This window comes from Streptomyces sp. NPDC031100, assembly GCF_055570785.1.
The window spans coordinates 223,362-280,715 of record NZ_JBVIGN010000009.1; the positions used below are offsets into that span (position 1 = coordinate 223,362).

Genomic DNA, 57,354 nt, shown 5'->3' on the forward strand with positions numbered 1-57,354 from the left:
CGACCGCCCGGCTCCGGTTGCTGCTGTGCAGGAGGTCCGCCCACAGTGACCCGAGATGACGGACGCTGTCCGGGACGGTACGCAGCAGTGCCGCGGTGACGGGCTCGGGAGCCTCCAGCCGCGGGGCTTCCAAGAGCTGGACGGCGGTCCTCAGCGCGATCGACCGCTCCCGGGACCCCGGCGCCGCCTTCGCGATCACGGTCCGTACGTACCGGAGGATGAACAGGACGCGTTCGGGGTCCTGTTCGGCGGTCTGCAGCAGCAGGACCAGGGAGCGGCGGGCCGAGAAGGCGACCCGCTCGCCCCGGTTCGCCAGGAACCACAGCCAGTTGAGCGCCTCCAGACGGTAGAGCGAGCCGAGGCGCCCCGTCAGCGCCATGGCAGCCGTCACCGCACGCCCGGCACCGCGGTTGTCCACCCAGCCGAGGACGATGTTGAGGGCCTGCGGGGCGAGATGCTCCACGTCGCACATGAACTGGAGCGTCAGCGCGGCGGTCACCCGCTGGCTGGTGATGCCGTCGGACCACACCGTCAGCAGGTTCTCGTCGACCTCGACCAGCGCGTACCGGGCCAGGAGCGCGACGCCCCGGGCCACCTCCGTCCGGGTGTCCAGGTCGCCCAGCAGGGCCAGCTCGCCCAGCCACTGGCGCAGCGGGTACCAGAGCTCGTAGCCGTACAGGTCGTGCAGCTCCGCGATGACCAGTTCACGGATCCGCGGCGAGGTGAAGACCAGGCACCGTTCACTGCGCCCGGCGCCCCGGCCCGGGCCGAGCCGGTGTTCGGTCGTCACGAGCCCGACCGCCCGTTCTCGCCACCGGGCCCGGGACTGCCCGGCCACGGCACCGCTCAGCGGCGCCCCGGTCGAGCCGTCGGGCTCCGCGACCGGCGTCTCGCCGCTCTGCTCCCAGTTGCGCACATGAGCGGCGAGCGCGGCGCACTCCTTCTCGAACGTCCGCTCCGGAATGCCCTCCAGGAAGGCCAGGGCCGCGAGCGGGAGCAGGTCGACCGCGGCCGGCCGCTTGCGGAACCACTCCTGGACCTGCTCCCGGTGCCGGTCCCGCAGGGTGTCCAGCGCCGCCTCCGCGCCCTCCCGGGACAGGGCTACGGCCGCGGCGACGACGTCCGCCGGCCGCCGTTGTTCGCCGACCCGCTCCAGCAGCTCCTTTTCGGTGTCCGGCTCAAGGGCGGCGTGCGGCAGCCTGTCCCTGCAGTGCTCGAACAGCTCCTCGGGGGCCGGGGCCTGCCACGGCACGCAGTGGTCCCGCAGTGCCAGCCGCCGGCCGGCCGTGTCGCCCGCCGTGATCACCAGGTACGACCCCTTGCGGCCGAGTTCCTCGCTCAGCCGCCCGATCTCGTACGCCTGCACGGCCTCGGGACGCAGCTCGCCGACGTAGTCGAGGATGACGTACCCCTGCCCCGGCTTGAGGTCCCGTGAAGCGGCCAGCTCGGCGAGGGCGTTGGCGGGTGACAGGCTGCGCAGCCTGGCCTCCTTGCCGAGGATCTTCCTGAGCAGGGCGAGGGCGCCGGCGCCCCGGCCGCAGTTGTCCTGGCCGGTCAGGACCACGAGAGCGGCGTCGCGCAGCTTGCCGTGCGCCTCCTCGAAGCAGGGTTGCGGCGGGAGGTAGAACCGCAGGGCGCGGTCCGTGTCCGCGGGCTCGATGGTGCCGGGGGCGAGTCCGGGGGACGAGGCGGGGCCGAAGCCGAACGCCGCTCCCGAGGCGTCGACGACACCGTAGAAGTTGTTGTTGACGAGCTGGTGGACGCGGCGCAGATCGTCGTAGCCACGGTCGTCCTCTTCCCGCTCGTCCGGCTCCTTGCGCCGCTCGCCGGCCGCGTCCCTTCCGGGGTCCGGGCCGAGGTCCTCCTCCCCGGCCTGCGGCGCACCGCCGCCCGCGTCGTCCGGCGCGGGCGGCGAGACGTCCTCGCCGAAGGCGGGTACGGGCGGTACGGCCGGCCCGTCGTCCGGGTCCGAAGCGTCAGCCACCGGCGCTCCCGAAGCCGAAGACGGCACCCCGGGCGTCCACGGAGCCGGCGACGTTGGTGACGTTGATCTTGTCGGCCCGGTACTCGTTGCTGATCCCCGTCCCGCCGCCGGCTCCGCCCGCGGCGGCCGGTCCGATCCGGTCCGCCGCGGGCTCCCCCGACGCCGGAGCCGCGGGCTTCCCCGTCCCCGCGGTTCCGGGCTCGTGTGAGGCTACGGCCGGTGCGGCGAGCGCGGGCACGCGCAGCCAGGCCGTGGCCTCGTACTCCTTCACCTGGACGGTGACACGGGTGAAGTCCTCCGTGGTCAGGGTCGTGTGACCACCCGCCACCGTGGACCGGAAAACCTCGTCGGACAGCAACAGCGCCAGGTCGGCGTCGGGGTGCGCGGCCAGGGCGTCGTAGAGCTGACGCGCGCTCAGCAGACGCGCCGTGGCCACCACGGCCGAACCGGCGAAGCCGTTTTCGGCCAGCTCCACCAGTCCCTGGTGGACGACGGCCCGCAGCCGCATCCGGGCCTCGGGCACTCGCTGGGCGTTGTACTCCCGCAGCTCGGCGACGAGATGGCGGACGTAGTCGTCGACCAGACGCGGCTCGGTGCCGTCCAGGGGGCGCACTGCGAGCTGCTCGTCCCCCTTGCGCTGGATCTGCCACTGCGCGCGGTCCAGGCCGGCGCCGCTGGCGGCGCGGTCGAGGAGTCGCGGCAGGTCATGCTGGATTTCGGACTGCCTACGGTCGTTCTTGCTGCCGTAGGCCTGTGCGTCCACGGCTATGCATGTGCAGGGATAGAACCCGGGCCACTCAAGCACCCGATCATTCCTCTCTGGGCAGGGCATGGGCAGATGCTGCCCACGAAGTGCTGCCCGAGAGGCTAGGAGAGAGTGCGCGAAGTGATCCCGTATCAATACGGGTTGTCGGCAACGACTTTGGCGAATTCAAGCAGTTTCGGAACGTCACAGATGGTGATGTTCCTGTAACTGCGTTCCACCAGTCCCTTGGCCGCCAGGGCGGCCAGACTCTTTTCGGCCGTGTTCAGAGCGAGGCCGGCCAGCGACGCGAGTTCCTTCTGGGTGAGCGTCACGCCGAGGTCGCACCGCTTGCCGTCGCCGTCCGGCACGGGCTGGGCGTAGGCCTGACTCAACTCGGCCAGGACCCGGGCCAGCCGGGTCAGCGAGTCGTAGGCCTGGAAATCGATCCGGCGCCGGTTGGCCCAGCGCAGCCGGGCGCACAGCATGTGGAGGATGGCCCGCATGGCATCCGGATGACGGGTGAGGAAGGCCTCCAGCGCCCGCACCTGGATGATCCGCGCGGTCACGTCACTGCACGCGATCACCGTGCCGGACCTGGGGCGCTCCTCGAAGGCGGCCATCTCGCCGACCAGGTCACCCGCTATACGGACGGCCAGCAGCATGTCGTAGCCGCTCTCTGCGCTGGCGACGACCTTCACGACACCACTCGTGATCAACAGGACGTGCCGGCTCTCGTCGCCCTGCTGCAGCAGCGCGCGATGGGGCGGATAGGTGATCGGGGTGCCCTGCCCGAGCAGTTCTTCGCGTGTCGTGTTCCATAACCGGCCGAGAAAGGTGGACGGCGGCCACGCATGATTCACCAGCACCCCCGACGATCCCACTCCGCGACGCAGCGCGCCGTTCAAGTGCCTGACCATGCTGCCGTCGAGCCGTGTTGCGGCAAACAGACAGGACGGCATGTGGCCTGTTTTCTCGCTTCACAGCCGGAATTGACCGAATGGGCGTTCTTTTCAGGAACAACCGGCTCAGTGGGTCCACCCCGACCGAGGAACACCAAGTCAGGGGCCTGATCCGGGGAGAGGGTCAGGTCCCTGCGTGGTTTTTTGGAGCGGACGTCCACCCCCGCCATCACTAGACCCGGGCGAACCCGCTCGTCGCGAACTCCTTCGGGGACCAGGCGACGGACCAGACGTCCAGGGCGGGGTCGCCCGAGAGGATCGCCGCCTGGAGGCTCTGCAGGCGGGGGCAGGGCTCGACGCCCAGTTCCTGGTTGAGTACGGCCCGGAGCTGGTGGAACGCCTCCAGGGAGCGGCCGACGCGGCCGGCCCGGTAGAGGGCGATCATCAGGTAGGCGCAGAGGTTCTCGTTCATCGGGTTCTTCGCCACCACGCGCGTCAGTTCGCCCAGCAGATCGGCGTGGCGGCCCAGGGCGAGGTCCGCCTCTATGCGCCGTTCGAGCACACCGAGCCGGCTCTCCTCCAGCGACACCGCCTCGATCTCCAGGACGCTGCCCTTCCTGACGTCCACGAGTGCGGGGCCGCGCCACAGCTGCAGCGCCTGGCGCAGCTCCTCCGAGGCGCGGCGGTGGTCGCCCGCCTCGGAGGCCGTACAGCCGGCGCGCACCCGGCGCTCGAAGAGCTGGACGTCCGTGGTGCAGGCCTCGTCCTCGAGGAGGTAACCGCTGTGGCGGGTGCTGAGGATCTGCCGTACGCCGCGACGGTCGGAGTCGGCGGCGGCCAGCGCGTTGCGCAGTTGCAGGACGTAGGTCTGCAGGGTGGTGGCGTGGCTGCGCGGGGGCCGGTCTCCCCACAGTTCCTCGATGAGTGCCGACACCGTGACGACCCTGCCCACGTTCAGCGCGAGCAGGGCGAGAACCTGCCGCTGCTTGGGCGCACTGGCCGTCACCGGGGTGTGGTCGAGATGCAGGGACAGTGAGCCGAGCAGTCCGATGCTCAGCCGTCCGGACCGCTGCCCGGCGCCTACGGTTTCGTACGTCTTGGGGCCTTCGGACATTCCATTCCTCCAGGCATCGCACCGATCGATCTCGGACTCAAGCATGCGCAGACCGGCGGGAGTTGCCCACTGAGCCGCACATCTCTCCGATGTGAAGAATTCACACCGGGAACATGAATCGGCGCATGGCGGCCCGCAGTTCGCCGATTGGAGACTTCCGTCACTCGCAGCGACGACCCGGCTGCGCCACAGAGAGGCGGCATCATGCAGAACATCTGCGGCTCCGACGACCTGATCATCGAGAACCTCGACGACTGCGCTCTCGACCCGGACATGCCCGCCGGCTGGTGTTTCGTTCTGGCCGCCGGCGCCGAGCGGTAAGCGGCCGTCATGCGGGTGGACGAACGGCCGATAGGTTTCCGCAGACATCTGCGGGCCGCGATCGCCCCGGGCGAGGCGGTCTACCTCGTCTCCCCGGGGGGCACGACGGCCCTCTCGGGAACCGCCATCCAGAAGGTGGCCCCGCTGCTGGACGGCTCCCTGACCCTTGCCGGGCTGCGGGCCGCCGCGGACCTCCCCCCGGAGCAGCTGGACGGCATGCTCGACCGGCTCACCGCCGCGGGCCTCGTCGGCTTCCACACCGGCCCGCAGGACGCCGCGGCCGGAGCGTACTGGGATCTGGCCGGAGTCGGCGGCCCGGCGGACACGTCGGTGACCGTCGTCGCGCTGGGCGGGGCCGACGCGGCCGCGGCCGAGCGTGCCTGCCGCGCGGCGGGCCTGACCTGCAGCCCCGAGGCGTCCTTCACCCTGGTCGTCTGCGACGACTTCCTCGATCCGGCGCTGGCCGGCTTCAACGCCGCCCGGCTCGCCGACGGACGGCCGTGGCTGGTCGCCAAGCCGTACGGGGCACAGCTCTGGATGGGCCCGGTCTTCCAGCCGGGAACCGGAGCCTGCTGGTCCTGTCTGGCCGTACGACTGCGCTGCCACCGGCGCGGCGAGGCACAGGTGCGGCGCGCGCTCGGACTGGCCGGCCCGGTGCGGGTTCCGGAGGCCTCGCTGGCGGCGACCCGTGAGCTCGGACTGCAGACGGCGGCACTCCAGGCCGCCAAGTGGCTCGCCGGTGTGCGCGACGACGTCCAGAACGCCGTCTGGACGCTGGACACCCTGACGCTCACCGCCGCCCACCATCCCGTCGACCTGCGGCCGCAGTGCCCGGACTGCGGCGACCCGGGTCTGGTCGCCGACCGTGCCCTGCGGCCGGTCCGGACGGTCTCCCGGCCGAAGGGCGTCACCACGGGCAACGGGCACCGGGCGCTCTCCGCGGCACAGATGTGGCAGCGCTTCGGCCGTCTCGCCGATCCGGTCACCGGGATCGTCAGGCGGCTCGTCCGCGACCCGCGCAGCCCGTCGTTCCTCCACTGCTACCAGGCCGGGCCCAACCTGGCGCTGACCGACTCCGCTCTGCCCTCCTTCCGCGCCGGGCTGCGCATGCAGAGCGGAGGCAAGGGACGCACCGATCTGGACGCCAGGGTCAGCGCGCTCTGTGAGGCGGTCGAGCGGTACAGCGCCTCGCGCCTGGGTGACGAGGCGACAGTCCTCGGAAGCTACCTCGATCTCGCGCCGGACGCCGTCCATCCGGGCGCGTGCATGCTCTTCGACGAGCGCCAGTACCGGGAGCGTGAGCGGTGGAACGCCCCGGGGATTCCCTTCCAGTACGTTCCCGAGCCGTTCGACGAGGACGCGAAGATCGAGTGGACGCCCGTGTGGTCGCTCACCGGCGGCACGCACCGGCTGCTGCCGACCAGCCTGCTGTACTTCGGTGGTGAGGGGGTCGCCTCGACGGTCGCCGACTCCAACGGCAACGCCGCGGGCGGCACCCTCGAGGACGCCATGCTGCAGGGCCTGCTGGAACTGGTCGAGCGCGACGCCGTGGCGCTGTGGTGGTACAACCGCACCCGGCACGCGGCGGTGGACCTGGACTCGTTCGACGACCCGTGGATCTCCGCCCTGCCCGGCCGGTTCCGCACGCTGGGCCGCTCCCTGTGGGTGCTCGATCTGACCGCCGACCTGGGCGTCCCGGTCATGGCCGCGGTCTCGCACCGTATCGGCGCACCGGCCGAGGACATCATGCTGGGCTTCGGCGCGCACCTCGACCCCGCCGCCGCGCTGAGCCGTGCCGTCACCGAGCTGGGCCAGATGCTGCCCGCCGTGACCGACGGCTACGCGCCCGGGCTGCCCGGCCATCTGCTCGACTGGTTGCGCGGGGCGACCCTCGCCGCCCAGCCGTATCTCGTGCCCGACCCCGGGCGTCCCGCACGCACCGCGGCGGACTACGGATACGTCCCGCGCGCCGACCTGCGCGACGACCTGGACCACCTCTGCTCGCTGGCGCGGAGCCAGGGTCTCGAGGTGCTCGTGCTCGACCAGACCAGGCCCGACCTCGGGCTGCCGGTGGTGAAGATGGTCGTACCCGGACTGCGGCACTTCTGGGCGAGGTTCGCGCCGGGCCGGCTGTTCGACGTCCCGGTGCGTCTGGGCAGGCTGGAATCCCCCACTCGTTATCAGGATCTCAATCCGATTCCGCTGTTCCTCTAGACGCGGTAGATCGGACGAGTGAGGATCGTCCGGGGGAAACGATCAGGCTCTTCGGAATCCGTGGAAATGCCACGCATTCCTGCTCATGACAAGCCGAACCTTCGTCGGTAAGATCACCTGCGGTTTCCAGGAGAACCGGGGGGTTCCTGTGCTCTCAGCCACCGTGGGTCGGAGCGGGAGGCACACACCGAGACCCGACTCGCCGGACGGCGACGGCGGGGACGACGAGTCCGGCCTGCAGGCCCCGCGCATGGCCCTCCTGGTCACGTTGGGGGTGCTCGGCGGCAACACGCTGGTCACCGTGCTGAACGTGCTCGACCAGAACCCCGGCCCCTCCCGGCTGGCCCTGCTGACGCTCTGTCTGGCGGCGGTTCTCGCCCTGCAGTTCGCGCACTCCACCAGGCGACCGCGCACCTGGCCGGTCCGGGTGCGCGTGCTGACGCTGACCGCACAGGCCCTGGTGACCTACCCGCCGCTCGCCTGGCTCGGCACGCCCTGGGGTGCGATGGCCGGTCTGCTCGCGGGCTCGGTGCTGCTGGCCGTGCCCGGCCGGGTGCGCTGGCCCCTGTACGCCGTGGCGACCGCGGGCATCGTGCCGGCGGTCGTCGCCATCGACGGGCCGGGCCTCGCGGTGTACGGATTCGGCGCCACGCTGCTCTCCAGTCTCATCATCTTCGGGGTCAGCTCGCTGTCCGGTCTGGTCGACGAGATCCGCGAGACCCGGCGCGCGCTCGCCGGGATGGCCGTCGTCCAGGAGCGGCTGCGGGTCGCCGGCGATCTGCACGACCTGCTCGGCTACAGCCTGTCGGCGATCATGCTGAAGTGCGAGCTCGGTCACCGGATGCTGCCCACCGCGCCCGACCGGGCCAGGGCGGAGGTCGCCGAGGTGCTCGGCATCGCCCGGGAGGCCCTGGCCGACGTGCACCTGGTCGTGACCGGCTACCGCAACATGTCGCTGGCCGCCGAGACCGAGTCCGCGCTCTCGGTCCTGTCCGCCGCGGAGATCGCGACCGAGGCCGACCTGGCCTGCGGTCCGCTGCCGCGGGAGGTGGACACCGTGCTGGCCATCGTGCTGCGCGAGGCCGTCACCAACGCGCTGCGCCACAGCAAGGCGCAGACCTGCGTGGTCACGGCCACCCGGGACGGCGACACGGTGTCGTTGCGGATCCGGAACGACGGGGTCGAGGCCGTCCGCCCGGACGCCGGTGCGCAGGACGACGGCGCGGTGCGCGGCAGCGGTGAAGGCGGCTCCGGGCTGCGGAATCTGACGACCCGGATGCACGGCATCGGCGGCGAACTGACCAGCGGGCCGACCGACGACGGCTGGTTCGAGGTCGTCGTCCGCGCACCGGCCGCTCCCCGGGACGAGGACCACGAGACGGAGTCCGAGCCCGAGGACCGCGTGGCGGCCGCCCGGAACTGGGCGCCCCGGATGGCGCGGAGCATGCTCGTCGCCGTCCTCGCCGGCTACACGCTCGTCACCGTGATCAATGCCGCGGGCAGCGGCGGGTCCGGGAGCGCCATGCTCGGTTTCCTCGGCTGTTTCGCCGTCGTCGTGACGCTGCAGGCGCTGCACTCGCTGCGTCGCTCGCGCACCTGGCCGGTGCGTGTCCGGGTGCTCGCCCTCGGGGTGCAGGCCGCGGCCACGTACGCCCCGCTGCTGTGGCTCGGCGGTCCCTGGGGCTCGATGGCCGGCTTCCTCGCCGGATCGCTCCTGATCACCGTGGCGGGGAGAGTCCGGTGGGCGCTGTACGCGACCTCGGTCGCGGTGGTCGTACCCGTGGCGGCGGCCGTCGGCACATCCCTGTCCGACATCGTCTATCTGGCCGACTCCTCCCTGGTGGCGGGGCTCGTCGTCTACGGCTTCACCGCGCTGTACCGGCTGGTCACCGAGTTGCACGAGGCCAGGGGAGCGCTCGCGCAGCTCGCGGTCGCCCGCGAGCGCCTGATCGTGGAGCGCGAGCTGCACGAGGTGCTGGGCTCCAGCCTGTCCACGGTCACGATGCAATGCGCGCTCATCCACCGGCTGTTGCCCGAGTCGCCGGGTCCGGCGCGGGACGAGCTGGCCAGAGTTATCGGTGTCTCCCGTCAGGCGCTGGCGGACGTCCGGCGCGTGGCGCGCGGGTACCGTGGACAATCGAGTGTGCACGCCCCGTCGTCGGAACGCCGGCGGGCAGTTCGGGAATTCGACTGGGATTTACGGGCATTTTGACATCTGCCCGCTTCTTTGCCGGACAAAATAGGGGGCCAAGTGGAGAATAGCCGGCTCAGAATTCTCCTCGCCGAGGACATGCACATGGTGCGCGGAGCGCTGGTCACGCTGCTCGAACTGGAGCCGGACCTGGAGGTCGTCGCGGTCGTGGACCGGGGGGACATGATCGTTCCCATGGCGCTGAAGTGCCGGCCGGATGTGGCGATCATGGACGTCGATCTGCCGCACATGGACGGCCTCACCGCGGCCGAGATCCTGCACGAGCAGCTTCCGGAATGCCGCGCGCTGATGATGACCGGGCTCGGGCGTCCCAGCTATCTGCGCCGGGCGATGGCCGCGCGCGTCGCGGGCTTCCTGCTCAAGGACTCCCCGCCCGAGCAACTCGCGAAGGCCGTCCGGGAGGTGGCCGCGGGCCGCCGGGTGATCAACCCTCAGCTGGCCATGAGCGCCTGGGACATCGGCGACAACCCGCTGTCCGAACGGGAGACGGAGGTGCTCGGCATGGCGGCGCAGGGCGACGAGCCCCGGGAGATCGCCGAGAAGCTGCATCTGTCGCTCGGCACCGTGCGCAACTACCTGACGACGATCGTGGTGAAGCTCAACGCCCGCAACCGGATCGACGCCGTCCGTATCGCCACCGAGGCCGGCTGGCTCTCCTGACGGATGCGGGGCACCCGCGACCGGCCCTCGACCGGCCATCCACCGGCGCGTTCGAGGATGCCGACACACGGCGAGGTGACGGGCCTCCGGTCGGCATGAGGAGTGCGTGATGCGCAAGGTCGTTTCCCGGGACGGTACGACGATCGCCTATGAGAAGGCGGGCGAGGGCCCGCCGATCGTGCTTCTCAACGGTTCGTTCCGCGACCACACGATCTTCGACGCACTCGTGCCCGAGCTGGCGCCGCACTGCACCACCTATGTCTACGACCGCCGGGGGCGCGGTGAGAGCGGTGACTCGCCCGAGTACGCCGTCCAGCGGGAGATCGAGGATCTCGAGGCGGTGATCGAGGAAGCCGGCGGCTCGGCGGTGGTGTTCGCCGGGTCCACGGGCGCGAACCTCGCGCTCGAGGCGGCGCTCGCCGGCGCCCCGATCACCAAGCTGGCGCTGCACGAGCCGTTCTACCGGGTCGACGGCTTCCCGAAGCCCCCGTGGAACGTCGCGAAGACCCTCCGCGTGCTGCTGGAGGAGGACCGGCGTACCGAGGCGGTCGAGTACTTCCTCGGCAGCCTGCTGGGCCTGACCCCCGACACGGTCGCGGAGTGGCGCAAGGGCCCGATCTGGGCGATGAACGAGGCGAACGTCCACACCCTTCCCTACGACACGGCGATCTGCGGCGACTACGAGATCCCGGTCGACCGGCTCGCCGGCCACGCCACCGAGACCCTGGTCCTCAACAGCGACCACACCAGCGCCTGGCTGCGCGCGGCGGCGCAGGCGACCGCGGCGGCGCTGCCGCACGGCCGGTCGCTCGAACTGCCCGGATCCTGGCACCGGATCGACATGGACGTGCTCGGCCGGGTCCTGGTCGAGTTCGCCACCACCTGAGAGCTCCCGTCGCCCCGGCCCGACGGGCTGTGCGAACGCGTCCGGCGGGCCCTGGTGATCAGGTCGGTCCTGGGACCGAGGGCGGCATCCGCCTCTGACAGGCCGTCATATCACCCTCAGGAGAACACCAGCGTGACGACAGCGCACACCCGGACCGCCGGGGACACCACAGGGGCGGCCGCAGCATCCGGCCCCCGCGAGCGCGGCGCCACCGTGTGGCTGACCGGGCTGCCCAGCGCGGGCAAGACCACCCTCGCCCGCGCCCTCGCCGAACGCCTGCGCGCCGAGGGCCACGAGGTCGAGGTGCTCGACGGCGACGAGATCCGCGCCCACCTCTCGGGCGGCCTCGGATTCACCCGACAGGACCGGCACACCAACGTCATCCGGATCGGCTTCGTCGCCGAGCGGCTGGCCGTCCACGGCGTCAAGGTGCTGGCCCCGGTCATCGCCCCCTACGCCGAGTCCCGCGCCGCCGTGCGCGAGCGGCACGCGGCGGCCGGAGCCGAGTTCGTGGAGATCCACGTCGCCACCCCGGTCGGGCTGTGCTCCCAGCGCGACGTCAAGGGACTGTACGCCCGGCAGGCGGCCGGCGAGATCTCCGGTCTCACCGGCGTGGACGACCCGTACGAGGCACCGGAGAACCCGGAGCTCCGTATCCAGACGCAGGGCCGCTCGGTGGCCGACTCCGCCACCGAGCTGCACACCTTCCTGACCGAGAGGGGCCTGGCATGACGACCGCGACGCATGGCCTCGTCACGACCGGCGAGAGCCCTTACGCGCTGTCGCACCTGGACGTGCTCGAGGCCGAGTCGGTGCACATCCTCCGCGAGGTGGCCGGCGAGTTCGAGCGGCCGGTGATCCTGTTCTCCGGCGGCAAGGACTCGCTCGTCATGCTGCACCTGGCGCTCAAGGCCTTCCACCCGGCGCCGGTGCCCTTCCCGCTGCTGCACGTCGACACCGGGCACAACTTCCCCGAGGTCATCGCCTGCCGCGACCGGGTCGTCGCCCGCCACGGCCTGCGCCTGTACGTCGCCTCCGTGCAGGAGTTCATCGACGACGGCCGGCTGTGCGAGCGCCCGGACGGCACCCGCAACCCGCTGCAGACCGTGCCGTTGCTCGACGCCATCGAGTCCCACCGTTTCGACGCGGTCTTCGGCGGCGGCCGCCGCGACGAGGAGAAGGCCCGCGCCAAGGAGCGCGTCTTCTCGCTGCGCGACGAGTTCGGCGCCTGGGATCCGCGCCACCAGCGCCCCGAGCTGTGGTCGCTCTACAACGGCCGCCACGCGCCGGGCCGGCATGTGCGGGTCTTCCCGCTCTCCAACTGGACCGAGCTGGACGTCTGGCAGTACATCGAGCGGGAGGACATCGAACTCCCGGAGATCTACTACGCCCACGAGCGCGACGTGTTCCAGCGGGGCGGCATGTGGCTGACCGCCGGCGCGTGGGGCGGCCCCGCGGAGCACGAGACGCCCGAGCGGCGGCTGGTCCGTTACCGCACGGTCGGCGACATGTCCTGCACCGGCGCCGTCGACTCCACCGCCGCCACCGACGCGGACATCGTCGCCGAGATCGCCGCCAGCCGTCGCACCGAGCGCGGCGCCACCCGGGCCGACGACAAGCTCTCCGAGGCCGCCATGGAAGACCGCAAGCGCGAAGGGTACTTCTGACATGACCGTCGAAGCCGCCACCTCCCTGCTGCGCTTCGCCACCGCCGGCTCCGTCGACGACGGCAAGTCCACCCTGGTCGGGCGCCTGCTGCACGACTCCAAGTCGGTGCTGGCCGACCAGTTGGAGGCCGTCGAGCACGCCTCCCGCAGCCGCGGCCAGGACGCGCCCGACCTGGCGCTGCTCACCGACGGCCTGCGGGCCGAGCGGGAGCAGGGCATCACGATCGATGTCGCCCACCGCTACTTCGCCACCGGCCGGCGACGCTTCATCCTCGCCGACACCCCGGGCCATGTGCAGTACACCCGCAACATGGTCACCGGCGCGTCCACCGCCGAACTCGCCGTCGTCCTGGTCGACGCCCGGCACGGTGTGGTCGAGCAGACCCGCCGGCACGCCGCCGTCGCCGCCCTGCTGCGCGTCCCGCACGTGGTGCTGGCCGTCAACAAGATGGACCTGGCCGGTTACGCGGAACCCGTCTTCGCCGCCATCGCAGGGGAGTTCACCTCGTACGCGGCCTCCCTCGGCACCAAGGACGTCGTGGCGATCCCGATCTCCGCGCTGGCCGGTGACAACGTGGTGAAACCCTCCGCCCACATGGACTGGTACGGCGGCCCCACGCTGCTGGAGCACCTGGAGACCGTCCCGGTCGGCGGTGACCCGGACGGGGAGCCCGCGCGCTTCCCCGTCCAGTACGTGATCCGCGGGCAGAGCGAGCCCCACCGTGACTATCGCGGCTACGCGGGCCAGTTGGCCTCCGGGGTGCTGCGGGTGGGGGACGCCGTCACCGTCCTGCCCTCCGGCCGCACCACCGCCGTCGCCGCCATCGACACGCTCGGCCGGGAGACGGACGTCGCCTGGGCCCCCCAGTCGGTCACCGTCCGGCTCGCCGACCACATCGACGTCTCCCGCGGGGACCTGATCGCGACCGTCCCGGCCCCGGTGCCGACCACGGACTTCGAGGCCACCGTCTGCCATCTCGACGAGCGGCCGCTGCACATCGGCGCCAAGGTGCTGCTCAAGCACACCACCCGCACGGTTCGTGCGCTGGTCAAGGACATCTCGTACCGGATCGACATCGACACCCTCGAACGGCGTTCCGGCGCCGAGGGGTTGCGGGTCAACGACATCGGCCACGTGGTGCTGCGCACCGCCGAGCCGCTGGCGCTCGACGACTACGCGGCACACCGCCGCACCGGTTCGTTCCTGCTGATCGACCCGGCCGACGGCACCACCCTCACCGCGGGCATGGCGGGCGAGGCCTTCGAAGCCGTGCGCGCCGACGGCACGTCCGGCGAGGAGGACCGGGAGCACGACGGCGCCCCTTGAGCCCCGGAACGGACGTCGAACGAACCAGGGAGTCGAACACACCAGGGAGTCGCATGTTGATCCGGAATTCGTCCTCACACCATGTCGCAGTGATCGGTGCCGGCGCGGCAGGCACACTGACGGCGGTTCAGCTGATCCGGCAGGCCGAGCGCGTCGGCCGGGCCCTGGAGATATCGCTGATCGACCCTGCCGGCAGGGCCGGCCCGGGTGTCGCCTACGGCACGTCCGACCCACGCCATCTGCTCAATGTGGCCGCCGGCCGCATGAGCGCCCTTCCCGACGACCCCGAGCACTTCCTGCGCTGGCTCGCCACCGCGGACCCCTCGGCCGGGCCCGGTGACTACGTCTCCCGGCGGACGTACGGGCGCTATCTGACCGAGGTGCTGGAGCGCACCCTCGAAGGGTGCCGCCGTACCCGCCTGCACCGCGTGCGGGACCGGGTCGTGGCCGCCCGCGAACAGGGGGCCGGGCTGGTGCTGCGGCTCGCCGGCGGCGGCGAACTCCGGGCGGACGCGGCCGTACTCGCGCTGGGCACCTTCGCACCCGGCCAGGACTGGGCCGGCACCGCGCTGCGGGAGTCCGGGCGGTTCGTCGCCGACCCCTGGGCGCCCGGCGCACTCGACACCGTGCCCGACGACGCGGACGTCCTGCTGGTCGGCACCGGTCTGACCATGGCGGACATGGCCGTCACCCTGGCGCGCCCGGACCGGGTGCTGCACGCGGTGTCCCGTAACGGGCTCACTCCCCGGGAGCACCGGGCCGACGCGGCCCCGGCCGCCGAGCCGCCGCAGCTCGACGGTTCGCGCGGTCTCGACACGCTGCGCCGGGACGTCCGGCGCTACCTCGCCAGGACCCGCCGTGCCCAGGGTGACTGGCGTCCCGGTGTGGACGGGCTGCGCCCGGTGACGGCGGCCGTGTGGCAGCAGCTGACCGCGGCCGACCGGACCCGTTTCCTCCGGGAGGATCTGCGGCTGTGGGAGGTGCACCGGCACCGCATGCCGCCCAGGACGGCGGGCATGGTCGGGGCGTTGCGGTCCTCGGGCCGGCTGCGGGTGTGCCCGGCGGAAGTGGTCGGGGCCGAGCCCGGCGACGGCACCGTCCGGGTACGGCTGAGCGACGGGACGAGCCTCCGGGTCGGTGCCGTGGTCAACTGCACCGGCGCCCAGAGCGACCTCAGCCGCACGGCCGACCCGCTGGTGCGCTGTCTGCTGGATCACGGCCACGCCCGGACCGGCCCCGCCGGCCTGGGATTCGACACGGACGGCGACGGACGGCTGACGCCCGCGGCCGTCAGCTCGGTCGCGCGCCTGTGGACCATCGGAGCGCTGCGGCGGGGCAACCTGCTGGAGAGCACGGCGATCCCGGAGATCCGCACGCAGGCCGCGGAGGTCGCCGGCAGTGTGCTGACCACGCTAGGGCCTGTTGCGGAAGTCCCGCCTGCCCGGCGGCGCCCGGCACGCTCCCCCACTGCCTTAAGGGCGTGGGAGGTACCCCCACTCGCCGCACCGGGCACAGACCCAAGTACATCCAGTACGAGGGCCTGCACCCGGCACACCGAGAGCACGCACCGGACACCGCCGGGCCCGCCCTCCGGGCGGACGACGGGACTTCCGCAACAGGCCCTAGCCGGCCGCCGTGGCCCCAAGGTCACCGACCGCTACGGTCTGAGCCTGAGCACGACCCGCGAGGCGGCGGCGCTCTACAACGAGGCCCTGGAACGGATCCTGGCGGGCGAACTCGGCGCCGTGCCACTCCTGACCGACGCGGTGACCGCGGACCCGGACTTCGCCGCGGGCCATGTGGCGCTGGCACTGCTCGGCCACGAGTGCGGGGCTCCCGTGGACGCGGCCGCCGCACTCCAGGCCGCGCGCCGGGCCGTGGTGCGCCGGGCGGACGACCGCGAACGCAGCCTCGTCGCCGCGGTGGACGCCCGGCTGACCGGCACCGAGGAGACGGGCAAGGCGGCCCTCCTGCGGCACATCGCCGACCACCCCCGGGACGCGCTGGTGGTGAGCGCGGCCGTACCGACCGTCTCGTTCGACGGTGTCACCGGCGGCGAGGAGGCCCGGGCCCTGGTCGAGGGCCTGTCCGGGGTGTACGGCACCGACTGGTGGTACCTGGGACAGCTCGCCTTCGTCCGTCAGGAGCAGGAGCGGTGGCAGGAGGCCGAGGCGCTCGCCGCGCAGGCACTCGCCGCCCGGCCCTCGGCCGGCCACGCCGTCCACGCCCGGACACACGTCTTCTACGAGACCGGCGAGCACCGCGCCGGACTGGCCTGGCTGGACGAGTGGATCCACCGTCACGGGGCCGGGTCCGGCCACGCCTCCCACTTCTCCTGGCACGCCGCGCTGCACGAGCTGATGCTCGACGACCGCGCCGCTCTGCGCCGCCGCTACCAGCGCGAGCTCGTCGCCTCCGAGGTGAGCGCGGGCCGGGTCCTGGTCGATTCGGTCTCCCTGCTCTGGCGGGCCCGTATGACGGGCAGTTGGAGCGGCGAGCTGCCGCTCGCCGGAGTGCTGGACGCGGCTCCCCGGCACTGGCTGGACACACCGGAGACGGCCTTCACCGCCCTGCACAGCGCGCTGGCCCTCGCCGCGTCCGCCGACCTCGACGGGCTGGGACGGCTGCGCACCCATGCCGTGAGACACCGTCAGGACATCTTCCCGCTGGTGATCGCGCCGCTGTGCGACGCCCTCTCGTCGGTGCTCCGGCAGCGCTGGCAGCAGGCGACGGTGCGGCTGTGGCCGCTGCTGCCCGTACTCGACCGGGTGGGTGCCAGCAGGGCCCAGCGCGAGGTCGTGGAGGAGACCCTGCTGCACGCCCTGATCGCGGGCGGCGAGCACGACCGGGCCGCGGAACTGCTCTCGGCCCGGCTGGACCGTCGTCCCGCGCCCCTCGACCGCCGCCGGCTGGACACCGTGCGGGGCCGGCGCACGGCGCGGGAGCCGGTGCTCAGCCCTCCGGGATGACGTCGAGGCGGTGCGGCCCACAGGGCGGTTCCTCAACGGAACCGCCCTTTTCCCTGCCATTCACCCGCATTCTCCAGCGGAATTCGACGCTTCCCCAACCCCTCCTTGAGGCCCATCACAGACGCTGGCGACGGGCGATTCCCCGGTGAATGGAGATGGAGACATGGGCGCGCGGCTCAAGTCCGCCCTGCGATCCCTGTGGAAGAACTTTGGCGAGGGTCTGACGGGTTTGGGACGGGCATGGAGCGGAATGGGTCCTCCCCACGAATGGCACGAGTGGATCGACTGGACCGTCCCCCCTGCCGACCAACCCTGCCTACCACCGTTGTCGGAAGAGGAGCTCGCCGAATGGGCGGCAATCGTCAAGAAGCTGCGATAGGCGCAGCACACCTCGAGGAGGCGGTCGAATGCACAGCAATCTGATAGTGGCCAGAATGGACCCTCGTTCAAGTGCGGACGTGGCCCGGCTTTTCCGCGCTTTCGACGAGACCGACATGCCGCATCGCATGGGGACCCGGCGACGTCAGCTCTTCATGTACAACGGTCTGTACTTCCATCTTCAGGACTTCGACGACGACAACGGCGGGGAGCTCATCGAGCAGGCGAAGACCGACCCGCGCTTCGTCCGCATCAGCGAGGACCTCAAGCCGTTCATCGATGCCTACGACCCGGCGACCTGGCGGTCTCCCGCCGACGCCATGGCGCGCAGGTTCTACTCCTGGGAGTCGGCGTGAGCGGCCGGCGTGTGGTCATCACCGGAGTCGGGGTGGCGGCTCCGGGAGGAATAGGGACCAAGAACTTCTGGAGTCTGCTCAGCGAGGGCCGGACGGCCACCAGGGGGATCACCTTCTTCGATCCGTCGCCGTTCCGGTCCCGGATCGCGGCCGAGATCGACTTCGACCCGTGGGAGCACGGGCTCGGTCCGCAGGAGATCCGGCGCACCGACCGGGCCGCGCAGTTCGCCCTCGTCACCGCACGTGAGGCGATGGCGGACAGCGAACTGGACCTGCAGGGCCTCCCGCCCCACCGCGTCGGGGTGGCGGTCGGCAGCGCCGTCGGCGCCACCACGGGCCTCGACCAGGAGTACCGGGTGGTCAGCGACGACGGCCGGCTCGACCTCGTCGACCACACCTATGCCGTCCCCCACCTCTACAACTACTTCGTCCCGAGTTCCTTCGCCGCCGAGGTCGCCTGGGCGGTCGGCGCCGAGGGGCCCTCGACCGTGGTCTCCACCGGCTGTACCTCGGGCATCGACGCGGTCGGCTACGCGGCCGACCTGATCCGCGACGGCTCGGCCGACGTGATGATCACCGGTGCCACGGACGCGCCGATCTCGCCGATCACCATGGCGTGCTTCGACGCGATCAAGGCGACCACACCCCGCAACGACGACCCCGAGCACGCCTCCCGGCCCTTCGACCTCACCCGCAACGGCTTCGTGCTGGGCGAGGGCGCCGCGATGTTCGTCCTCGAGGAGTGGGAGTCCGCGCGCCGGCGCGGTGCCCACGTGTACGCCGAGGTCGCCGGATACGCCACCCGGTGCAACGCCTTCCACATGACCGGGCTGCGTCCCGACGGCCGGGAGATGGCCGAGGCCATCCGCGCGGCGCTGGACGAGGCGCGGATCAACCCCGATGCCGTCGACTACGTCAACGCGCACGGCTCCGGAACCAAGCAGAACGACCGGCACGAGACCAGCGCCTTCAAGAACACCCTCGGCGACCACGCCCGCCGTACCCCGGTGAGCTCGATCAAGTCGATGATCGGCCATTCGCTCGGCGCGATCGGCTCGATAGAGATCGCCGCCTCAATCCTGGCCATGGAGAACCACGTGGTGCCCCCTACAGCGAACCTGCACAGGCCCGACCCCGAATGCGACCTCGACTACGTGCCGTTGACCGCGCGCGACTGGCGCACCGACACGGTGCTGACGGTCGGCAGCGGTTTCGGCGGCTTCCAGAGCGCGATGGTGCTCGCCCGCCCGGAGAGGGACACGACGGCATGAGCGGGCAGGTCGTGGTGACAGGCATGGGAGTCGTGTCCCCCAACGGCTTCGGCGTCGACGCGTACTGGGACGCCACCCGCGACTCCAGGAGCGGCATCGGCCGTATCAGGCGCTTCGATCCGGAGCGTTACCCGTCGAAGCTCGCCGGACAGGTGGAGGGGTTCGCCGTCGAGGAGCACCTGCCGAGCCGGCTCGTCAAGCAGACCGACCGCATGACCCAGCTCGCCCTCGTCGGCGCCGAACACGCCCTGGCCGACGCCGGGGTGAGCACGCAGGACGCGGACGAGTTCGGCATGGGCGTGATGACCGCCGGCACCTGCGGCGGGTTCGAGTTCGGCCAGGAACAGCTCCAGAACCTCTGGAGCCAGGGCAGCCAGTACGTCAGCGCCTACCAGTCCTTCGCCTGGTTCTACGCGGTCAACACCGGCCAGATCTCGATCCGGCACGGTCTGCGCGGGCCCAGCGGCGTGGTGGTCAGCGACCAGGCGGGCGGCCTCGACGCCCTCGCGCACGCGCGTCGTCTGGTCCGCAAGGGCAGCGACCTGATCCTGTCCGGCGGTGTGGACGCCGCCGTCTGCCCCTGGGGGTGGGTGGCCCAGCTCACCACCGGGCGGCTGAGCACCGAGGAGCGGCCGGAGCGGGCGTACCTCCCCTTCGACGCCGACGCGTCGGGCCATGTGCCCGGCGAGGGCGGGGCGCTGCTGATCCTCGAGGACGCCGAGGCAGCGCGCCGGCGCGGCGCGACCCAGGTGTACGGCGAGATCAGCGGCTACGGGTCCACGTTCGACCCGGGTCCGGACAGCGGGCGGGAGCCGACGCTGCGGAAGGCGATCGAGATCGCCCTGGACGACGCGGGTCTGTCGCCGGGCGGCATCGACGTCGTCTTCGCCGACGCGGCCGCCGTACCGGAACTCGACCGGATCGAGGCGGCGGCGATCACCGAGGTGTTCGGGCCCCGGGCGGTCCCCGTCACGGCGCCCAAGACCATGACGGGCCGGCTCGGCTCGGGGGCCGCGCCCCTGGACGTCGCCACCGCCCTGCTGGCCATGCGGGACGGGGTGATCCCGCCGACGGCGAACGTCACCCTCTCCCCCGACTACGACCTCGACCTGGTCACCACGGAGCGGCAGACGCCCGTGACCACGGCTCTCGTCCTGGCGCGGGGCCACGGCGGGTTCAACTCCGCCCTCGTCCTGCGCTCCGTCGACTGGAACTGACCGAAAGACACGAGAAGCCGTACAGCCGTAAGGCCGAAAGAGGAAAAGAGGAGGAGACCAGGGTGAGGATCACCGGGTCGGCCACCGCTCATGCCCCTGTGCACAAGCGCCGCGTCCTCGGGCTGTTCCGCCCGTACTGGAGGAGCCTGCTGTTCGTCGCGTTGCTGGTCATCGGCTCGTCCCTGGTCTCCCTCGTCAACCCCTTCCTGATCCGCGAGATCATGGACGTGGCGCTGCCGCAGGGCAGGAGGGGGCTGCTGTCGCTGCTGGCCCTCGGCATGGTCGTCGTGTCGATCGCCACCAGTACGTTCAACGTCTGGCAGACCCATGTCTCCGCCAAGGTCGGCCAGTCGGTGATGCACGATCTGCGCACCTCCGTGTACGCCCACCTCCAGCGCATGTCGCTGGCGTTCTTCACCCGGACCCGTACCGGCGAGGTGCAGTCCCGTATCGCCAACGACATCGGCGGGATGCAGGCCACCGTGACCACCACCGTCACCGCGCTGGTGTCGGACCTGACGATCGTGATCGCCACGACCACCGCCATGGCCCTGCTCGACTGGCGGCTCACCATCGCGTCCCTGATCGTGCTCCCGGCGTTCGTCTGGGTGAGCCGGCACGTCGGGGACGACCGGCGCGTCATCACCCGTGACCGGCAGCGCCAGTTCGCCGCCCTCTCCTCGATCGTGCAGGAGTCGCTGTCGGTCAGCGGGATCATGCTCGGCCACACCATGGGCCGGTCCCGCTCGCTGACCGACACCTTCGAGAAGGAGTCCCGCAAGCTCACCGACCTGGAGGTCCGGGTGAGCACGGCTGGTCTGTGGTACCAGTCGACGATCTGGGTCGTCATGGCCTCCATGCCGGCGGTGATCTACTGGGTGGCGGGACTGACCGGCAGCAACGGCCACATGGCCATATCCATCGGCGCCCTCGTCGCGTTCACGACCCTCCAGCAGAGTCTGTTCCGGCCGGCGCAGCGGCTGCTGACCATCGGGCTGGACATCCAGAGCTCACTGGAGCTGTTCGGCCGCATCTTCGAGTACCTCGACCTGCCCGTCGACGTCGCCGAGCCGGAGCGGCCCGTGGTGCCGGCGAGCCTGCGGGGCGAGGTGCGCCTGCGGGGGGTCGGCTTCTCCTACGCGGGGGCCGGGCGGCCGACGCTGGACGGCATCGACGTGACCGTCCCGGCCGGGGGCAGCCTCGCGATCGTCGGGGAGACCGGCTCGGGCAAGACCACCCTCAGCTATCTCGTCCCACGGCTGTACGACGTGACGTCCGGCGTCGTCACGATCGACGGCATCGACGTACGCGACCTGTCCTTCGCCACGCTCACCCAGGCGGTCGGCGTCGTCTCGCAGGAGACGTACCTGTTCCACGCCTCGGTCGCCGAGAACCTCCGGTTCGCCAAGCCGGACGCGACCGACGAGGAACTGGTCGCGGCGGCCCGGATCGCGCGCATCCACGACTATCTGATGTCCCTGCCCGACGGCTACGACACGGTGGTCGGCGAGCGCGGATACCGGTTCTCCGGCGGCGAGAAGCAGCGGCTGGCGATCGCCCGCGCCATCCTGCGCGACCCGCCCGTCCTGGTGCTCGACGAGGCCACCAGCGCCTTGGACACCCAGACCGAGCAGGCCGTCCAGAAGGCCATCGACGCCGCGAGCGCCGGCCGCACCACCATCACGGTCGCCCACCGGCTGTCGACCATCCGCGAGGCCGACGAGATCATCGTGCTGGACCGGGGCAGGATCGCCGAGCGCGGCACCCACGAGGAGCTGCTCGGCCTTGGCGGTCACTACGCGACGCTGGTCAAACGGGACACCGAGGCGATGGTCGCCTGAACGCGCCGCCGCCGGAAGCCGCCAGGGCCTGTCCGGCGGGGTCGCGCTGCAGCCGGGCTCGAGTCCGCCGAGAGCGGTCGTCCCTAGCGTCCGGCGCATGGAACCCACACCCGAGAACGCGAACTCCACCGGGCTGGACCGTCGTACGCTGCTGCGCTGCGGCACCGTCGCCGGCCTGGGCGCCCTGGCGGCCGCCGTCCCCGTCGTCACCTCGTCGCGGGCCACGGCCGACGAGGCGCCCGGCGGGCCCGAGCCGTCGGCGCCCGAACTGAAGCTGACCAAGTTCGCGGACCCGCTGCGGATACCGCCGGTGCTCCGCCCCCACCACCGCGGCGACCACGACGAGCTGACCGTGCGCATGGTCACCGCCGACGTCACCCTCCACTCGGAGCTCCCTCCGGTCACGATGTGGACGTACGAGGGCGTCCATCCGGGCCCGACGATCGAGACGACCCGCGGCCGTCCGCTCCGGGTCGCCTGGGAGAACGGGCTGACCGGGAACATCCCGGTCGCCGCGGTCGACTTCGACCTGGCCGCCGGCAACTCCCCGGACCCGCTCAGCAACTACCCCGGCACGACCGGCTGCCAGGAGGTCCCCGGCGTGCACGACCTGCCGCCGTGGGCCGCGGTCCATCTGCACGGCATGCTGACCGGGGGCGGCAACGACGGCTGGATGGAGAACCTCGTCGGCCCCGGGGGCGTGCAGCTGTCGGCCTATCCGAACGACCAGACCGCGACGACGCTTTGGTACCACGACCACACCCACCACGTGAGCCGCTTCAGCGTGTTCGCCGGACTGGCCGGCATGTTCGTCTCGCGGGGCGAGGAGGAGCGGGCGCTGAACCTGCCCAGGGGCGACCAGGACGTGCCGCTGATCCTCAGCGACCGCAACTTCGACCTGGACGCGTCCGGCGCCCTCACCGGCCGGCTGGTCCACAAGGTCGGGATGGTCGGCGCGCAGCGGCTCATGCGTGCGCACGCGGCCCCCTACACCCTGGTCAACGGCGTGATCTGGCCCTATCTCGAGGTCGAGCCGCGCTGGTACCGGTTCCGGATCGTCAACGCCGCCAACTCCCGGATCTACCGGCTGATGCTGCTGGCCGACGGCAAGCCCGTGCCGGGCGCGTTGCAGGTGATCGGGACCGACCAGGGCCTGCTCGGCAAGCCGGTCGCAGTCGACGGAGCGCTCAATCTCTCCCCGGGTGAGCGCGCCGAGGTGCTGGTCGACTTCGGCGCGTTCCCCGGACAGGCCCTGAAGCTGGTCAACACGCTGCAGGACGTCCAGCCCGGCGCCGCCAGCAAGCGCAACGACCTGCTGGAGCCCGATGTGATGCAGTTCCGCGTCGCCGACGGCAGACCCTCCACCCGGTTCACGCTGCCCTCGGCCCTCTCACCCACCTTCAAGCGGCTTACCCCCGACGACCTTCCGGACGACCACGTCCGGCGGTGGGTGGTGCTGGTCGGTCCCGGCGCGACGAACGTGCCCGAGCTGTGGGAGATGGAGGAGATCGACCCGGCGGGGATCACCTTCCCGTCCGCCGGGATCGTCCAGGTCAAGGATGCCCAGGGCACCGTCACGACGCTGCGCCGGACGTCGGCGGCCTACGACGACGGCAACACGTTCACCGCCGTGCACGAGGACGTGGAGGTCTGGAAGTACCTCAATCTCACCGGGTCCCCGCACCCCATGCACATCCATCTGGCCCATTTCCAGGTGCTGTCCCGTGAGACCTACGACGTCGGCGGATTCGACCGGGTCACCCGCGGGTCGGCCAGGCCCGTCGCGTTCAAGGCGGCGTCGGTGCTCGACGCGCACGAGACCGGGGAGAAGGACGTCGTCCGGGTGGGTACGGCCGGCCCGGTCACGACCAGCACCCCGGGCGAACTGGTCACCGTGGCGGTCCGCTTCCCCGTCGTCGGCCGGGGCGTCCACCACTGCCACATGCTGGAGCACGAACAGCACATGGTGCGCCCCCTCGTGGTGACCCCGGCCGCCCTCATGCACGCCGGCGGCCACCACGATATGCACTAGGGGTTCATGACCCAGGCCGAGTTGTGGGCGGTGAAGCCGATGTGCGGGTAGTACGCGGTCGCGGCGGGCGCCGACAGCAGGACGAGCTTGGCCTGCGGTGCCTCCTTGCGGGTCGCGTCGATGAGTTCCCTGCCGATGCCCGAGCGCTGGTGGGCGCGGACGACGGCGATGTCGGACAGATAGGTCACGTAGGAGAAGTCCGAGACGCTGCGCGCGATACCCACGAGCTCACCGTCGATACGACAGGTGACGACCAGGTTGGCGCCCTGCACCATCGCCGCCATGCGCTCGGGCTCGTCGATCGGCCGACGCTCGCCGAGACCCGACTCCCGGTAGACCCGCAGCACCTCCCCGAGGTCGAGGCCGGCGCCGCTCTCCCGCTCAATGGTCCAGCTCACGAAGGTTCTCCAGTCGCTTGTAGATGACGTCATGGTGCACCAGAAAACGCTCGGGGCTCAGCAGACCGGCCTCGACCCCCTCGGTTCTGAGCAGGGTCAGAAAGTCCTCCCCGTTCGCGGCGTCCTGGATCATCCGGTACGTCCGCTCCCGCTCGCTGCCGCTCTCCAGGAGGTCGGCGAGCACCGCCGAGCTGTAGGCCAGCCCCTTGGTCTGTTCGATCGCGTCGCGCATGCGGCCGGGGAACACCGTCAGGCCCCGCACGAGGTCGGTCGCCGCGGTCACCTGGTAGTGCGCGACGGTGAACGCGTCGGGGAGAACGACCCGTTCGACGGACGAGTGGGACAGGTCCCGTTCGTGCCAGAGCGCCACGTTCTCCAGCATCATCCCGGCGTACCCGCGCAGCAGCCTGGCGAGCCCGGACAGGCGCTCGCTGGTCGTCGGGTTGCGCTTGTGCGGCATGGCGCTCGACCCCTGGTAGGCGGCCGTGCGGGGCTCCTCCACCTCGCGGACCTCGGTGCGGGACAGCAGCCGGACCTCGGTGGCGATCTGCTCGACGCAGGCGCCGAGCGTCGCGATCGCCTGCACGAGCTGGGCGTGCCGGTCCCGGGCCACCACCTGGCTCGGCGCCGGCTCGACGCCGAGGCCGAGCGCGGCGCACACGTGCTCCTCGACGAAGGGATCGATCAGTGCGTACGTCCCGACGGAGCCGGAGATCGTGCCCACCGCGACCTGCGCACGCGCGTCGGCCAGCCGCCGGACGGAGCGGTCGATCGCGAAGGCGAAACCGGCGAGCTTGTGGCCGAACGTCGTGGGCTCGGCATGCATGCCGTGCGTGCGTCCGATGCACGCCGTGCCCCAGTGCTCGAACGCCTTGTCCACCAGAGCGTCGCGGAGCCGTGCCGTGGCGCCGATCAGCAGGTCGCAGGCCCGGGCGAGGGTGTGCCCGAGGGCGGTGTCCACAAGGTCGTAGCTCGTCATGCCGAGGTGCACCCAGCGGGCGGAGTCGTCCGGCAGGTCCTCGCAGAAGGCCGCGAGGAAGGAGAGGATCTCGTGGTCCCGCTCCCGTTCGAGCTCCGCGACGTGCGCCGCCGAAGGCACCCGGGCCCGCCGGATGTCCTCCAGGGCGCTCCGGGGAACGCGCCCGAGAAGCGTCTGGGCCTCGGCGGCCAGGACCTCCACCTCGGACCAGGTGGTGTAGCGGGCCTGATCGGTCCAGAGCTCCGCCATCTCGGGCAACGAATACCGCGGTATCACGTCAGGCGGCCTTGCGGACGATTTCCACGGATCCGGCGTCCAGGAGGGTCTGGATGGCGGACTCGCCGCCGGCGACGTCCAGGTCCATGTCGTGGAGGCGGTCGATGACGTGCCGGATGACCTTTTCCGTGTGCGTGTCCTCGGTGCCCTCCCAGACCAGGTCCGGGAAAACGGTCAGATAGACCTTGTCGTTGCCCTGCGAGAAGATGTTCACTTCCATGATGTCCCGGAGAGCCATTCGGGCGTTGTAAATCAGCGTATTCATGTGCGCCACCGACTTTCGGTATCCGATGTGATGAGGCTTTCTCGCCGTACGGCCTGACCACATGATGGTCGGGCCGTCAGGGCTTCGGCATCTTCGATGTTGCCATGCGGTTCACCTCGTTCAACTGCGCGGAATCCGCAATCGAACAGGGCCGCCAATTCTGGGTGTTTGACAGGAAAACGGCGCGCCGTCGATGGTGTTCGTCAAATGCGTCAGGCCGCGTCTCACAAAAGCATCCGGAGTGCCATGAAAATCCTGTTCATCACCACGGGAAGCCAGGCCACCTACTACGCCACCGCCCCGCTGGCGACGGCCGCGAGGAACGCCGGCCACCAGGTCATACTCGCCGCGCACGAGCCGTGGGTGGAAACCGCGGAGGCCATCGGAATTCCCACGTTCTGCTACACCGTCGACCCGATCCGGCACTTCATGCGGATCACCAACCCGGGCCGGGGCCTGCGGTTCCCCCGGGAGCTGGGGGACGACGAGATGATCGGCCAGGGCCGCGGCTTCGCCCGCATGGGCCTGGCCGGCGTGGAGTCCCTGCTGAAGCTGGCCGCGGACTGGACCCCTGACGTGGTCGTCGGCAGCTCGCAGAGCTATGCGGCGATGCTGCTCGCCGCCCACCTCAAGGTCCCGTACGTGCGCCACGTCGAGTACCTGGGGATCCCGACCACCGGCATCGACCCGGGCGCCGAGCTCGAGCTCCGGCCCGAGCTGGAGCGCCTCGGTCTGGACGGGCTGCTCCAGCCCGACCTGCTCATCGACTCGACCCCGCCGTCGCTGCGGCCCGCCCACGACCCGGCCGCGCGGTCGATGCGCTGGATCCCGAGCAACCCGCAGCGCCGGCTCGAGCGCTGGATGTACACGCGCCCCGAGGGTCGTCGCCGCGTCGTGATCACCTCGGGCTTCCGCAGCCTCATGTTCCGCGACCCGGGCTGGTCCATGCCGCTGCTGGTGAGCGAGTTGGACAAGCTCGGGGCCGAGGTGCTGATCGCGGCGTCCCCCGGCGCCGCCGAGCGGTTCGGCACGCAGCTGGGCGACGCGCGCGTCGGCTGGATCCCGATGGACGTCGCCGCCGCCACCTGTGATCTGGCGGTGCACCACGGCGGCGCGACCACCGCCACGACCTTCATGGCCAACGGTGTGCCGCAGCTGATCATCCCCGAGAACCCCCCGGAGTTCCCGCCGAACTACCACCGGGAGGCCATCGCCAGGGTCATCAGCGACTTCGGCGCCGCCAAGACCCTCTGGCCGCAGGCGGAGCAGCCCGACAAGGCCCCGGGCGAGGTCATCGCCGCGGCCTGCAAGGAACTGCTCGAGGAGCCGAGCTACACCGAGCGGACGCGGTTCCTCGCCAAGGAGATCGCGACGCTTCCCACCCCCGCCGAGATCGTGCCCCTGCTGGAGGGGCTGACCTCCCGCTAGGGTCCCCCGGCAACACGTATCGCCCTGCGGCCACGGAGAACTCCTCCGTGGCCGCAGGGCGATCGGCGTTTGTGCAGTGAGTCGGCCGAGCAGCCTGCCGGCCGGCCGGGTCGGATGCCGGCCGGCCGGTTGCCGGGGGTCAGGGAGCGGCAATGGCTTCCAGCTCGCAGAGTATGTCCGCGGGGGTCGGCAGCGTCGCCGCCTCCGCGGCGAGGATCCGGGTCCGCTCGGCGTACCGGGGGTCGGACAGGATCTCCCGGCAGCCCGCGGCGACCACCTCGTCGGGGTTGCGGCCCGGCTTCGGCCGGTGCCGGTCGACCACCAGGGCGGCACCGAAGTCCCGGACGGCCTCCGCGACGGCCTTGCCGTAGCCGTTGTCGGGGATGATCAGTTGGGGCACACCCGCGTTGATCAGCGTCATGGCGGTGGTCGCACCGCCATGATGGACCGCCAGATCGCAGGTGGGGGCGACCACGTCCAGGGGGAGCCAGCCGATGCGGACGTCGCCCAGTTCCGCGCCGAACCGCTCGGCGGCCTCGGGGAGCGCCGCGATCAGCACCTCGGCTCCCGCTGCGGTCAGCTCCTCGACCAGGTTCCTGAGCGAGCTGCCGGGGGTGTCGAGCATCAGGTTGCGGGTTCCCGCGGTGATCAGCACCCGGCGGCGTCCCTCGGGGCGGGTGTACATCCAGGGCTCGAGCCGGCGCTGGCTCACCCGGGGAACCCAGCGCATCGACCGCGCCGCGGGGGCGCCCGGCGGGCGCAGGGACGGCGGGCAGAGGTCGATGAAGACGGAGGGCGCCGGCAGCCCGGTGAGCCCCAGGCGCTCCAGCTCCGGCTGGAGTTCCTGCTCCGCCTTGCGGTCACGGCGGGCCATCGGGGCGATGTGCCAGATGTGCCGGACGTAGGGGACTTTGAGGCGGGCGGCGAGCACCCTCGGGACGTGGGACAGGCCGCCGACGACCACATCGGGGGTCCACGCCTCGGTCAGCTCCAGCAGGGCGTCGAGCCGGACGGTGGCCGTCATGGACTCCTGGCCGTACCGCATGCGTTCGGGGGTGATGCAGACCGCCGGCAGCCCGACGGAGGCCGCGGCCGCCATCAGCGGCTCGTCGGCGGCCAGCAGGATCTCGTGGCCCGCGTTCCGCGCGGCGGCGGCGAGGGGGGCGACGCCGAAGACGGCCGCCTGGCTGCCACCGACGGTGAACAAGAATTTCATGGCGAGTGAACTTCCTCCGGTAAGGGGTGGACGGGACGGTGTGGGGCCCCGCTACGGATCAACCCGCCTCGGCCATTTCCATGATGTATTGGCCGTAGGTCGAATTCGCGAGGCGGCTGCCCAGCCGAAAACAGGTCTCCCGGTCGATGTAACCCATACGCCAGGCGATCTCCTCGAGACAGGCGATGCGCACGCCCTGACGGTGTTCCAGGACCTGGACGTAGTCCCCGGCCTCCATGAGCGCGTCGTGCGTTCCGGTGTCCAGCCAGACGAACCCGCGGCCCAGCGGAATCAGCGTGGCCTCGCCCCGCTCCAGGTACACCCGGTTGAGATCGGTGATCTCCAGCTCGCCGCGGTCCGACGGCCGCAGTTTCCGCGCGAATTCCACGACGTTGTTGTCGTAGAGGTACAGACCGGTGATCGCCAGGTTCGACTGCGGCCGGGCCGGCTTCTCCTCGAGCCCGACGAGCCGTCCCTGCTCGTCGAGCACGGCGACGCCGTAGCGTTCCGGGTCGCGCACCGGGTACCCGAAGAGCACACAGCCCTCGAGGTCCTGCGCGGACCGGCGGACCAGGGGCCCGAACTCGTACCCGTGGAAGATGTTGTCGCCCAGCACCAGGGCGACGGAGTCGTCGCCGATGTGGTCCGCGGAGACCAGGAACGCGTCGGCGAGCCCGCGGGGCTTGTCCTGCTCCGCGTAGGTCAGCGAGATACCGAGCCAGGAACCGTCGCCCAGCAGCCGCCGGAACATCTCCCGGTCGTCCGGGGTCGTGATGATCTCGATTTCGGTGATCCCCGCCAGCATCAGAGCCGAAAGCGGGTAGTAAATCATTGGCTTGTCGTAAACCGGTAGCATTTGCTTCGAGACACCGAGCGTGATCGGATGGAGTCTCGTGCCATTGCCGCCGGCCAGGATGATGCCCTTCACCGTGGCGCCTCCTCCGTGGATTCGTGCCCATGAGAGCGGATGTCGGAACTTTATAGCGGACCAACACACGACCGAAAGCGTCGCCGATGCCCCGACCGCCGCAATATCGGCGGGTATTGACGAACAAAGCACCGCCCACCCAAGCTGACACCATCCCGCTTTCAGGCACGCGCATTCCTCTTGTCGTTTAGGTGGACCTGTGAGAATCGAAGATCTGACACCCGTTCATGGACCCGGGCGACGGGCCGGTATCGGCATCATCGGGTGCGCCGACATCGCCGTACGACGAGCCCTCCCGGCGATCCTGGAGTCGCCCTTCGACCTGGTGGCCGTCGCCAGCCGGTCCCAGGAGAAGGCCGAGGGCATCGCGGCCTCGGTCGGCTGCAAGGCCGTCGCGGGGTACGACCAGCTCCTCGGACTCCCCGACATCGACGCGGTGTACATCCCGCTGCCGAACAGCGAGCACGCCGCATGGGCGCGGCGGGCGCTGAGCGCGGGCAAGCACGTCCTGCTGGAGAAGCCGGCGGTGCCCGGCGAGGAGACCGCCCGCGCCCTGGTCGCGCTCGCCGAGGAGCGCGGCCTGCTCGTCATGGAGAACTTCGCCTTCCTGCGGCATCCCCAGCACGACCAGGCGCGCTCCTTGCTGGCCGACGGCGTCATCGGGGAACTGCGGTCCTACAACGGCGTGTTCGGCATTCCGCCGACCGACCCGAACGGGATCAAGTACCAGGCGGACCTCGGCGGCGGGGCGCTGTGGGAGGTCGGCTGCTATCCGGTGCGCGCGGCCCAGGAGTACCTCGGGGCCTCGGCGCAGGTCCTTGGGGCCGCCCTGGAGTTCGATCCGGAACTCGGGGTGGACGTCTCCGGAGTGGCGCTGCTGCGGGACGACGACGGCGTCACCGCGCACTGCTCGTTCGGCCTGTCCCACAGCTACCGTTCGACCTACGACCTCTGGGGCAGCAAGGGGCGCCTGACGCTGGAATGGGCCTTCACCCCCTCCCGGGTCGCCCGTCCGGTGCTGCGGCTGGAGCAGAAGGACCGTGAGACCAGGATCGTCGCGCCGGCGTCGGACCAGTTCGTCGGCGTGTTCACCGCGTTCCACGAAGCCCTGCGCGATCCGGCGGCGCGTCCGGCGCACCACCGGGAACTGGTGCGGCAGGCGGGGTTGATGGCCCGGATCCGCGCGCACGCCCTGGCGGGCGGGACGCGGTGAGCGGGAACGGGTGAGGGCCTCGTGCCGCACGAGAACGGCAGCCGGTGTGCGCGGACACCGGCTGCCGTCTCTTCTCGCTTCTTCTCAGGCCTTGTCGGGCCTCGTCGGGCCTTGTCGGGCCCTCACGTGGCTCCCGTGCTAGCGAGGCATGAACCTGACGATCGGGTACTCCCGGTCGGACTTGCTCTGGTACTTGGCGATACGGGGCTGGGCGGTGGAGATGAGCTTCCACGCCTGCTCCCGCTCGGCGCCGGTGAGCCGGTGCGGCGTGATCTTCATCGGGCCGCGGCCGGGCAGCTCGATCGTCGCCCGCTCCGGGTGGGCCATCAGATTGGTGTACCAGTCCGGGTTCTGGGTTCCGCCGCCCGAGGCGATGCTGATCCAGGCGTCGTCCCCGTCGCCGAACCAGGCCACGGGAGTCTCCCGCGGCTGCCCGCTCCGGCTGCCCACCGTGTGCAGGATCAGCACGTCCATGCCCATGAATGTGGCTTTGCCCGCACGGGCCTTACGGATCATCCGGGCGTTCATTTTCTTCTGCATCCACCGGGAAAACGCCCCGGGCGTGCCCGGTTTGCTTTTGGTCGCCGCCATGGGCCACCTCCTGTCATTTCCCGCGCCTCGCGGCGCGCTGTCGAATCGGAATTGTTGCGTTGACCGTCGCGTCCGTTACCTGACGCAGCTCGGCTGAGTGATGTGGAAACGGGGCGGCAGACACTGTTCATAGGTCGGCAGCAGCCCGGCGGCCGCCGCCTCGGCCAGGGTCGGGGCCGCGGCGTCCTTGTCCGAGCGGATCGGCGGTTCCTCGAGGTGCCACGGCAGCGCCAGAGCCGGATCGAGCGCGTCCACGTCGATCATCGTTCCCGGCACGTACTCCTGCGAGCACAGGTAGCTCATGCAGGTGTCGTCGGTGAGGGCGAGGAACGCGTGGCCGATCCCGTCGGGCAGGTACACGGCCGTTCCCGTCTCCGGGCTCTGGTGGGTGATGTCGTAGTGGCCGAACGTCGGCGAGCCCACGCGGATGTCGACGGCGATGTCGAGCGCGCTGCCCCGCACACAGGTGACGAACTTGGCCTGGCCGGGCGGGACCTTGGTGCCGTGGATGCCCCGCAGGGTGTTCCGCCGGGACACGGAGTAGTTGACCTGACGGACCGCGAACGACCAGCCGGTGGCGGCCTGCAGGGCGCCGGCCCGCACCGATTCGAAGAAGTGTCCCCGCCGGTCGTGCAGGGGCTCGGGTTCGACGCGGAAGGCGCCGGCGATCTTCATTTCCGAGATCAGCACCGCATGCTCCTCGCTGACTCAACCGGTGGCGACCGGACCGGCTCCGGCCGCCTGGGCGATCCGCCGGCGCATGGCCTCGGAGTCGTTGGCGTGCGGGAACTCCTCCTGGGGAACGTCGACGCCGAGGAAGGCGCACAGCGGCTCCCACCCCTGCTTCACGTCGTACACGAGGACGTTGTCCGCGCCGAGGGCCCGTACGACGTCCTCGTTGTGCCGGTGGTAGACCTCGATGGCGTGGTCCTTGTCGGCGAACCGGCCCTCGAACAGGCCGTCCCAGACCATGGTGCCGACGACCCGGAAGAGCCGGTCCTGCCGGGAGCCGGGCTCCGGCGGGTGCTCCATGCTGCGCAGGGCGAACTGGTACAGCGTGTCGTAGGTGCTCCGGTACCAGCGCTCGGCGTCGCGCACCGTGAGGATCACCTTGGCCTCGGGGAACGCCTCGCTGATCTGCCGGTAGTAGACCGCGCAGGGACCGTCCACCGCGGAGGTGTACCCGTCGAACACCGCCGCCCAGTCGGGGGTTTCACCGGCGCAGACGATCTTCTCCCACTGCGCGAGGCGCTCGTCGTCGCCGACGATGTCGAACATGTGAAAGCAGGGGCCGAGACCCAGCCGGTCCAGGGCCACCTGCAGTGATGTGGTGCCGGTCCTGCCGAGGCCGGCGTTGATGAGCTTCAGCACGGTGCCGTTGTCCCTTCCTCAGCGCCAGGCCGCGGGTTCCTGCCGGGTGGCGACGTTCACGCGGTTCCACAGGTTGACCAGGCCGATGTGCATGACCATCGCGCCGAGTTGCTCGTCGGTGTAGTACTGGGCGGAGTCCTCCCAGACCTCGTCCGACGCCATGTCCTCCGGGTCGGTCATCAGGGTGACGGCCTCGGCCATCGCCAGCGCGGAGCGCTCGGCCTCGGAGAAGCAGGACTCGGTCTGCCAGGAGGCGACCAGCGGAAGGCGTTCGTCCGCCTTCGCCGCCTCCTCCGGGTCGTCCGGAAGCGTGTAGACACGGCCGTTGATCTCGCTGACCCGCAGCCGGACGAGGTCGAGGGTCGCGCGCGGGATGCCGACCTTGCCGATGACCTCGGTCAGGTCGAGCAGGGGCTGCAGGGCACCGGGAACGACCAGGGAAGGGTTGTCCATCCGTGGAGTCATCGGGTCTTCTCCTGTGTGATAAGTACGTGTGAATTACCTCGGAAACATGCTGCTGGGCACGTGTGGCCATTCGCAAGAAATCACGTTCAACTGTGGAATGCACGCAGATGCAACACCCGCAATCCGCAAGTTGCGATGAATTCGGCTGATGACTTGTAGTGGTCTCGTGTCTGACTCCACGACAACGAAGAGTAGGCAGCCGATCCGGCGCGGCATTCACGAAACACGGCAATTATTTCTCGACGGTCATTCCACGGTCGTCGGGCAGGTGCTGGACGTGCTCACCGCCATCCGTGCGACGGACCCGGAGCTCGGTGCGTACGTCGAGGTCGCCGAGGCCCGCGCGCTGCGGGAGGCCGAGGCGGCCGACCGCCTCCTGGCCCATCTCGGCGAGGCCGCCTTCCGCGGCCGGCCGCTGCTCGGCGTCACGGTGTCGGTCAAGGACCTGATCCAGACCGAGGACCTCCGCACCCGGCGGGGGTCGCTGCTGCCGAACGGTCGTACCGCCGCCGACGCGCCCTCCGTGGCCCGGCTGCGGGCCGCGGGCGCGATCGTCGTGGGGAAGACGACGACGTCGGAGTACGGCTGGAGTGCGAGCACCGTCAGCCGGGTGGGCTCCCCCACCCGCAATCCCTGGGCACCCGACCGCAGCGCCGGCGGCTCCAGCGGCGGGTCGGCGGCCGCCGTGGCGGCCGGCCTGTGCACCGCCTCGCTCGGCACGGACGGAGCCGGGTCGGTCCGCATCCCGGCGGCGTTCTGCGGTGTGGTCGGGTTCAAGCCCTCCTTCGGGCGGATCCCCTATGTGCCGCCCTGTGCCGAGCGGCTGTCCCATGTCGGGCCGCTCGCGCGGAGCGTCGCGGACGTCGCCGAACTCATGCCGGTGCTGGCGGGCCCCGACCACCGCGACCCCGACTCGCTGACCGCGCCGTCGGTGCCCGCGCCGCCGCCCGCCCCGCTGCGCGTCGGCTGGATCGAGTTCCCGGGCACCGCCGGCCCGGTCCGCGAGGTCACCGAGGGCGTCCTGCCGGTGCTGACCGCGCTGGGACACCGCGTCGAGCGCGTCGAGGTCCCGTTCCCGGACCCGTACGACGCCCTGGTGGACGTCCTCGCCGCGGCCGACGCGCACGGCACCGCGCCCGCGGACGAGCCGTGGTGCGACGCGGGCCGGCTCGCGATCGTGCGGTACGGGCGCTCACTGAGCGGCGCCGCCGTGGCCCGCGCCGAGGAGACCCGGCTCGCTCTGCGGGCGCGGCTCGCCTCGGTGATGGAGGCCTACGACCTGCTGGCCATGGCGACCGTCCCGGTGGAGCCGTTCGCCGTCGACGCGATCGCCCCGCCGTGGGCCGCCGATCCCGGGGACCTGCGCTGGCTGGCGTGGTCCCCCGCGACGTACCCCTTCAACCTCACCGGCCAGCCCGCGCTGTCGCTCCCCGTCGGTCTCACGCCGGCCGGGCTCCCGGTCGGGCTCCAGCTCGTGGGCCGGGTCGGCGACGACGACCTCGTGCTCTCGGCCGCCGGGCTCCTCGAGACGGCGCTCGGCCTCTCCCTGACACCCCCCGGCCCCACCACGAAAGGAAAGTGATCATGCTCACCAGGTCGCGGTTCCTGCACGACGAAGCGAGCGGCACCGTAAGCCCCTCGGTCACCGCCGAGCCGGTGGGCCGGGTCGGCGACGACGACCTCGCCCTCTCGGCCGCCGGACTCCTCGGGACCACCCTCGGCCTCGACCTGCCCGCGCCCCGACTCCCCTCGTCCGCCGAGGGGTTCGCGAGCCGGGCCGGCGACGACCTCGTGCTCTCGGCCGCCGGGCTCCTCGGGACGGCGCTCGGCCTCTCCCTGACACCCCCCGGCCTCACCGTGAAAGGAAAGTGATCACTTTGTCCAGGTCGTGGTCCCTGCAGGGCGACGGGAGCGGCGTCGGACGTCCCTCGTTCGTCGCCGAGTTCGGGCTCTGGGACGACCGGCAGGCCGCCGCGGCCGAGCAGGTCGAACTGCAGCTGGACGAGGTCGATCTCGTCCGGGTCGTCTTCTGTGACCCGCACGGGCTCGCCCGGTCCAAGACGGTGCCCGCGCACGTGTTCCGCTCGGTGCTGCGCAACGGCATGGACTTCAGCGCGGGGCCGTTCCTCTTCGACACCGGCCACGCCGTCGCCGTCGACTTCCTCGCCGACGCCGGTGTGGGGGTCGGCGAACTGCTGGGCGCGGGCGACTTCGTGCTCGTCCCCGACCCGCGCACGTTCCAGGTACTGCCGAGGACCGGGCCGAGGACCGCCTGGGTGCTCGGGAACGAGTACCTCCGCAACGGCACCCCGCACCCGCTCTCCGCCCGTGACGTGCTGCGCCGGGTCTGCACCGAGTACGCCCGGCACGATCTGTCCCCGGTCGTCGGTCTCGAGGTCGAGTGGTACCTCACCCGGCTGACCGGCGGTCCGGTGGGCAACGAGGGCAACGGTTTCGGTCTGCAGGGTCCCGCCCCCGAGGTGGCGGCCGTGAACCCCGGCTACCAGTTCAACCTCGACAGCCACTACGACTCGGTGGCCGATGTCACCGACCCGCTGGCCGCGATGCTCATGAAACTCGGCCTGCCCCTGCGCTCGTTCGAGCACGAGTCGGGTCCCGGACAGCTCGAGACCACCTTCGATCCGATGCTGGCGCTGGACGCCGCCGACGCGATGCTGCTGCTGCGCACCCAGCTCAAGCAGGAGTGCCGGCGGCGCGGCTACCACGCCTCGTTCATGACCCTGCCGCGGCTCGCGAGCTTCGACCCCAGCGGCTGGCACCTGCACCAGTCCGTCACCAGCACGAAGACCGGCCGCAACCTGTTCGCCGACGGCGACGGCCTGCAGGACACCATCTCCGCCGAGGGCGAGGCCTACATCGGGGGCCTGCTCTCCCGTGCGCGGGAGCTCTGCCTGCTGTCCGTGCCGACCGTGAACGGCTACCGGCGCCTGGCCCCGGAGTTCTCGCTCGCGCCGACCTCCGTCGACTGGCGGTTCGAGGACCGCAGCGCCCTGGTCCGGGTGCTCAGCGGCGGCAGTTCGACCCACGTCGAGAACCGGATCGGGGAGCCGTGCGCCAACCCCTATCTCGCCGTCGCCGCCCAACTGCACGCGGGCCTCGAAGGGCTGCTCTCCGGCGTGCCGGCCGGCGACGGCCCCCGTCCGCCCCTGCCGAGGACGCTGCGCGAGGCGCTGGAGGCGTTCCGCACCAGCGACAGCGCCGAATCGCTGCTCGGCACACCGCTCAAGGCCTGCCTGGCGAAGCTGAAGGAGAGCGAGGCCGCCAGGTTCGACGCCTGGTGCGCCGCCGAGCACCCCGAGAGCGTCCCGGCCGGCGTCACCGAATGGGAGCACCGCGAGTACTTCGGCGCCTTCTGATCGTCCCTGCCCGTCAACACCAGCCCGAATCAAGGAGATTAGACATGTCCCGCTACGAATGGGATGGCACCCACCCGGCCATCGAGACGCTCAAGGACGCCATCGAGCCGTCCCGGCAGAAGGTCCTCAGCCACCCGGTCTACCACCAGCTGACCTCCGTGGACGCGGTCGTCACGTTCATGGAGCACCACGTGTTCGCGGTGTGGGACTTCATGTCCCTGCTCAAGTCCCTGCAGCGGCAGCTGACCTGCGTCGAGGTGCCGTGGGTGCCGTCCGCCGCCACCGGAAGCCGCCGGCTCATCAACGACATCGTCCTCGTCGAGGAGAGCGACGAGCTCGGCGACGGTTTCATCAGCCACTTCGAGCTGTACCTCGACGGCATGCGCCAGGCGGGCGCCGACACCTCGCGCATCGACGCCTTCATCGCCCTGATCCGCGAGGGGCGTTCCGTCCCCGCCGCGCTGCGGGAGGCGGGCGTGGCGCAGCCGGTGGCCGAGTTCGTGGGCACGACCTGGGACTTCATCGACCACTCCCCCGTGCACTGCCAGGCCGCGGCGTTCGCCTTCGGCCGCGAGGACCTGATCCCCGACATGTTCGACCAGGTCGCCACGCTCAACGCCGGCCTCGGCTCGCTGTCCACCTTCGTCGACTACCTCAGGCGGCACATCCAGGTGGACGCCGAGGAGCACACGCCGATGGCGATGCAGATGCTCGCCGACCTGTGCGGCGACGACGAGGCCAAGTGGGCCGAGTGCCGGGAGACCATCGACCGCGCCATGGCGGCCAGGGCGCGGCTCTGGGACGGCATCTCGAAGGCGATCACCGAGCACGCCCGCTGACGGGTCATCTTTTGTGAGGAGGGCACACCTTGTCGAGGGTCAAAGACACTCCGTCCGTAGCCGCCGCCGGACGCACCGAGCGGATCGCGCGGCGGGACCGCGACGAGAACTGGAAGAAGCCACCGCGTCGCATCGAGACGTCGGAGTGCATCACGTGTGACACGTGTCTGCGCAACTGCCCGCCCGAGTTCGGGGCGATCTTCGACGACGGGCTCAACGTCGTGATCGTGCCCGAACTCTGCTCCGGCTGCCCGATGTGCGTGATGGTCTGCCCGGTCGACTGCATCTACGTGGACGAGGAGTGGAGCGCCACCGAGGCCCGTATGTGGGACCACATCGATCTGACAGTCAGGGGAACCGCATGACCTTCCCCACCGAGCGGGACACCTCGCTCCCGCGCCGGGCCGCCCTGGCGAAGGCACGGCAGAGCCGCAGGCCCAGCAGGCTCGGCCGGCCTGCCGGTGCCGCGGGCGAGCCCGACTACCTGATGGCGGCGGACGCCGGGTTCCCGAGCCTGCTCAGGGAGACCTGGCGGCAGGCGGCCGCCGCCCCGGACCTGGCCACCGCCGTGGACACGCTGCTCACGCTCGCCGGGCACGTCCCGGCGGACATCCAGCTGCGGGCCCTGCCCGTCGAGGACGAGACCGCGCTGAAGGTCCTGGTCGGCAGGTCCTGGCGGGACGACGGCCGGGGTACCGCCCCGGCCGTCGGCACCACCACCGCGTTTCTCGGCGAGATCGGGCTGGACACGAGCGGCCGGGTCCTCGTCCGGGTCCCGTCGAAGGGCCCGCTCGGCGGCGCGGCCGACCTGGCCGACGGCGTCCTGCGGGTGCCGTGGTCGGCCGGTGACCTCGCGGACTACCAGGTCGAACTCGCCCTGGCCGCCGAGCGGTTGCGGGAGTCGACCGAGGACTGCCGCCGGTGGCTGCTGGAGGCCGGCGCCGACGGCCGCCGTGAGCTGCTCGCGGAGCTGACGGAGGCGGCGATCAGGACCGCGCCGTTCGTCCTCTACGCCGGTGACCGCCAGTACACCAACTTCCGCGACCGGAACACCCTGGCGGGCAAGACGCTGCGGCCGGGGCACCCCGACTGCGCGCTGAGCAGCCTGGCGGCGGTGCCTCTTGAGCTGTGGTCGGACAGCGACGTGCTCCTGGTGGTCTGCCTCACGCTGCTCGTGCGGTCGGCCGGGTACGCCCGGATCGAGGAGGCCAACGGCACCCAGCTCACGCCCGACCATGTGGCGCTCCTGCTCGAGCGGACGCGGACGGCCTACAACGCGGCCTCCGGCGCCCTGCCCCCGGTGCCGGCCCCGGCCTCGCACCGGGTGGCCGCGCTGGTCGAGCTGGCCGAGGCGCTGGCCGTCCGGCGCCGGGAGCTGATGGGGAGCGTTCAGCTGTACCGGGAGATCTACGGCCCGCTGATGCACAAGATCGAGCGGGTCGCCGGTCCGGTCAAGGAGGACGCCGAGCGGCTGGAGGCCGCGCTCTGCGCGCGCCTGCGCGAGCGGCTCCCGGTCACCGGCGGCACCCTCGCCGAGCTGACGGCGTGCCTCGATGCATCGCCGGGCTGGCTGGCCGAGCCGCACGGCGAGTTCGGCTCGGGCCTGGAGTCCCTGGTGTACGAGACCGTGCGGGCGGCGACGGTGGTGTTCGACGCCGACTTCGCGATGAGCCGCGGGATGCGGTCGCTGCCCGCGCTGATCGAGGCGCTGCGCGCGGAGGCGTACGACACGATCGCCGGCTGGGAGATCCCGCACTTCTTCTGCTGTGTCGTACCGTCGCCGGAGTCCAGCCGGCTGTTCGGCGGCTCCGCCGGGCGGCTGGCCGACACCTCGTGGGCCATCTCCTCGCGGATGCAGTACAACTCGTGGCACTTCCTGGTCGGGAACCTGCCGAAGGTTCCCGAGATCGCGGCACGGGACCACTTCGTCCCACCGGTGATCCCGGACCTCGCGTACTACTCCGACCAGCACCACAACGGCCATGTCGCGGCCCGGGTCCGCTTCACCGTGCGCAGTCCGCAGGCGGTGGAGGTGCTGGGCCGGCGGTTCAACGGGTTCATGGACCTGCGGCTGTTGCGCTGCGAGGGGCTGCCGTTCGACGAGCAGGACCTGCTGGCGGCGCACCGGGCCTCCGCGTTCGTCGCGAGGGCGACGAGTCTGGCCGCCACGCTGGTCGCCGGCGGCGTGCACATCGAGGTCACCTCGTTCGACTCCGGGTGGCACTGGGACAAGATCGCCGGCTAGCACCGGGCCATGACTTGGGGCCCCTGGCATCCAGCCAGGGGCCCCTAGTCGTGTGCGCGGTAAGGGAGGTCAGGCCGCCGCGGGCTGTGTGGCGGACCGGGTGTGGACGGGGCGGTAGCTGTTCCAGTCGGCGCTCGTGATCAGCGCGTTCCGCTTGTCCTGGAAGGCGCGGCGGGCGGACGGCCACTCGGCCTCGGCCTGCGTGCGGAAGGCGTCGTAGGACTCCTTGCCGTCCCACTGGGAGTAGACCACGACGAAGTCGCGGTCCGCGCCCACGGTCGCCAGGGTTCCGGCGCCGCCCTCCAGGTTGCGGGAGCGGATGCCGCGCAGCACGGTCTGCGAACGGTAACCGGGCACATCCACCAGCCAGTTGTGCGCGGTGCCCTGCGTGGCGACCAGGGCGCCCTGCTCGGCGGGGTCCACACCGAGGACCTCGATGACCGTGTAGTCGTCGCGGTCCGGCGAGACCTCCGTGACGTCACCCAGCGCGGGGTGCCGCAGGCTGGACTCCACCTCGGTCTGCATCAGGCGGACATAGGTCGTGATCTCCCGGAACACCGGAACGGTGTGGTGCTTGAACTCGCTGTCGTTGTAGCGCGACTCCAGGTCCTGCATGCCCCGCCACTGGATGAAGTTCAAGGTGCCCGGCTTCTCCTGCCCGCGGTGCACGGTGCTGGAGATCCAGCCGGGGAACGCCGCGGTGTCGACGATCTTCGACATCTCCTGGACGAGCGTGTCCACGCGCGCCCAGGCATTGGTCTTGAACAGGTTGAGAACGGTCAGGTGCCCGTCTTCGGGGTTGATGAACGGCATGGTTCCTCCTTGGTGTGGGTCGGGGTTCTAGTGGGTGGCGCGGGGAGCCCCGAACCAGCGGCTCAGGGCGTCCGTCAGGCCGGCCGCCCCGGATCCGCCCGAGCCGGTCCAGGCGATGTAGCCGTCCGGCCGGACCAGCAGAGCCTCGACGTCCGCGAGCGCGCCCTCGGGCCGGGACGCCGTGGTGACGACGTCGATCCGGTCGCTCCACGGCCCGGCGGCGGTGCCCAGCTCGGCGTCGCCGCGCAGGTCGAGGACGAAGCCGCGCCCGCCGTGCAGGAGTCCGTAGGCGGTCGCCGGGCCGGCCGGTCCGCCGGTGAGCTCGAAGTCCGGCAGCCGGCGGCCGAGCAGCGGGTGGTCGCCGGGTCCGGCGTCGTAGGTGATGTCGAAGCCGGTGACCATGCCGACCAGGTGCTTCTGGACGTCCTCGTGGGCCAGCAGTTCGGCGAACACCGCCCGCATCGGCTCCATCTCGGGGCCGCCGAGGTACAGGGTGCGCTGGGACAGGGTGTTGGCCACGATGCGCGCCGCCACGGGGTGCCGCTCGGTGTGGTAGGTGTCGAGCAGCCCCTGAGGGGCGTGGCCGCGGATCTCGGCGGCGAGCTTCCAGCCGAGGTTGACGGCGTCGCCCAGGCCCGCGCTGATGCCCTGCGCACCGATCGGCATGTGGATGTGCGCCGCGTCTCCCGCCAGGAAGACCCGCCCCTTGCGGTACTGGGCGGCCTGGCGGCTGGCGTCGGTGAAGTAGCTGAGCCACACCGGGGTGCCGCCGCTGATGTCGTCACCGGTCACCCGCTTGAAGGCCTCGGCCACCTCCGGGAACGTGGGCGGCTCCGACGTCGGCCGCACCCCGGCGCCCCGCTCGAAGACGACGACGCGCGTGGTGTTCGGACCGACGGGGAGGACGACGACCATGCCGGCGTCGCCGAGCTCGCCGGTGGGGCGGAGCCGCACCTGGACGTCGGTGACGTCGGCCATCAGCATCTCGAGGGTGGCCTCGTAGCCGGGGAAGTCGATGCCGGACAGCCTGCGCACGGCACTGCGCGCGCCGTCGCAGCCCACCACATAGGCGGCGCGCAGGGTGCGCGGGCCGTCGGGGGTGTCCGCGCTCACCTCGACGCCGTCGTCCCCGGCGGTCAGCCCGGTCAGCTCCCAGCCCCGGCGGATCTCGGCGCCGAGCCCGGTGGCCCAGCCGGCCAGGATCGCCTCGGTGAACGCCTGCGGCACCCCGCGCACGCCGAAGTTGCCGCCCGGCACGATGGTGTAGTCGAGGGGCATGCCGCCGAAATGGCCGATCGGGATGACGCCCATGTCGCCGAACCGCTCCAGCAGCCCGCGCTGACCGAACTCCTCCATGGTCCTGGCCGAGAAGCCGAGTGCGCGCGACTGCCGCATCGGCTCGGTGAGCCGTTCCAGTACGACGGCCTCGATGCCCGCCAGGCGTAGTTCGCCCGCGAGCATCAGGCCGGTGGGACCGGCCCCCACGATGATCACGTCCGTGTCGAAGTGCTGCACTGTCTGCCCGCCGTCCATAGGTGTGGGTGTGTCAGAAACGGTGTTCGAGATTGCTCGCCATCGCCGTCAGATGGGCGCGCACCCGGTCGAGGCCGATCAGCTCGGAGAAGAGCGCGCGCAGCGGCTCGCTCTCGGGGCCGCCGTACATCAGCTCTTCCTGGGCCGCGACGTGGTGGAGCACCCGGGCCGCGACGGGATGCCGTACGTCGTGGTAGGTGTCGAGGAGTCCGGGCGCGGCGCGGCCGTGCACGGTCTCGGCGAGTTTCCGGCCGAGGTCGACCGCGTCCTGCAGCCCGGTGTTGAGCGCCTGGCCGCCGACCGGCGGGTGCCAGTGGGCGGCGTCGCCGGCCAGCAGGATCCGTCCGCGCCGATAGGAGTCGGCCTGCCCCTTGGCGTTGTCGAAGGCGTCCAGCCAGACGGGGGTTCCCAAGGAGATGTCCTCTCCGGTCACCCGGTCCCAGGCGTGGACCACCTCCGCGAACGCGGGCGGCCCGGGGCGTGCGGCCGGCGCCGTACCGAACGCGTGCACCATCACCCGGGTGACGCCGTCGCGGGTCGCCGCCACCGCGAAGCCGCCGGCGAGCCGTTCGAACCGGCGGTCGCGGATCCGGAGCCCCGTCAGGTCGGCCCGCAGCAGTTCCTTCGTCGCCGCCGTGGCCGTCACGGGGAACCCGGCCAGCCGTCGTACCGTGCTGTGGGCGCCGTCGCAGCCCACCACGTACTCCGCCCGTATCTGCAGCGGGCCGTCGGGGCCCCGGACCCCGCAGACGACGTGGTCCGGCCGCTCGGTGAGCGCGGTCAGGTCGTGCGCGCGCAGCAGGGTCGCGCCCAGCTCCACGGCGCGCTCGCCGAGGACGGCCTCGGTGCGGTACTGCGGCACCTTCCAGTTGCCCCAGTACGCGCTGTCCGCTCCGGGCAGCCGGGACAGCTCGAACCCCAGCCCGCCGAAGTGCGTCCGGGGCTCGTGGGCGGCCTCGGCGAGCAGCGCGTCGAACCCGCGCTCGTGCAGCAGCTCGGCGGTCCGCGTGGTGAGCTGGCTGGCCCGGGACTCGGTCATCGGTACGGCGAGACGCTCCACGACGATCACCGGGACCCGGGCCCGCCGCAGCTCGCAGGCCAGCAGGAGCCCGACGGGGCCCGCGCCGACGATGACGACCCGTGCCGCCGCCCCGGGCGGGTTCACGGCCGCGTGCGCCCGCCGGCCACGCCCTCGGCGTGGGCCTTCGCCAGGCCCAGGGTGGCCAGGCTGTTGCCGCTCAGGGCGGTGCGGACGAACTCCCGCGCGCTGTGGACCGTCGCGTCCGCGCCGAGCACCTCGGCGATGTTCTCGGTGTTGATCCGCACGGTGTGCCGCGAGGTCACCGACACCCCGCCGCCGTCCCGCTCCTCGATGAGCCAGCGCCCGGTGTGCAGCGTCATCAGCGCGGGCAGGACGATCTGCTTGTACACGATGGCCGTCGAGGGCCGGCACACGCGCACGGACCGCGTGGTGTGGGTGCTGCCGTCCTTGGTGCGGGTGTCCATCTCCAGGATCTGGAGTCCGGGCTCGTCCTCCTCCAGCGACACCCGGGCGACGTGCGGCAGCCGCTCCTGCCAGAGCTGCGCCTCGTTGAGGAAGTCGTAGACGTCCTTGCCGTGTCCGTCGACCGTCACGGTGTCGTCGAAGGTGATGAGCTCGTCGGGGCCGCTCGCTTCGGCGCTCTCCTTCAGCGCCGCCAGCTCCGAGGCGCTGTTGCGGTCGACCGCCTCGCTGATCCAGTCGAGGTCGGCGGGGTCGTCGGTCGCCGCGTGGAAGTCGTGCAGCAGGCGCACCCGGCACGAGGTCGCGGAGACGGGCTCCACCACCCACGCCCCGCCCATGCCGCCGACCGGGTGCTGCGAACGCTCCTGGCGGAACGTCACCGTCAGCAGCTCCGGGGTGTGCACGCGCCGGGAGGTCCAGGTCTTGGCGGCGCCGTTCGCCGTCGCCCAGAGCCGGATCAGCTCCGTGTCGCCGTCCCTCTCGACGACTTCGGCATGCACGGTCGGGGGAAAGACCTCCGGCCATCTGCCTACGTCCGCGATCAGCGCGTACACCAGTTCGGCGGGGGCGGAGACGTCGATCTCGTGTTCCGTTTCACGGACCGCGTTCTCGGTCACGTTTCTCTTCCTTTCGGTGAAGGAGCGCCCCGAACGGGGCGCGGGGCTCTCGCGCGCGCCCGGCCGGGGGATATGACACAGGCTCTTATCGGGGCTCGCCGAACCAGCGCCCCAGCGCGGCCGCGAGATCGCCTCCGCCCGGCGCCGTCCACGCCACGTAGCCGTCGGGACGGAGCAGCACCGACTCGGTCGTGGCGCCGCCCTCCTCCGGTCCGGCGGGGAAGCCGTTCACCCGGACCACGTCGACACGGCCGGCCCAGCCGGAGGCGACTGCGCTCGTGTCTCCCGAGGCGTCGGAGGTGATCAGGACGCCCCGGGCCGGGTGCAGCAGCCGGGCGATCCGGTCGTGGCCGCCGTCGGCGAGCTCCAGCCCGCGGTCGGGCATCCGGGTGCCGAGCAGGGGGTGCGCCGGCCCGTCGAGGTCGCCTCCGCCCAGGTCGTAGCGGATGTCGAAGCCGCTCACCATGCCGGACAGATGCCGGGCCGCCGCAGGGATCGCGACGAGCTCCGCCATGACGGCGCGCAGCGGCTCGACCGACCTGCCGGTGAGGTTCAGCGTCCCCTGCGCGAGCGTGTTGCGCAGGACACGCGCCCCCACCGGGTGCCGTTCGGCGTGGTAGGTGTCGAGCAGGCCCTCGGGGGCCCAGCCCCTGACCGTCGCCGCGAGCTTCCAGCCGAGGTTGAAGGCGTCCTGCACGCCGACGCTCAGCCCCTGTCCGCCGGCGGGGAGGTGGATGTGGGCGGCGTCGCCCGCCAGCAGCACCCGGCCGCGCCGGTACTCGGTGGCCTGGCGGGTGGCGTCCGTGAAGCGGCTCACCCACCGCGCCTCACCGTCGTGGATCGAGTCGCCGGTCAACCGCTGCCAGGCGTCCGCGACCTGGGTGAACGTCACCTCACGGCTCCGGTCCGGTGAGGTGCCGTTCTCGCAGACGATGATGCGGGTGTAGCCCTGCTCCAGCGGCGCCGCCATCACCATGCCGTTCGGCCGCAGCTCGCCGATCGGCCGGGGCTTGATGTCGCAGCCCCGGACGTCCGCCAGGTACATCTCGCGGGTGGCGTCGGCGCCGGCGAACTCGAAGCCCGCCAGGGAGCGGACGGTGCTCCGCCCGCCGTCGCAGCCCACCAGGTAGCGGGCGGAGCACTCCTCGGGTCCTGCCGGGCCCCGCACGGTCACGGTGACGCCGTCCCCGGTGTCGGTCAGGCCGGTGAACTCGTAGCCGCGGCGCAGGGACGCTCCCAGCTCCAGCGCCCGCTTCTCGAGCATCTCCTCGATCTTGTACTGGGGCGCACCCCGCACGCCGAAGTGCGACCCCTCCAGCACCCCGTAGTCGATCGGGATGCCGCCGAAGTGCCCCTGCCGGGTGATCTCGATGTTCTCCAGGCGTTCGAGGATCCCGCGCTGGTGGAACATCTCGGTGGCGCGCGCGGTGAAGCCGATGCCGCGCGACTCCCAGCTCCGCTCGGCCCGCTGCTCGAAGACGACGACATCGGCGCCGCCGAGGCGGAGTTCGGCCGCGAGCGTCAGTCCCGCGGGACCCGCCCCGACGACTATGACATCGGTGTCCATCTCTTTTTCCCGTCCTGAGTGTCCTGAGCTGTCCTGAACCTCGACTTCGGTGGGTGTGGGGGGTTGCCGGGAATCAGACCGGGATCGCCTCGATGATCGAGATCGGCGCGCCGGTGGGGACCGCCCGGGTGACCTTGAAGCCGGCCTTGGCGAACAGCTCGGTGTACTCGGCCAGCGTGCGGTCCTGGGCGCCGAGCATGAGCATCAGCCAGAGGTCGATGGTGTGGCCGAGGTGGCGCTCGTTCTTCTCGGGGAGCGCGTACTCGATGACGAGCAGCTTGCCGTCGGGGTTGATGGCCTCGCGCGCGTTGCGCAGGGCCGTCACGGCGTCCTCCTCGGAGAAGTCGTGGATGATGTGCTTGAACAGGTAGGCGTCACCGCCCGACGGCAGCTTGTCGAGGTAACCGCCGTGCTCGATCGTGAGCCGGTCCGCCACCCCGGCCGACTCGAAGAGCGCGGGCGAGTCCACGGTCGCGACCTCGGAGTCGTACAGCACGCCCTTGACGTCCGGGGCCTGCTTGAGGATGCCCGCCAGCAGGTTGCCGCGGCCGGCGATGACGTCCACGACCGTCTCGAACTGGGAGAAGTCGTAGGCCGCCAGGATCGGGTCGGTCTCCGACTCCGAGAGCTGGCCGAAGGCCTGGAAGAAGACGCCGGCGTACTCCGGGGTCGCGTGGAAGAAGTCCAGGGCGCCCATGCCGCGCAGCTTCGGCAGGTTGGGCTCGCCGGTCTCCACGGTGGTGAGCAGGTGGCCCCACTCCTCCCACAGCAGGGGGTGGCCCATCAGCAGGCCGAAGCCGCGCATCGAGTCCTGCGCGTCGTCGCGGAGCTTGTCGGACAGCGGCGTGTTCTCGTACCGGCCGTCCGCACCGACGGCGAACACCCCGTGTCCGGACAGGGCGCGCAGAATGCGGTGGATCGCCCGGGCGTCGGCTCCGACCCGCTGGGCGATGTCCTCGGCGGACAGCGGTCCGTCGGCGAGCACGTCCGCGATGCCGAGCTTGGCCACGACGAATATCGCCTGGGTGATCACGGCACCCTGGATCAGATCGAGCAGCGCATACGACTCCGACTGGTCGCGAACCTCGGGCAATGCAGACATGGCTTTCCTTTCGCAGCGCCTTTTTCGTGGATTCCAGACGATAGGTCGGCACTTCTCGGACCCGCAACCGCGGAATTCTCAGAATTCCCTCTTCGAACGTTCAACTGGAGAATTCATGCGGTCGAACAGAGCTTTCTCCACCGGCCCTCGACCGGCATTCCGGCCCTTCTTGCCAGGTTGTTTCGGCCCCGCATACACCCGGAGAAGGAGCAAGCGGAATGGCGGACAACGGACAGCAGGTGGCGCTGATCACCGGCGGCACAAGCGGAATCGGCCTGGCGATCGCCGAGCAGCTCGCGAGCCAGGGACTCAGGGTCTTCCTGTGCGCACGCAGCCCCGAAGCCGTCCAGGAGACGGTCGGCAAGCTGCGGGCGAACGGTCACGACGCCGACGGCCTGGCCGCCGACGTCCGCAAGCCGGCGGACGTCGCCCGCCTCGTCGACGCGGCCGTCGAGCGGTACGGGCGGATCGACGTCCTGGTCAACAACGCCGGGCGCAGCGGCGGCGGCACGACCGCGGAGATCGCCGACGAGCTCTGGTACGACGTGATCGACACCAATCTCAACAGCGTCTTCCTGATGACTCGCGCGGTGCTCAAGGCGGGCGGCCTGGTCGAACGCGGCTGGGGCCGGATCATCAACATCGCCTCGACCGGCGGCAAGCAGGGCGTGGTGCTCGGCGCCCCCTACTCGGCGTCCAAGCACGGTGTCGTCGGCTTCACCAAGGCGCTCGGGCTGGAGCTGGCGAAGACGGGGGTCACGGTCAACGCCGTCTGCCCCGGCTATGTGGAGACCCCGATGGCACAGCGGGTGCGGCAGGGGTATGCCGTGCACTTCGACACGAGCGAGGCGGAGATCCTGGAGCGTTTCGAGGCGAAGATCCCGCTCGGCCGCTACTCCACCCCCGAGGAGGTGGCCGGCCTCGTCTCCTACCTGGTCTCCGACGCGGCCGCGCCCGTGACCGCGCAGGCGATCAACGTCTGCGGCGGCCTCGGAAACTACTGATCGCGACCCCACGACAAGGGCAAGGAGGCCGACGTTGCCGCACGACACGCCGATCCCGGTGGACTTCTGGTTCGACCCGACCTGCCCCTGGGCGTGGCTGACCTCCCGCTGGACTCTCGAGGTCGCGCGGCTACGGCCCCTCGAGCTGCGGTGGCACCTCATGAGCCTGACCGTCCTGAACGAGGGGCGCACCGACCTGCCCGAGCGCTGGCACCGGGACCTGGCCCTGCGTCTGGAGCCGGTGCGGGTCTGCGCCGCCGCCGAGCAGCGTTACGGCTCCGAGGTGCTGGGCCGGCTCTACTCCGAACTCGGCACCCGGTTCCATCTCCAGAAGGCGCCCAAGGAGCGGGCCACCTACGAGGCGGCCCTGGCCGCCTCGGGCCTCGACCCCGCCCTGGCCGACGCGGCCGCGTCCGACGCGTTCGACGGCGCGGTGCGCGCCTCGCACAACGACGGCATCGGCCGCGTCGGCACCGAGGTGGGCACCCCGGTCATCGCGGTCGGTGACGTGGCGTTCTTCGGCCCCGTGGTGACACCGACCCCGCGCGGCGAGGCCGCGGTGAAACTCTGGGACGGTTTTCTCGCCCTGGCCGGGACCGACGGGTTCTTCGAACTCAAGCGCACCCGTACCCGCGATCCGCTCTTCACCTAGACACCCGGATGCGGAGTCAGCGTCGCGAGCCGGCCAGAGGGGCGGTCCAGTTGGTGCTCAGCCAGGTCTCCAGGGAGACGAGGTCCGGCCTGCTCCGGCGCAGTTCGGGCAGGTCGGCGTGGTAGCCGTCGCGTTCGAACCAGTCGAACATGTTGGCCAGGTCCGGGCGGGCCGCGCGCAGCGGCTCGATGGGCAGCTGCTGGAAGCGGGTCGGGACGCCGGACACGGCCTCGAACGCCGCGGCCATCTGCGGTCCGGTCAGCTCCTCACCGGCGATCTCGACCACCCGGCCCATCCAGGCGTCGGGGTTCTCGAACGCGTCGGCGGCGAACAGGCCGATGTCGCCGGTCGCGATGAGCTGGACCGGGGTCTCGGGGTCCAGCCACAGGGACAGCACGAGCTCGCCGTCCACCGGCCGCGGGGCGATGTCGAGGAGTATGTCGTGGAACATGACCGGCCGCAGCACCGTCGTCGGCAGGTCGAGCGTCCGCAGGTACTCCTCGATCCGCAGCTTGCTCTCGAAGTGCGGGACCCGGGTGTCCCGGTCCGCGCCGCCGACCGAGCTGTAGACGAAGTGCCGTACGCCGGCCCGTACCGCCGCGTCGGCCACCGCCCTGCCCTGCCGCTCCTCGGCCTCGACCCCGCCCGGGCCGCGGAACGTCTGGACGCTGAACACTCCGTGGACGTCCGTCATCGCCGCCGCCAGCGACGCCTCGTCGTCCAGGTCACCGCGGACGAGTACCGCGCCCGCCTCCTGAAGCGCCCGCGCCTCGGCCTTCAACGGGTCGCGGACCAGGGCGTGCACGGTATGCCCGCGTCGCAGCAGTTCGCGGGCCACCGCCCCGCCCTGCCGGCCGGTACCGCCCAGCACCAGGATCGTTCCTTCAACCGCCACTGTCTGCCTCCGGATCTCTCACGTCTGTCGCGTCTCTTACGTCTCTTGCGATCCCGCGCGGGATCAGGCCGCCGACATCACCTTCAGCTGCAGCAGCGAATTGACGAACTCGACGAGTTCCCGGGCGGTGTTCATCGCCCCGACCTCGTCCTCGCACAGCTCCACGCCGTAGTCCCGCTCGATCCGGCTGTGCGTCTCGAGCAGCGCGAGGGAGTCGTATCCCAGCTCGTCGAACGGCTGGTCGGGCGCCTCCTCGAGCGGCAGCGTGTCCTCGTCCTCGCCGGCGCACTCGCGCATGATGCTCTGGAGGTCGCTGATCGATATCTGCAACAAAGCCAATCACCTCTCTGTGTTCGTGCTGTCGGCGACTTTGTTCCTCATGCGCGCCACCACGTTCTTCGTGCGCGCTACCACGGAACGGGTCCGTCGTCCGCCAGGCACCGGCCCGTGGGTCCGGCCTCGTCCAGCAGGGCGAGCCGGACCGCGATCACCGCTCCCTCGGCGGGTGTCCGGTGACCGCGGTGGTGGTTGATGTCCGTGGCCACCACTCCGGGGAGGGCGGCGTTGACCTTGATCGGGGTCCCGCGCAGCTCTTTCGCGTAGGCGACCGTGATCGCGTTCAGCGCGGTCTTCGAGGACTGGTAGGCGATCATGTCGACCCCGGCCAGCGGGGAATCCGGATGCGCGGTCAGGGTCAGCGACCCGACGTGACTGGACAGGTTGACGACGCGTCCGGCCGGGGACCGGCGCAGCAGCGGCAGCATCGCGTGGGTCACGGTGACCACGCCGAAGACGTTGGTCTCGTAGACCTCCCGCAGGTCGGCGGCGGTCGCCTCACCGGGTGTTCCGGTGAAGCCGCCCGCGACGCCGGCGTTGTTCACCAGGATGTCCAGGCGGCCGTACCGCCGTTCGATCTCGGCGGCGGCCTCGGCCACGCAGGCCGGGTCCGTCACGTCGAGCCGGAGCGGCACCGCCGTGAGACCGTCGCCCGTCAGCGCGTCGGCGGCCTCCTTGCCGCGCACCTCGTCCCGCGCGCCGACGAGGACGACGATCCCCTGCTCAGCGAGCTGCCGTGCGACGGCGAAGCCGATGCCCTTGTTGGCGCCCGTGATGAGCGCGACCTTCTCGACCGGCACGTCTCTCCCTTTCCGCTGCTTTCGAGGGCCGAATTACTCGCACATTCACCGTAGTAAGACCCGAACCCCGGGGACACCTCCTACATTGCCGTGCGAACTCGGCGTTCAACCGTTCGGCGTGTTCAACCGTTCCATATCCGTGTTCAAGCAACGCTGAATCCGCGGTTGAACGCCCGACCGCGCGCTTTATCCGTTCATTGCGGTTGAACACGGCGCTGCGTAGCTTCACGACCGACTATTGCCAAAAACACAGAGGGCCTGAATATGAGAAATACTGACGTGATAGTGGTCGGTGCCGGGCCTGTCGGCCTGATGCTCGCCGGCGAGCTCCGCCTGGGCGGGGTGGACGTGGTCGTCTACGACAAGCTGCCCGCCCCGGCCGGCGAGTCCCGCGCCCTCGGTTTCAACCGGCGGGCCGCCGAGTCCCTGGGACAGCGCGGGCTGCTGCCCCGGCTGGGCGGGTTCCGCTGGGGCCCGATGGGACACTTCGGCGGGGTCCGCTTCGACCTCGGCATGCTCGACGAGGATCACAGCGGAGTGCTGGGCCTGTCCCAGGCCAGGACCGAGGAGGCGCTGACCGGCTGGCTGGCCGAGCTGGGCGTCCCGGTGCGGCGCGGCTACGCGGTGACCGGCCTCAGCGAGACCGCCGACGGCGTCGTGGTGAGCGTCGAAGGACCCGAAGGACCCGGTGAGGAGAGCGCCTCGTATCTGGTCGGCTGCGACGGCGCGGGCAGCACCGTCCGCGCGCTGGCCGGCATCCCCGCGCCCGGCTGGGCGGCCACCCGCGGGATGTACACCGCGGAGATCACCGGCATCGCCCTGCGCCCCCGGCCCATCGGCGAGCGTCTTCCCGGCGGCAGCATGGTGGTGTGCACCCCGCTGGGCGAGGGCCGCCTCCGTATCGTCATCCACGACCCGTCCCTGCCCGCCGACCAGGACCCGGGCGCGCTGACGTTCGCTCAGGTCGCCGACGCGTGGCGGCGGCTCACCGGTGAGTCCATCGACGACGCGCAGCCCCAGTGGCTGTGGGCCTGCGGCAACTCCGCCGCGCTGGCCCAGGAGTACCGGCGCGGGCGGGTGCTCCTGGCGGGCGACGCCGCGCACGAGATCCCGCCGCTGGCCGCGTGGGGGCTCAGCGCCGGACTGCAGGACGCGGTGAACCTCGGCTGGAAGCTGGCGGCGACCGTCCAGGGGTGGGCGCCCGAGGGCCTGCTCGACACCTACCACGCCGAACGCCACCCGGTGGGGCGGGAGTTGATCCGCAACGCCCGGGCGGCGCAGAAGCTCTATCTCGGCGATGCCGCGATGGACCCGGTCCGCGAGGTCGTGGGCGAGCTGCTCGCCCACAAGGACGCGGCGGAGCGGATCGCGGGAATCGTGAGCGGCCTCGGCGTCCGCTACGAGGTGGGCAAGGGCGACCACCCCCTGCTCGGCCTGCGCATGCCGCCCGAGCACGAACTCACCCTGCCCGACGGCACCCGCACCCGCATCGCCGACCTCCTGCACACCGGACACGGCCTCCTCATCACCACCGACACCGAAGCCGCACGCCACGCCCAGGGCCGCACCGACCGCCTCGACATCATCAACGCCACCTGGACCACCACCCCCCAACCCGCCCTCGACACCGTCCTCATACGCCCCGACGGCTACGTCGCCTGGACCTCCCCAGGGACCACCGACGACCTCGCCGAGGCACTCGACCGCTGGTTCGGCACCACCCGCGTCCCCGAGAACGCCGGCCGCTGACCGGCGGCATCGACCGTAGAGGAGCACATGCAATGGCCAGGGATGTGATCGTCGTCGGCGCGGGCCCCGTCGGGCTGATGACGGCGGGTGAACTCAAGCTCCGCGGCGTGGACGTCGTCGTCTACGAGAGGCTTCCCGTCCCGCCGCGCGAGTCGCGCGGCGCGAGCTTCACCAAGCGCACCGCCGAATGCTTCGACCAGCGCGGACTGCTCGGCCGGCTCGGCGCGACCGAGCGCGCCGACAGCCACTTCGGCGGGGTCCCGATCGACCTCGGCATGCTGGCGGAGGACCACTACGGGCACCGGGGCGTCTCCCAGTTCCGCACCGAGCGGATGCTGGAGGACTGGGTGACCGAACTCGGTGTGCCGGTGCTGCGCGGCTACGAGGTGACCGGCCTCCACGAGACCGGCGACGGCGTCGTGGTGAGCGTCGAAGGACACGAAGGACCGGGTGAGGAGAGCGCCTCGTATCTGGTCGGCTGCGACGGCGGACGCAGCTCCGTGCGCAAGCTGGCCGGGATCGGCTTCCCCGGCACCGAGGGCACCCGCGGTTTCCTCACCGCCGACGTCACCGGGATCGAGACCCGTAAGCGGCGCATCGGCGAGAACCTGCCGGGCGGCAGCATGGTCATGGCGATGGACCTGGAGAACGGCGTCACCCGGGTCGTCGTGCACGAGGCCGGAACGCCGCCCCGTGACCGCGACTCCCTCACCTACGCCGATCTCGCCGACGCCTGGCAGCGGCTCACCGGCGAGTCCATCCACCACGGGGAGTGCCGCTGGATCAGCTGCTTCACCGACGCCTCACGGGCCGCCGCCGAGTACCGGCGCGGCCGGGTGTTCCTGGCGGGCGACGCCGCGCACGTGCAGCCCCCGGCCATGGCGCAGGGGCTGAGCGTGGGCGTCCAGGACGCGGTGAACCTCGGCTGGAAGCTGGCGGCGACCGTCAAGGGGTGGGCGCCCGAGGGCCTGCTCGACACTTACCACGGCGAACGCCACCCGATCGGGGAGCAGTTGGCGCGCAACGCCCGCGCGGCGATCGAACTGCGGCTCACCGGCGAGGACATGGACCCGGTCCGCGGCATCATGGCCGAGCTGGTCTCCCACCGGGAGGCCGCCGGGTACCTGGCCGGCCTGCTGAGCAACCTCGGCGTCCGCTACGAGGTGGGCAAGGGCGACCACCCCCTGCTCGGCCTGCGCATGCCGCCCGAGCACGAACTCACCCTGCCCGACGGCACCCGCACCCGCATCGCCGACCTCCTGCACACCGGACACGGCCTCCTCATCACCACCGACGCCACGGCCACGCAGCTCGCCCAAGGCCGCACCGACCGCCTCGACATCGTCAACGCCACCTGGACCACCACCCCCCAACCCGCCCTCGACACCGTCCTCATCCGTCCCGACGGCTACGTCGCCTGGACCTCCCCAGGGACCACCGACGACCTCGCCGAGGCCCTCGACCGCTGGTTCGGCATCGCCCGCCCCTAGAGTCCAGCCGCTCTCGACCGGGGTTCCGGGGCCCCCGGCGACACTGCCAGAGCCCGTCGTGGCGCCGTACACCGGCGCGGCGGCGGGCTCTACGACACCGTAACCATGAAGGAGCTGGTGGAATGGCTGGCAGCGAACGGGAGCAAGCGAGCACGAAGCCCCATGTGGTCATCGTCGGAGGCGGTATCGCGGGACTGGCGGCTGCGTTCTGTCTGCGGAACCAGCCGGTCCGGGTGACGGTCCTGGAGGGATCGTCCCGGATCGGCGGGAAACTGTCGGTCTCCGAGGTGGCCGGTGTCGCGGTCGACGAGGGCGCCGAGTCGCTGTACGCCAACCGTCGCAAGACCACCGGGCTGATCAAGGACGCCGGGCTCGGCGACCGGATCATGTCGGCGGGCGTCACCGCGTCGGCGATCTGGACCCGGGGCGAGATCCGGCACCAGCCCGACCGTCAGTTCATGGGCGTGCCCTGCGACATGGACGACCTCGCCAGGTCCGGCGTGCTGTCCGCCGAGGGGGTCGAGCGGGCACGGCAGGACCTCGTGCTGCCCTCGTTCGACCGGGGCGGCGACGTCTCGGTCGCGGCGTACGTCGGGGGCCGGCTCGGCCAGGAGGTCGTCGACCGCCTCGTCGACCCGTTCCTCGCCGGCGTGTTCTCCGGCCGGGCCGAGGACCTGTCGTTCGAGGCCACGCTGACCCCGCTGGCCATGGCGTCCCGGGACCACAACTCGCTCGCGGACGCGGCGGGTTCGCTGACGCCTCAGCTGCGGGAGGGCGAGAAGCCGCCGCCGGTGAGCGTCGCCACCCTGGAGGGCGGCTTCGGTTCGCTGCCGCCCGTCCTCGTGCGGCAGGTGCTGGCCGCCGCCCCGGACGCGTCCGTGCGCACCGACGCCCCCGTCACGAAGCTCGAGCGTACCGGGGACGGCTGGCGGCTGACCGTGGGACCGGTCACGGGCCCGGAGTACATCGACGCGGACGCCGTCGTCGTCGCCGTCCCGGCCGGCCCTGCGAGCAGCCTGCTCGCCGGGGTGACCGGCACCGGCTCCGCCGTCTCGGCGCTCGCCGAAGTCCCGTACTCCAGCGTGGCGATGGTGACGCTCGCCTACCCCCGCACGGCGTTCCCCGGCGGCGGGCTCTCCGGCCGGGGACACGCCGCCTACCGGGTGCCCGCGGTGGAGGGGAAGGCGGTCAAGGAGGTCACCTTCACGACCGTGAAGTGGCCCCATCTGGCAGGCGAGGTGGAGATCGTCCGCTGCTCGCTGGGGCGGTTCGGCGAGGACCGTCTGCTGGGGCGCGACGACGCCGATCTCGTCGCGCTGGCGACGGCCGAGCTGGCCGAGGCCACGGGGGTGACCGGCGCGCCGGTGGCGACCCGGGTGAGCCGCTGGCACGACGCCCTGCCGCAGTACACGGTCGGGCACCTGGAGCGGGTGCGGCGCATCCGGGAGGCGGTGGCCGCCCAGCCCGGACTCGCGGTGTGCGGCGCGCTGTACGACGGTGTGGGCGTCGGTGTCTGCATGGCCACCGCGCGCAAGGCCGCCGACCAGGTCCTGGCCTGGCTGAAGAAGGACGCCGCGGCGCGCTCGGGAGCGGTCGCTGCCTGAGAGCACACGAAGAAGGGGCCGTGCCCGGTGATCGGGCACGGCCCCTCTTTCGTGCTGTGCAGATTTCCTGTTGTGCGGATTTCCTATTGTGCAGATTTCTTGCTGTGCGGAATCAGCGGTCCAGGATCGCGGCGAACACCTCCGCGAGGACCTGCTCCGCGTCCTCGCGGCCGTCCGTGCTGCGCCAGGCGACATGCTGGTCGGGACGGACCAGGATCGCGCCGGCGTCGCCGATCTCCCGTACGGCCGCCCAGCCCCCGTCCTCGTCGGCGTACTCGGCGCCGATGCGGGCCGTGACGATCCGGACCGAGAACTTCTCCGCCACCCGCGCGGCCGCCTCGCACCACGCCGTCCCCTCCGGACCGGTGAGGAGCGTGAAGTCGGTCCGGCCGGCGAGGTCGAGCGTGGACAGGCGCTGACCGTTCCGGCTGATCCAGGCGTGCGGCAGCCGGTGCCCGGGGCGGGACGTCGGCTGGTGCTCGTTCCGCATCGGGACACGGGCCGGCGGCTCGCTGCCGTCGGGGACGAGTGCGCCGTCCTCGTAGTGGAAGCCGATCTCCATGTCGAACGACTGGCAGCCGCCCCGGTGGGTGTGGAAGATCTCCAGAGCGCGCGCCCGCACGGTGTCGCCGAGCGGGGACGGGTCGAAGTACGCCTCGAGCCGCTGCTTCCGGCGCCCCGCCGGGATGTTGTGGCCGGCGCCGACGGCGTCGATGACGGCCTGGTGGTGGATGGCGGCGGACACCGCCCAGTCGACGTTCTCCCGGCCCACGGGCCGGCGCTCGGCCTCGTAGCTGTCGAGCAGGCTGTCGGGCGCGCGGCCGCCGAGCACCGCGGCCAGCTTCCAGGCGAGGTTGTGCGCGTCCTGGATACCGGTGTTGAGGCCGAGTCCGACGGCGGGCGGCTGGCGGTGTGCGGCGTCACCGGCGATGAGCACGCGGCCGACCCGGTAGCGGTCGGCGAGGTGCGCGTGCACGATCCAGTCCGTCACCTTGTGCACGGTGACCTCCAGGTCGGGTATGCGCAGCAGCTCGCGGATCCTCGGGACGACCGTCTCCGTGTCCCAGCGGCCGGGCGGGCCGGGAGCGAAGTGCAGACCCCACTGCTCGCACCTCTTGCCCCAACTCGGACCCATCTCGATGAGGTTGCTGGAGAGATCGGGGTCCTCCGGGCTGAGGAAGTGGGTGATGAGCGTGCCCTCCTCCCACCACTCGGACAGGTCGGCGGAGAAGTACACGGTCGTGGTGTTGACCAGTCCGGGCGGGCCCTGCATCTCGATGCCGGCCGCGGGCCCGACCATACGGCCGCCGTCCGCACCGATGAGGTACTGCGCCGTGACCGTGGTGATCTCACCGGTCTCGGTGTTCCGTATCTCGGCGACGACGTGGTCGCCCTCGTCGGAGAAGGTGGTCACCTCGTGGTGGAAGAGGATCCGCCCGGGATTGCGGTCCTCCGCGTGGCGGCGCAGGATCGGCTCCAGCCACATCTGCGGCAGCTTGGCGGGCAGGACGGGCCCGGCCGCCGCGTACGTCTCCCGCAGCTCACCGCCGCCGAAGGCGTCCATCTCATGGATCAGGCGCCGGTCCAGCGGCCCGTCGCCCGCGAGCGTGGTCTGCCAGCGCACCTTGCCGAACATCTCCAGCGGCGCCGCCTCCGCGAGCACGTCCTCGGCGATGCCGTGCTGGCGGAAGATCTCCATCGTGCGCTGGTTGAGATAGTGCGCCTTCGGAATCCTGGACGTGTCCGGGTGCCGCTCCACCAGCAGATGATCGACGCCCTGGTCGGACAGGAAGACGGAGGCGGACAGACCGCATCCGCCGCCGCCCACGATCAGGACCGGAACCTCGATTGCTCCCATGTTCGCCCTTCCCACATTGACGGATGCCGTGCCTTCGCAGCCTGGCAAGGGCCCCTGCAGCTCCGGTCAAGAACGAGTGGACCGCGCCCTCACCCGGCAGGTCCCCCCCCTGGCCAGCCGTGGAAGGGGGGGGGAGAGACGTGGGA

Annotated in this window: 49 protein-coding genes (1 of these 49 cut by a window edge); 26 read left to right on the forward strand and 23 right to left on the reverse strand. The window is 71.3% G+C overall.

Annotation, left to right across the window (positions count from 1 at the left end):
- The 4 genes from ACZ5DS_RS25670 to ACZ5DS_RS25685 all read right to left on the reverse strand — a co-directional run.
- Positions 1 to 1,984: the 5' portion of a hypothetical protein gene (locus tag ACZ5DS_RS25670; RefSeq protein WP_468242637.1), read on the reverse strand. The gene continues 296 nt to the left of window position 1, outside the view; only the first 1,984 of its 2,280 coding nucleotides appear in the window; the start codon lies at positions 1,982 to 1,984; its stop codon lies beyond the left edge, outside the window.
- The gene (locus ACZ5DS_RS25675) at positions 1,977 to 2,747 is read right to left on the reverse strand and encodes a hypothetical protein (protein ID WP_468242640.1); all 771 of its coding nucleotides are present in this window, start codon (positions 2,745 to 2,747) and stop codon (positions 1,977 to 1,979) included. The genes ACZ5DS_RS25670 and ACZ5DS_RS25675 overlap by 8 nt, the downstream gene beginning before the upstream one ends.
- Before the next feature lie 134 nt (positions 2,748 to 2,881).
- Positions 2,882 to 3,634, reverse strand: a complete 753-nt coding sequence (locus tag ACZ5DS_RS25680) for a Crp/Fnr family transcriptional regulator (RefSeq protein ID WP_468242642.1) — start codon at positions 3,632 to 3,634, stop codon at positions 2,882 to 2,884.
- A 226-nt stretch (positions 3,635 to 3,860) separates the two neighbouring features.
- Positions 3,861 to 4,742, reverse strand: coding sequence for an AfsR/SARP family transcriptional regulator (locus ACZ5DS_RS25685; RefSeq protein ID WP_468242644.1), 882 nt, complete (start codon positions 4,740 to 4,742; stop codon positions 3,861 to 3,863).
- Between the two features lie 330 nt (positions 4,743 to 5,072).
- Between ACZ5DS_RS25685 and ACZ5DS_RS25690 the strand changes: the two genes are divergently transcribed.
- From ACZ5DS_RS25690 to ACZ5DS_RS25750, 13 genes are all read left to right on the forward strand, one after another.
- Positions 5,073 to 7,277 carry a TOMM precursor leader peptide-binding protein gene (locus ACZ5DS_RS25690; protein ID WP_468242647.1) on the forward strand — a complete coding sequence of 735 codons (2,205 nt, stop codon included), beginning with the start codon at positions 5,073 to 5,075 and terminating at the stop codon, positions 7,275 to 7,277.
- 250 nt (positions 7,278 to 7,527) lie between these two features.
- Positions 7,528 to 9,489, forward strand: coding sequence for a sensor histidine kinase (locus ACZ5DS_RS25695; protein WP_468242649.1), 1,962 nt, complete (start codon positions 7,528 to 7,530; stop codon positions 9,487 to 9,489).
- Between the two features lie 39 nt (positions 9,490 to 9,528).
- Positions 9,529 to 10,149, forward strand: coding sequence for a response regulator transcription factor (locus ACZ5DS_RS25700; protein ID WP_468242651.1), 621 nt, complete (start codon positions 9,529 to 9,531; stop codon positions 10,147 to 10,149).
- A gap of 109 nt (positions 10,150 to 10,258) precedes the next feature.
- Positions 10,259 to 11,035 carry an alpha/beta fold hydrolase gene (locus tag ACZ5DS_RS25705; RefSeq protein ID WP_468242654.1) on the forward strand — a complete coding sequence of 259 codons (777 nt, stop codon included), beginning with the start codon at positions 10,259 to 10,261 and terminating at the stop codon, positions 11,033 to 11,035.
- A 132-nt stretch (positions 11,036 to 11,167) separates the two neighbouring features.
- Positions 11,168 to 11,767 carry an adenylyl-sulfate kinase gene (gene cysC, locus ACZ5DS_RS25710; RefSeq protein WP_468242656.1) on the forward strand — a complete coding sequence of 200 codons (600 nt, stop codon included), beginning with the start codon at positions 11,168 to 11,170 and terminating at the stop codon, positions 11,765 to 11,767.
- Positions 11,764 to 12,702: a sulfate adenylyltransferase subunit CysD gene (gene cysD, locus ACZ5DS_RS25715; RefSeq protein WP_468242658.1), complete on the forward strand. Its 939-nt coding sequence runs from the start codon at positions 11,764 to 11,766 to the stop codon at positions 12,700 to 12,702. The genes cysC and cysD overlap by 4 nt, the downstream gene beginning before the upstream one ends.
- A 1-nt stretch (position 12,703) precedes the next feature.
- Positions 12,704 to 14,029 (forward strand): sulfate adenylyltransferase subunit 1, encoded by a 1,326-nt coding sequence (locus ACZ5DS_RS25720; RefSeq protein WP_468242661.1) that lies wholly within the window; start codon positions 12,704 to 12,706, stop codon positions 14,027 to 14,029.
- Positions 14,030 to 14,118: 89 nt separating this feature from the next.
- Positions 14,119 to 16,998 (forward strand): FAD/NAD(P)-binding protein, encoded by a 2,880-nt coding sequence (locus ACZ5DS_RS25725; protein WP_468242663.1) that lies wholly within the window; start codon positions 14,119 to 14,121, stop codon positions 16,996 to 16,998.
- A 407-nt stretch (positions 16,999 to 17,405) separates the two neighbouring features.
- Positions 17,406 to 17,732: a TcmI family type II polyketide cyclase gene (locus tag ACZ5DS_RS25730; protein ID WP_468242665.1), complete on the forward strand. Its 327-nt coding sequence runs from the start codon at positions 17,406 to 17,408 to the stop codon at positions 17,730 to 17,732.
- Entirely contained in the window at positions 17,729 to 19,003 is a 1,275-nt protein-coding gene (locus ACZ5DS_RS25735; protein WP_468242668.1) for a beta-ketoacyl-[acyl-carrier-protein] synthase family protein, read from the forward strand. The genes ACZ5DS_RS25730 and ACZ5DS_RS25735 overlap by 4 nt, the downstream gene beginning before the upstream one ends.
- A complete protein-coding gene (locus ACZ5DS_RS25740; RefSeq protein WP_468242670.1) occupies positions 19,000 to 20,220 on the forward strand; it encodes a ketosynthase chain-length factor in 1,221 nt (406 codons plus the stop codon). The genes ACZ5DS_RS25735 and ACZ5DS_RS25740 overlap by 4 nt, the downstream gene beginning before the upstream one ends.
- A 62-nt stretch (positions 20,221 to 20,282) precedes the next feature.
- Positions 20,283 to 22,061, forward strand: coding sequence for an ABC transporter ATP-binding protein (locus tag ACZ5DS_RS25745; RefSeq protein WP_468242673.1), 1,779 nt, complete (start codon positions 20,283 to 20,285; stop codon positions 22,059 to 22,061).
- A gap of 97 nt (positions 22,062 to 22,158) precedes the next feature.
- Entirely contained in the window at positions 22,159 to 24,093 is a 1,935-nt protein-coding gene (locus ACZ5DS_RS25750; protein WP_468242675.1) for a multicopper oxidase family protein, read from the forward strand.
- Here ACZ5DS_RS25750 and ACZ5DS_RS25755 read toward each other — a convergent pair.
- From ACZ5DS_RS25755 to ACZ5DS_RS25765, 3 genes are read right to left on the reverse strand one after another with little or no spacing between them, the layout of a single operon-like run.
- Positions 24,090 to 24,491, reverse strand: a complete 402-nt coding sequence (locus ACZ5DS_RS25755; RefSeq protein ID WP_468242677.1) for a GNAT family N-acetyltransferase — start codon at positions 24,489 to 24,491, stop codon at positions 24,090 to 24,092. The two genes, ACZ5DS_RS25750 and ACZ5DS_RS25755, sit on opposite strands and share 4 nt — an antisense overlap.
- Positions 24,475 to 25,746 carry an adenylosuccinate lyase gene (gene purB, locus ACZ5DS_RS25760; protein ID WP_468242680.1) on the reverse strand — a complete coding sequence of 424 codons (1,272 nt, stop codon included), beginning with the start codon at positions 25,744 to 25,746 and terminating at the stop codon, positions 24,475 to 24,477. The genes ACZ5DS_RS25755 and purB overlap by 17 nt, the downstream gene beginning before the upstream one ends.
- A 1-nt stretch (position 25,747) precedes the next feature.
- Complete coding sequence (locus ACZ5DS_RS25765; RefSeq protein WP_468242682.1) at positions 25,748 to 25,984, reverse strand: hypothetical protein; 237 nt, start codon at positions 25,982 to 25,984, stop codon at positions 25,748 to 25,750.
- Between the two features lie 273 nt (positions 25,985 to 26,257).
- On the opposite strand from ACZ5DS_RS25765, the gene ACZ5DS_RS25770 reads away from it, so the two are divergent.
- On the forward strand, positions 26,258 to 27,439 hold the full coding sequence (locus tag ACZ5DS_RS25770) for a glycosyltransferase (RefSeq protein WP_468242684.1): 1,182 nt from the start codon (positions 26,258 to 26,260) through the stop codon (positions 27,437 to 27,439).
- Between the two features lie 139 nt (positions 27,440 to 27,578).
- On the opposite strand, the gene ACZ5DS_RS25775 is transcribed toward ACZ5DS_RS25770, so the two are convergent.
- Positions 27,579 to 28,655 carry a glycosyltransferase gene (locus ACZ5DS_RS25775; protein ID WP_468242686.1) on the reverse strand — a complete coding sequence of 359 codons (1,077 nt, stop codon included), beginning with the start codon at positions 28,653 to 28,655 and terminating at the stop codon, positions 27,579 to 27,581.
- Between the two features lie 58 nt (positions 28,656 to 28,713).
- Complete coding sequence (gene rfbA, locus ACZ5DS_RS25780) at positions 28,714 to 29,583, reverse strand: glucose-1-phosphate thymidylyltransferase RfbA (RefSeq protein ID WP_468242688.1); 870 nt, start codon at positions 29,581 to 29,583, stop codon at positions 28,714 to 28,716.
- 199 nt (positions 29,584 to 29,782) lie between these two features.
- On the opposite strand from rfbA, the gene ACZ5DS_RS25785 reads away from it, so the two are divergent.
- On the forward strand, positions 29,783 to 30,796 hold the full coding sequence (locus ACZ5DS_RS25785; protein ID WP_468242689.1) for a Gfo/Idh/MocA family protein: 1,014 nt from the start codon (positions 29,783 to 29,785) through the stop codon (positions 30,794 to 30,796).
- Positions 30,797 to 30,934: 138 nt separating this feature from the next.
- Here ACZ5DS_RS25785 and ACZ5DS_RS25790 read toward each other — a convergent pair whose 3' ends face one another.
- From ACZ5DS_RS25790 to ACZ5DS_RS25805, 4 genes are all read right to left on the reverse strand, one after another.
- A complete protein-coding gene (locus ACZ5DS_RS25790; RefSeq protein WP_468242690.1) occupies positions 30,935 to 31,387 on the reverse strand; it encodes a nitroreductase/quinone reductase family protein in 453 nt (150 codons plus the stop codon).
- A gap of 75 nt (positions 31,388 to 31,462) precedes the next feature.
- Entirely contained in the window at positions 31,463 to 32,062 is a 600-nt protein-coding gene (locus tag ACZ5DS_RS25795) for a dTDP-4-dehydrorhamnose 3,5-epimerase family protein (protein WP_468243005.1), read from the reverse strand.
- Between the two features lie 33 nt (positions 32,063 to 32,095).
- Positions 32,096 to 32,758 carry a sulfotransferase family protein gene (locus tag ACZ5DS_RS25800; RefSeq protein WP_468242693.1) on the reverse strand — a complete coding sequence of 221 codons (663 nt, stop codon included), beginning with the start codon at positions 32,756 to 32,758 and terminating at the stop codon, positions 32,096 to 32,098.
- Positions 32,759 to 32,776: 18 nt separating this feature from the next.
- Positions 32,777 to 33,223 carry a carboxymuconolactone decarboxylase family protein gene (locus ACZ5DS_RS25805; protein ID WP_468242695.1) on the reverse strand — a complete coding sequence of 149 codons (447 nt, stop codon included), beginning with the start codon at positions 33,221 to 33,223 and terminating at the stop codon, positions 32,777 to 32,779.
- A gap of 277 nt (positions 33,224 to 33,500) precedes the next feature.
- Here ACZ5DS_RS25805 and ACZ5DS_RS25810 point away from each other — a divergent pair, with 277 nt between their 5' ends.
- From ACZ5DS_RS25810 to ACZ5DS_RS25835, 6 genes are read left to right on the forward strand one after another with little or no spacing between them, the layout of a single operon-like run.
- A complete protein-coding gene (locus ACZ5DS_RS25810) occupies positions 33,501 to 34,805 on the forward strand; it encodes an amidase (RefSeq protein WP_468242697.1) in 1,305 nt (434 codons plus the stop codon).
- Between the two features lie 2 nt (positions 34,806 to 34,807).
- Complete coding sequence (locus tag ACZ5DS_RS25815; RefSeq protein WP_468242700.1) at positions 34,808 to 35,095, forward strand: hypothetical protein; 288 nt, start codon at positions 34,808 to 34,810, stop codon at positions 35,093 to 35,095.
- A complete protein-coding gene (locus ACZ5DS_RS25820) occupies positions 35,092 to 36,600 on the forward strand; it encodes a glutamine synthetase family protein (protein ID WP_468242702.1) in 1,509 nt (502 codons plus the stop codon). The genes ACZ5DS_RS25815 and ACZ5DS_RS25820 overlap by 4 nt, the downstream gene beginning before the upstream one ends.
- Before the next feature lie 44 nt (positions 36,601 to 36,644).
- Positions 36,645 to 37,439 (forward strand): DUF3050 domain-containing protein, encoded by a 795-nt coding sequence (locus tag ACZ5DS_RS25825; protein ID WP_468242704.1) that lies wholly within the window; start codon positions 36,645 to 36,647, stop codon positions 37,437 to 37,439.
- Positions 37,440 to 37,468: 29 nt separating this feature from the next.
- A complete protein-coding gene (locus ACZ5DS_RS25830; RefSeq protein ID WP_468242707.1) occupies positions 37,469 to 37,804 on the forward strand; it encodes a 4Fe-4S dicluster-binding protein in 336 nt (111 codons plus the stop codon).
- Positions 37,801 to 39,684: a hypothetical protein gene (locus ACZ5DS_RS25835; RefSeq protein ID WP_468242709.1), complete on the forward strand. Its 1,884-nt coding sequence runs from the start codon at positions 37,801 to 37,803 to the stop codon at positions 39,682 to 39,684. The genes ACZ5DS_RS25830 and ACZ5DS_RS25835 overlap by 4 nt, the downstream gene beginning before the upstream one ends.
- A gap of 69 nt (positions 39,685 to 39,753) precedes the next feature.
- On the opposite strand, the gene ACZ5DS_RS25840 is transcribed toward ACZ5DS_RS25835, so the two are convergent.
- The 6 genes from ACZ5DS_RS25840 to ACZ5DS_RS25865 form a co-directional block, all read right to left on the reverse strand.
- Complete coding sequence (locus ACZ5DS_RS25840) at positions 39,754 to 40,497, reverse strand: antibiotic biosynthesis monooxygenase (protein ID WP_468242711.1); 744 nt, start codon at positions 40,495 to 40,497, stop codon at positions 39,754 to 39,756.
- Between the two features lie 27 nt (positions 40,498 to 40,524).
- On the reverse strand, positions 40,525 to 42,030 hold the full coding sequence (locus ACZ5DS_RS25845; protein WP_468242714.1) for an FAD-dependent monooxygenase: 1,506 nt from the start codon (positions 42,028 to 42,030) through the stop codon (positions 40,525 to 40,527).
- A gap of 13 nt (positions 42,031 to 42,043) precedes the next feature.
- The gene (locus tag ACZ5DS_RS25850) at positions 42,044 to 43,195 is read right to left on the reverse strand and encodes an FAD-dependent monooxygenase (protein WP_468242716.1); all 1,152 of its coding nucleotides are present in this window, start codon (positions 43,193 to 43,195) and stop codon (positions 42,044 to 42,046) included.
- Positions 43,192 to 44,151: an aromatase/cyclase gene (locus ACZ5DS_RS25855; RefSeq protein ID WP_468242719.1), complete on the reverse strand. Its 960-nt coding sequence runs from the start codon at positions 44,149 to 44,151 to the stop codon at positions 43,192 to 43,194. Before ACZ5DS_RS25855 ends, ACZ5DS_RS25850 begins: the two co-directional genes overlap by 4 nt.
- A gap of 85 nt (positions 44,152 to 44,236) precedes the next feature.
- Complete coding sequence (locus tag ACZ5DS_RS25860; protein ID WP_468242721.1) at positions 44,237 to 45,718, reverse strand: FAD-dependent monooxygenase; 1,482 nt, start codon at positions 45,716 to 45,718, stop codon at positions 44,237 to 44,239.
- A gap of 73 nt (positions 45,719 to 45,791) precedes the next feature.
- Positions 45,792 to 46,820: a methyltransferase gene (locus tag ACZ5DS_RS25865; protein WP_468242723.1), complete on the reverse strand. Its 1,029-nt coding sequence runs from the start codon at positions 46,818 to 46,820 to the stop codon at positions 45,792 to 45,794.
- A gap of 218 nt (positions 46,821 to 47,038) precedes the next feature.
- Between ACZ5DS_RS25865 and fabG the strand changes: the two genes are divergently transcribed.
- Positions 47,039 to 47,824, forward strand: coding sequence for a 3-oxoacyl-ACP reductase FabG (gene fabG, locus ACZ5DS_RS25870; protein WP_468242726.1), 786 nt, complete (start codon positions 47,039 to 47,041; stop codon positions 47,822 to 47,824).
- Positions 47,825 to 47,858: 34 nt separating this feature from the next.
- Positions 47,859 to 48,476: a mycothiol-dependent nitroreductase Rv2466c family protein gene (locus ACZ5DS_RS25875; protein ID WP_468242729.1), complete on the forward strand. Its 618-nt coding sequence runs from the start codon at positions 47,859 to 47,861 to the stop codon at positions 48,474 to 48,476.
- A gap of 16 nt (positions 48,477 to 48,492) precedes the next feature.
- Here the strand turns inward: ACZ5DS_RS25875 and ACZ5DS_RS25880 are convergent, their stop codons facing one another.
- The 3 genes from ACZ5DS_RS25880 to ACZ5DS_RS25890 all read right to left on the reverse strand — a co-directional run bounded on the left by ACZ5DS_RS25880 (position 48,493) and on the right by ACZ5DS_RS25890 (position 50,507).
- On the reverse strand, positions 48,493 to 49,371 hold the full coding sequence (locus ACZ5DS_RS25880) for an NmrA/HSCARG family protein (protein WP_468242731.1): 879 nt from the start codon (positions 49,369 to 49,371) through the stop codon (positions 48,493 to 48,495).
- 63 nt (positions 49,372 to 49,434) lie between these two features.
- Complete coding sequence (locus ACZ5DS_RS25885) at positions 49,435 to 49,704, reverse strand: acyl carrier protein (protein ID WP_468242733.1); 270 nt, start codon at positions 49,702 to 49,704, stop codon at positions 49,435 to 49,437.
- A gap of 74 nt (positions 49,705 to 49,778) precedes the next feature.
- Positions 49,779 to 50,507, reverse strand: coding sequence for an SDR family oxidoreductase (locus ACZ5DS_RS25890; protein WP_468242736.1), 729 nt, complete (start codon positions 50,505 to 50,507; stop codon positions 49,779 to 49,781).
- A gap of 264 nt (positions 50,508 to 50,771) precedes the next feature.
- Here ACZ5DS_RS25890 and ACZ5DS_RS25895 point away from each other — a divergent pair, with 264 nt between their 5' ends.
- The 3 genes from ACZ5DS_RS25895 to hemG all read left to right on the forward strand — a co-directional run bounded on the left by ACZ5DS_RS25895 (position 50,772) and on the right by hemG (position 55,350).
- On the forward strand, positions 50,772 to 52,256 hold the full coding sequence (locus tag ACZ5DS_RS25895) for an FAD-dependent monooxygenase (RefSeq protein ID WP_468242738.1): 1,485 nt from the start codon (positions 50,772 to 50,774) through the stop codon (positions 52,254 to 52,256).
- A gap of 32 nt (positions 52,257 to 52,288) precedes the next feature.
- A complete protein-coding gene (locus ACZ5DS_RS25900; protein WP_468242741.1) occupies positions 52,289 to 53,746 on the forward strand; it encodes an FAD-dependent monooxygenase in 1,458 nt (485 codons plus the stop codon).
- 122 nt (positions 53,747 to 53,868) lie between these two features.
- Positions 53,869 to 55,350: a protoporphyrinogen oxidase gene (hemG, locus tag ACZ5DS_RS25905; protein ID WP_468242743.1), complete on the forward strand. Its 1,482-nt coding sequence runs from the start codon at positions 53,869 to 53,871 to the stop codon at positions 55,348 to 55,350.
- Between the two features lie 112 nt (positions 55,351 to 55,462).
- Here the strand turns inward: hemG and ACZ5DS_RS25910 are convergent, their stop codons facing one another.
- Positions 55,463 to 57,208, reverse strand: a complete 1,746-nt coding sequence (locus tag ACZ5DS_RS25910; protein ID WP_468242745.1) for an FAD-dependent monooxygenase — start codon at positions 57,206 to 57,208, stop codon at positions 55,463 to 55,465.
- Between the last annotated feature and the right edge of the window lie 146 nt (positions 57,209 to 57,354).

Bases quoted from the DNA above. Each gene is read 5' to 3' on its own strand.
- ACZ5DS_RS25690 (WP_468242647.1), top strand. From the start codon at position 5,073: ATGCGGGTGGACGAACGGCCGATAGGTTTCCGCAGACATCTGCGGGCC.
- ACZ5DS_RS25835 (WP_468242709.1), top strand. From the start codon at position 37,801: ATGACCTTCCCCACCGAGCGGGACACCTCGCTCCCGCGCCGGGCCGCC.
- ACZ5DS_RS25900 (WP_468242741.1), top strand. From the start codon at position 52,289: ATGGCCAGGGATGTGATCGTCGTCGGCGCGGGCCCCGTCGGGCTGATG.
- cysD (WP_468242658.1), top strand. From the start codon at position 11,764: ATGACGACCGCGACGCATGGCCTCGTCACGACCGGCGAGAGCCCTTAC.
- ACZ5DS_RS25795 (WP_468243005.1), bottom strand. From the start codon at position 32,062: ATGAAGATCGCCGGCGCCTTCCGCGTCGAACCCGAGCCCCTGCACGAC.
- fabG (WP_468242726.1), top strand. From the start codon at position 47,039: ATGGCGGACAACGGACAGCAGGTGGCGCTGATCACCGGCGGCACAAGC.
- ACZ5DS_RS25815 (WP_468242700.1), top strand. From the start codon at position 34,808: ATGCTCACCAGGTCGCGGTTCCTGCACGACGAAGCGAGCGGCACCGTA.
- ACZ5DS_RS25770 (WP_468242684.1), top strand. From the start codon at position 26,258: ATGAAAATCCTGTTCATCACCACGGGAAGCCAGGCCACCTACTACGCC.
- hemG (WP_468242743.1), top strand. From the start codon at position 53,869: ATGGCTGGCAGCGAACGGGAGCAAGCGAGCACGAAGCCCCATGTGGTC.
- ACZ5DS_RS25805 (WP_468242695.1), bottom strand. From the start codon at position 33,223: ATGACTCCACGGATGGACAACCCTTCCCTGGTCGTTCCCGGTGCCCTG.
- ACZ5DS_RS25895 (WP_468242738.1), top strand. From the start codon at position 50,772: ATGAGAAATACTGACGTGATAGTGGTCGGTGCCGGGCCTGTCGGCCTG.
- ACZ5DS_RS25790 (WP_468242690.1), bottom strand. From the start codon at position 31,387: ATGGCGGCGACCAAAAGCAAACCGGGCACGCCCGGGGCGTTTTCCCGG.
- ACZ5DS_RS25765 (WP_468242682.1), bottom strand. From the start codon at position 25,984: ATGGCTCTCCGGGACATCATGGAAGTGAACATCTTCTCGCAGGGCAAC.
- ACZ5DS_RS25845 (WP_468242714.1), bottom strand. From the start codon at position 42,030: ATGGACGGCGGGCAGACAGTGCAGCACTTCGACACGGACGTGATCATC.
- ACZ5DS_RS25865 (WP_468242723.1), bottom strand. From the start codon at position 46,820: ATGTCTGCATTGCCCGAGGTTCGCGACCAGTCGGAGTCGTATGCGCTG.
- ACZ5DS_RS25705 (WP_468242654.1), top strand. From the start codon at position 10,259: ATGCGCAAGGTCGTTTCCCGGGACGGTACGACGATCGCCTATGAGAAG.
- ACZ5DS_RS25695 (WP_468242649.1), top strand. From the start codon at position 7,528: ATGGCCCTCCTGGTCACGTTGGGGGTGCTCGGCGGCAACACGCTGGTC.
- ACZ5DS_RS25720 (WP_468242661.1), top strand. From the start codon at position 12,704: ATGACCGTCGAAGCCGCCACCTCCCTGCTGCGCTTCGCCACCGCCGGC.
- ACZ5DS_RS25825 (WP_468242704.1), top strand. From the start codon at position 36,645: ATGTCCCGCTACGAATGGGATGGCACCCACCCGGCCATCGAGACGCTC.
- ACZ5DS_RS25685 (WP_468242644.1), bottom strand. From the start codon at position 4,742: ATGTCCGAAGGCCCCAAGACGTACGAAACCGTAGGCGCCGGGCAGCGG.
- ACZ5DS_RS25840 (WP_468242711.1), bottom strand. From the start codon at position 40,497: ATGCCGTTCATCAACCCCGAAGACGGGCACCTGACCGTTCTCAACCTG.
- ACZ5DS_RS25750 (WP_468242675.1), top strand. From the start codon at position 22,159: ATGGAACCCACACCCGAGAACGCGAACTCCACCGGGCTGGACCGTCGT.
- ACZ5DS_RS25740 (WP_468242670.1), top strand. From the start codon at position 19,000: ATGAGCGGGCAGGTCGTGGTGACAGGCATGGGAGTCGTGTCCCCCAAC.
- ACZ5DS_RS25860 (WP_468242721.1), bottom strand. From the start codon at position 45,718: ATGGACACCGATGTCATAGTCGTCGGGGCGGGTCCCGCGGGACTGACG.
- ACZ5DS_RS25910 (WP_468242745.1), bottom strand. From the start codon at position 57,208: ATGGGAGCAATCGAGGTTCCGGTCCTGATCGTGGGCGGCGGCGGATGC.
- ACZ5DS_RS25775 (WP_468242686.1), bottom strand. From the start codon at position 28,655: ATGAAATTCTTGTTCACCGTCGGTGGCAGCCAGGCGGCCGTCTTCGGC.
- ACZ5DS_RS25730 (WP_468242665.1), top strand. From the start codon at position 17,406: ATGCACAGCAATCTGATAGTGGCCAGAATGGACCCTCGTTCAAGTGCG.